Origin of the sequence: Nocardioides sp. Bht2, assembly GCF_047308515.1 — a bacterium.
Lineage (GTDB): Bacteria > Actinomycetota > Actinomycetes > Propionibacteriales > Nocardioidaceae > Nocardioides.
Window position 1 is genome coordinate 1 of sequence record NZ_JBLBWI010000024.1, and the last position, 49,469, is coordinate 49,469.

General features: G+C 66.4%; 44 protein-coding genes. 26 read left to right on the forward strand and 18 right to left on the reverse strand.

Annotated elements, in window-relative coordinates; translation table 11 throughout:
- Positions 1 to 329: 329 nt before the first annotated feature.
- The 3 genes from ACLM5J_RS19635 to ACLM5J_RS19645 form a co-directional block, all read right to left on the reverse strand.
- Positions 330 to 2,375, reverse strand: coding sequence for a hypothetical protein (locus ACLM5J_RS19635; RefSeq protein WP_413658364.1), 2,046 nt, complete (start codon positions 2,373 to 2,375; stop codon positions 330 to 332).
- A 542-nt stretch (positions 2,376 to 2,917) separates the two neighbouring features.
- A complete protein-coding gene (locus tag ACLM5J_RS19640; RefSeq protein WP_413658366.1) occupies positions 2,918 to 3,178 on the reverse strand; it encodes a hypothetical protein in 261 nt (86 codons plus the stop codon).
- 119 nt (positions 3,179 to 3,297) lie between these two features.
- Positions 3,298 to 3,618 (reverse strand): hypothetical protein, encoded by a 321-nt coding sequence (locus ACLM5J_RS19645; protein ID WP_413658367.1) that lies wholly within the window; start codon positions 3,616 to 3,618, stop codon positions 3,298 to 3,300.
- Positions 3,619 to 4,069: 451 nt separating this feature from the next.
- Between ACLM5J_RS19645 and ACLM5J_RS19650 the strand changes: the two genes are divergently transcribed.
- The 19 genes from ACLM5J_RS19650 to ACLM5J_RS19740 all read left to right on the forward strand — a co-directional run bounded on the left by ACLM5J_RS19650 (position 4,070) and on the right by ACLM5J_RS19740 (position 26,954).
- Positions 4,070 to 4,990, forward strand: a complete 921-nt coding sequence (locus ACLM5J_RS19650) for a CAP domain-containing protein (RefSeq protein WP_413658368.1) — start codon at positions 4,070 to 4,072, stop codon at positions 4,988 to 4,990.
- A 213-nt stretch (positions 4,991 to 5,203) separates the two neighbouring features.
- A complete protein-coding gene (locus ACLM5J_RS19655; protein ID WP_413658369.1) occupies positions 5,204 to 7,582 on the forward strand; it encodes a hypothetical protein in 2,379 nt (792 codons plus the stop codon).
- 11 nt (positions 7,583 to 7,593) lie between these two features.
- Positions 7,594 to 8,238, forward strand: coding sequence for a class F sortase (locus ACLM5J_RS19660; RefSeq protein ID WP_413658370.1), 645 nt, complete (start codon positions 7,594 to 7,596; stop codon positions 8,236 to 8,238).
- Entirely contained in the window at positions 8,238 to 9,884 is a 1,647-nt protein-coding gene (locus ACLM5J_RS19665) for a M15 family metallopeptidase (RefSeq protein WP_413658371.1), read from the forward strand. The genes ACLM5J_RS19660 and ACLM5J_RS19665 overlap by 1 nt, the downstream gene beginning before the upstream one ends.
- A 417-nt stretch (positions 9,885 to 10,301) precedes the next feature.
- A complete protein-coding gene (locus ACLM5J_RS19670) occupies positions 10,302 to 11,342 on the forward strand; it encodes a hypothetical protein (protein WP_413658372.1) in 1,041 nt (346 codons plus the stop codon).
- Between the two features lie 8 nt (positions 11,343 to 11,350).
- Positions 11,351 to 12,862, forward strand: a complete 1,512-nt coding sequence (locus ACLM5J_RS19675) for a hypothetical protein (protein ID WP_413658373.1) — start codon at positions 11,351 to 11,353, stop codon at positions 12,860 to 12,862.
- A 14-nt stretch (positions 12,863 to 12,876) separates the two neighbouring features.
- Complete coding sequence (locus tag ACLM5J_RS19680; RefSeq protein WP_413658407.1) at positions 12,877 to 13,470, forward strand: DUF6668 family protein; 594 nt, start codon at positions 12,877 to 12,879, stop codon at positions 13,468 to 13,470.
- Positions 13,471 to 13,481: 11 nt separating this feature from the next.
- On the forward strand, positions 13,482 to 13,811 hold the full coding sequence (locus ACLM5J_RS19685; RefSeq protein WP_413658374.1) for a TrbC/VirB2 family protein: 330 nt from the start codon (positions 13,482 to 13,484) through the stop codon (positions 13,809 to 13,811).
- A 9-nt stretch (positions 13,812 to 13,820) separates the two neighbouring features.
- Positions 13,821 to 14,546 carry a hypothetical protein gene (locus ACLM5J_RS19690; protein ID WP_413658375.1) on the forward strand — a complete coding sequence of 242 codons (726 nt, stop codon included), beginning with the start codon at positions 13,821 to 13,823 and terminating at the stop codon, positions 14,544 to 14,546.
- Between the two features lie 38 nt (positions 14,547 to 14,584).
- Positions 14,585 to 16,051: a hypothetical protein gene (locus ACLM5J_RS19695; RefSeq protein WP_413658376.1), complete on the forward strand. Its 1,467-nt coding sequence runs from the start codon at positions 14,585 to 14,587 to the stop codon at positions 16,049 to 16,051.
- Complete coding sequence (locus ACLM5J_RS19700) at positions 16,048 to 17,550, forward strand: SCO6880 family protein (protein ID WP_413658378.1); 1,503 nt, start codon at positions 16,048 to 16,050, stop codon at positions 17,548 to 17,550. Before ACLM5J_RS19695 ends, ACLM5J_RS19700 begins: the two co-directional genes overlap by 4 nt.
- Positions 17,547 to 19,034 (forward strand): ATP/GTP-binding protein, encoded by a 1,488-nt coding sequence (locus ACLM5J_RS19705; RefSeq protein ID WP_413658379.1) that lies wholly within the window; start codon positions 17,547 to 17,549, stop codon positions 19,032 to 19,034. Before ACLM5J_RS19700 ends, ACLM5J_RS19705 begins: the two co-directional genes overlap by 4 nt.
- Positions 19,031 to 19,510, forward strand: coding sequence for a hypothetical protein (locus ACLM5J_RS19710; RefSeq protein ID WP_413658380.1), 480 nt, complete (start codon positions 19,031 to 19,033; stop codon positions 19,508 to 19,510). Before ACLM5J_RS19705 ends, ACLM5J_RS19710 begins: the two co-directional genes overlap by 4 nt.
- A complete protein-coding gene (locus tag ACLM5J_RS19715) occupies positions 19,507 to 21,327 on the forward strand; it encodes a peptidoglycan DD-metalloendopeptidase family protein (RefSeq protein ID WP_413658381.1) in 1,821 nt (606 codons plus the stop codon). The genes ACLM5J_RS19710 and ACLM5J_RS19715 overlap by 4 nt, the downstream gene beginning before the upstream one ends.
- Before the next feature lie 9 nt (positions 21,328 to 21,336).
- Positions 21,337 to 23,196: a type IV secretory system conjugative DNA transfer family protein gene (locus ACLM5J_RS19720; protein WP_413658382.1), complete on the forward strand. Its 1,860-nt coding sequence runs from the start codon at positions 21,337 to 21,339 to the stop codon at positions 23,194 to 23,196.
- Positions 23,193 to 23,555: a DUF4913 domain-containing protein gene (locus tag ACLM5J_RS19725; protein ID WP_413658383.1), complete on the forward strand. Its 363-nt coding sequence runs from the start codon at positions 23,193 to 23,195 to the stop codon at positions 23,553 to 23,555. The genes ACLM5J_RS19720 and ACLM5J_RS19725 overlap by 4 nt, the downstream gene beginning before the upstream one ends.
- Positions 23,556 to 25,028: 1,473 nt before the next feature.
- Positions 25,029 to 25,934: an MraY family glycosyltransferase gene (locus tag ACLM5J_RS19730; RefSeq protein ID WP_413658408.1), complete on the forward strand. Its 906-nt coding sequence runs from the start codon at positions 25,029 to 25,031 to the stop codon at positions 25,932 to 25,934.
- A 93-nt stretch (positions 25,935 to 26,027) separates the two neighbouring features.
- The gene (locus ACLM5J_RS19735) at positions 26,028 to 26,207 is read left to right on the forward strand and encodes a DUF4913 domain-containing protein (protein ID WP_413658384.1); all 180 of its coding nucleotides are present in this window, start codon (positions 26,028 to 26,030) and stop codon (positions 26,205 to 26,207) included.
- A 180-nt stretch (positions 26,208 to 26,387) separates the two neighbouring features.
- Positions 26,388 to 26,954 (forward strand): thermonuclease family protein, encoded by a 567-nt coding sequence (locus tag ACLM5J_RS19740; RefSeq protein WP_413658385.1) that lies wholly within the window; start codon positions 26,388 to 26,390, stop codon positions 26,952 to 26,954.
- Between the two features lie 265 nt (positions 26,955 to 27,219).
- Here ACLM5J_RS19740 and ACLM5J_RS19745 read toward each other — a convergent pair whose 3' ends face one another.
- The gene (locus ACLM5J_RS19745) at positions 27,220 to 28,092 is read right to left on the reverse strand and encodes a hypothetical protein (RefSeq protein WP_413658386.1); all 873 of its coding nucleotides are present in this window, start codon (positions 28,090 to 28,092) and stop codon (positions 27,220 to 27,222) included.
- A 449-nt stretch (positions 28,093 to 28,541) separates the two neighbouring features.
- On the opposite strand from ACLM5J_RS19745, the gene ACLM5J_RS19750 reads away from it, so the two are divergent.
- From ACLM5J_RS19750 to ACLM5J_RS19765, 4 genes are all read left to right on the forward strand, one after another.
- Entirely contained in the window at positions 28,542 to 29,150 is a 609-nt protein-coding gene (locus ACLM5J_RS19750) for a hypothetical protein (protein ID WP_413658387.1), read from the forward strand.
- Positions 29,151 to 29,257: 107 nt separating this feature from the next.
- A complete protein-coding gene (locus tag ACLM5J_RS19755) occupies positions 29,258 to 30,286 on the forward strand; it encodes a pentapeptide repeat-containing protein (RefSeq protein ID WP_413658388.1) in 1,029 nt (342 codons plus the stop codon).
- A 90-nt stretch (positions 30,287 to 30,376) separates the two neighbouring features.
- Positions 30,377 to 30,805, forward strand: a complete 429-nt coding sequence (locus ACLM5J_RS19760; RefSeq protein WP_413658389.1) for a LexA family protein — start codon at positions 30,377 to 30,379, stop codon at positions 30,803 to 30,805.
- A complete protein-coding gene (locus tag ACLM5J_RS19765; RefSeq protein ID WP_413658390.1) occupies positions 30,802 to 32,082 on the forward strand; it encodes a Y-family DNA polymerase in 1,281 nt (426 codons plus the stop codon). Before ACLM5J_RS19760 ends, ACLM5J_RS19765 begins: the two co-directional genes overlap by 4 nt.
- On the opposite strand, the gene ACLM5J_RS19770 is transcribed toward ACLM5J_RS19765, so the two are convergent.
- From ACLM5J_RS19770 to ACLM5J_RS19780, 3 genes are read right to left on the reverse strand one after another with little or no spacing between them, the layout of a single operon-like run.
- Positions 32,083 to 32,790, reverse strand: a complete 708-nt coding sequence (locus tag ACLM5J_RS19770; RefSeq protein ID WP_413658391.1) for a hypothetical protein — start codon at positions 32,788 to 32,790, stop codon at positions 32,083 to 32,085.
- Entirely contained in the window at positions 32,780 to 34,456 is a 1,677-nt protein-coding gene (locus ACLM5J_RS19775) for a relaxase/mobilization nuclease domain-containing protein (protein WP_413658392.1), read from the reverse strand. The genes ACLM5J_RS19770 and ACLM5J_RS19775 overlap by 11 nt, the downstream gene beginning before the upstream one ends.
- Positions 34,453 to 34,860: a MobC family plasmid mobilization relaxosome protein gene (locus tag ACLM5J_RS19780; RefSeq protein WP_413658393.1), complete on the reverse strand. Its 408-nt coding sequence runs from the start codon at positions 34,858 to 34,860 to the stop codon at positions 34,453 to 34,455. Before ACLM5J_RS19780 ends, ACLM5J_RS19775 begins: the two co-directional genes overlap by 4 nt.
- A 234-nt stretch (positions 34,861 to 35,094) precedes the next feature.
- On the opposite strand from ACLM5J_RS19780, the gene ACLM5J_RS19785 reads away from it, so the two are divergent.
- Together ACLM5J_RS19785 and ACLM5J_RS19790 are read left to right on the forward strand one after the other, a co-directional pair.
- The gene (locus tag ACLM5J_RS19785; protein ID WP_413658394.1) at positions 35,095 to 35,433 is read left to right on the forward strand and encodes a hypothetical protein; all 339 of its coding nucleotides are present in this window, start codon (positions 35,095 to 35,097) and stop codon (positions 35,431 to 35,433) included.
- Positions 35,434 to 35,912: 479 nt separating this feature from the next.
- Positions 35,913 to 36,233: a single-stranded DNA-binding protein gene (locus tag ACLM5J_RS19790; RefSeq protein WP_413658395.1), complete on the forward strand. Its 321-nt coding sequence runs from the start codon at positions 35,913 to 35,915 to the stop codon at positions 36,231 to 36,233.
- A 115-nt stretch (positions 36,234 to 36,348) separates the two neighbouring features.
- Here the strand turns inward: ACLM5J_RS19790 and ACLM5J_RS19795 are convergent, their stop codons facing one another.
- The 8 genes from ACLM5J_RS19795 to ACLM5J_RS19830 all read right to left on the reverse strand — a co-directional run bounded on the left by ACLM5J_RS19795 (position 36,349) and on the right by ACLM5J_RS19830 (position 43,526).
- Positions 36,349 to 36,717, reverse strand: coding sequence for a single-stranded DNA-binding protein (locus ACLM5J_RS19795; RefSeq protein WP_413658396.1), 369 nt, complete (start codon positions 36,715 to 36,717; stop codon positions 36,349 to 36,351).
- A gap of 58 nt (positions 36,718 to 36,775) precedes the next feature.
- Positions 36,776 to 37,003, reverse strand: coding sequence for a hypothetical protein (locus tag ACLM5J_RS19800; RefSeq protein ID WP_413658397.1), 228 nt, complete (start codon positions 37,001 to 37,003; stop codon positions 36,776 to 36,778).
- Positions 37,004 to 37,780: 777 nt separating this feature from the next.
- Positions 37,781 to 38,440, reverse strand: coding sequence for a DNA-processing protein DprA (locus ACLM5J_RS19805; RefSeq protein WP_413658409.1), 660 nt, complete (start codon positions 38,438 to 38,440; stop codon positions 37,781 to 37,783).
- Positions 38,441 to 38,445: 5 nt separating this feature from the next.
- Complete coding sequence (locus ACLM5J_RS19810; protein WP_413658398.1) at positions 38,446 to 38,904, reverse strand: hypothetical protein; 459 nt, start codon at positions 38,902 to 38,904, stop codon at positions 38,446 to 38,448.
- 365 nt (positions 38,905 to 39,269) lie between these two features.
- Positions 39,270 to 40,244 (reverse strand): zeta toxin family protein, encoded by a 975-nt coding sequence (locus ACLM5J_RS19815; protein ID WP_413658399.1) that lies wholly within the window; start codon positions 40,242 to 40,244, stop codon positions 39,270 to 39,272.
- A 3-nt stretch (positions 40,245 to 40,247) separates the two neighbouring features.
- Entirely contained in the window at positions 40,248 to 40,709 is a 462-nt protein-coding gene (locus ACLM5J_RS19820) for a hypothetical protein (RefSeq protein ID WP_413658400.1), read from the reverse strand.
- Between the two features lie 179 nt (positions 40,710 to 40,888).
- Positions 40,889 to 41,896, reverse strand: coding sequence for a DUF3560 domain-containing protein (locus ACLM5J_RS19825; RefSeq protein WP_413658401.1), 1,008 nt, complete (start codon positions 41,894 to 41,896; stop codon positions 40,889 to 40,891).
- Between the two features lie 388 nt (positions 41,897 to 42,284).
- Entirely contained in the window at positions 42,285 to 43,526 is a 1,242-nt protein-coding gene (locus ACLM5J_RS19830) for a DUF4192 domain-containing protein (protein WP_413658402.1), read from the reverse strand.
- 1,127 nt (positions 43,527 to 44,653) lie between these two features.
- On the opposite strand from ACLM5J_RS19830, the gene ACLM5J_RS19835 reads away from it, so the two are divergent.
- Positions 44,654 to 45,469 (forward strand): hypothetical protein, encoded by an 816-nt coding sequence (locus tag ACLM5J_RS19835; RefSeq protein WP_413658403.1) that lies wholly within the window; start codon positions 44,654 to 44,656, stop codon positions 45,467 to 45,469.
- A gap of 262 nt (positions 45,470 to 45,731) precedes the next feature.
- On the opposite strand, the gene ACLM5J_RS19840 is transcribed toward ACLM5J_RS19835, so the two are convergent.
- The 3 genes from ACLM5J_RS19840 to ACLM5J_RS19850 form a co-directional block, all read right to left on the reverse strand.
- Positions 45,732 to 46,277, reverse strand: a complete 546-nt coding sequence (locus tag ACLM5J_RS19840; protein ID WP_413658404.1) for a hypothetical protein — start codon at positions 46,275 to 46,277, stop codon at positions 45,732 to 45,734.
- Complete coding sequence (locus ACLM5J_RS19845) at positions 46,274 to 47,194, reverse strand: ParA family protein (RefSeq protein WP_413658405.1); 921 nt, start codon at positions 47,192 to 47,194, stop codon at positions 46,274 to 46,276. The genes ACLM5J_RS19840 and ACLM5J_RS19845 overlap by 4 nt, the downstream gene beginning before the upstream one ends.
- 508 nt (positions 47,195 to 47,702) lie before the next feature.
- The gene (locus tag ACLM5J_RS19850) at positions 47,703 to 49,196 is read right to left on the reverse strand and encodes a ParB/RepB/Spo0J family partition protein (RefSeq protein ID WP_413658406.1); all 1,494 of its coding nucleotides are present in this window, start codon (positions 49,194 to 49,196) and stop codon (positions 47,703 to 47,705) included.
- Positions 49,197 to 49,469: the final 273 nt, after the last annotated feature.

The following is a 49,469-nucleotide window of genomic DNA, read 5'->3' on the forward strand; positions in this document are numbered from 1 at the left end:
GCGTGGAGGTGGCCGCGGGTCATGATTGTTCGACCGGGAGAGAAAAAACGTCTCTAGGTGTGGGGTGGCCGCCGGAGGCGGTCTCCTGTGGGGGGTGCGCAGCACCACCCAGTCTTTCGGCTTCTCAGCTGGGCGCAGCCCAGGGTCCGTCCACACCTGGGGGCGAGGCCGAGCTACCGAAGCTCGGATCGTCCCCAGGATGTGGGCCGGCCACGGCCTAGTCCTCCCCGCTTGTGGGGCGTCGTCGAGGTGCTGTTGGTCGACGACGGTCCCCAGGGGTGGGGGAGTGGGCCGATACGGGCCTGCCGGAGCACACGTGGGGCCGCCAGTTAGGAGCTGGCTCCGCGGGCAGGTTGCTGGAACAGGTCGCGGCCGCCGGCCTGTTCGTGCTCGAGATAGCCGCGATCGCGGTCGTCGCGGCCGCGGGGAAGCAACTCGTCGTGCTCGGCGCCGGTTCGGAAGTAGGTATCGGCGGTCGGGAGCTGGTGACGGGCACGGTGACGTGCCCACGAGGCGACGCGTAGCGACTGGAGATGGCTTGGGAGGGTCGCGAACTGACGTTGGCGGGTGATTGATCGTTCGAGGTAGTCAGCCGGGGAGAGGCTGGTGGCCCAATCGCGGTGTCGAGTTCGCTCGTCGATTGATGCCCGGCTTCGCCGATCGACCAACTCGCTCTTGAGGTGTTCTTGCGCATCGACTGGGAGGTTGGCGAAGCGCGCCGTCCAGGCGTTCTGCCGTTCGAGGCGTTCTGGAGCACTGAGCGAGTTCCACCAACTCAGGTGGCGCCGGTGCTGTGCCTGTAGGACGCGGATCTGCTCGCGGCGCCAAGGGCTGCACCGTGTCGCTCGGTACGCGGCACGCTCCAGAGTGATCGCGTGGGTGACTTCAGCGTGACGCTGCTGAGCTCGGTGGGTGTGCTCGGCCGCTGGTGCGATCCGGCGTACCCAGGCGCCAGCTGTGGTGCAGTGTGCGAGGCCCGCTCTGGCGAGTTCAGTCAAGGCGTGGGTGAGGGTGCGGAGACGTTGGGGGCTCACTTCCGAGTCGGGGGAGGGGAGCAGGGCTGCAGCGTGGGCCAGGTCGTCGACGGAGGCCGGGTGCTCAGGACTTAGGGCGCGCCAGAGCGCGTGGGCCAGGGGGCCTAGGCGGTGCCAGGAGCCCGGCGGGGTGGGGGTGTGACTACTAGGTGGGGGGATTTCCAACAGTCCTGTCGAGGCAGGGACCTCGAATTCGAATGAGGTGCTGTCACGGCGTTGGTGGTCCCAGGTGCTGGTGTCGAGTGCTCCGACGGCGCCGTGTAGGAGCCGCAGGATCGCGCGGATGGTCTTGCGGTCCGTGAGACCGGTGTCGAGTACTAGGTCGCGTTCAGGGACCGGTACGCGCCGGCTGTCGGCGCGTTCCATGCGGTCGAGCACGTGGTGTCCGACCAGAAGCAGGGCGGGACGCCGCCGCTCGGGAAGGCTCCAGGCGAGCTGCAGCAGCCGGTGGCGGGCGCTAGCGACGGCGGCCGCGGTGGTGGGAGAGAGGTTCTGATCGGGGGTGTGGGCGTTGTCGTTCTCCACGGCTGGGTTCCAGACCCACCGGATCCACCTCGTACGCGAGGAGCGAGCGCGCTGCATTGCGGAGGGGTGGGCGTCGCAGATCGTGGCCCAGGCCGTGTCGACGGTGTGGCCTGCCCACAGCAGCTGCTTGGTGGCGATCGCCTCATAGGTGGAGCGGGAGTGGTCGGTGCCGCCGATGGCGGGCAGGGTGCCCGTCTCGAAGTACTGCGTCCACTCAGCGGGGAGCTGACGGTGACGGCGCGGTCGTGGCAGCAGGGCTTCGGCGCGAGATCGCGGAGCAACGGGGGTGCTCCGAGTGTCCGGCCCTCTGCGGGCCCGTAGCTGCCTCAGCGCCGTGGTGAGGTCGCCTGATGGGCGAGTGGTGGCGCCGGTGCGGTGCGGCGCGGACAGTGGCCTGATGTGCCCCGAGGTCCGCAGGTCGAGGGCGCCGGCCGGGAGGTTGAGCCGGGTGGTGAGTTCGTCGACGAAGTCGCGCAGTGCGGCCTGCTTGGCGTGGATCGTGATGAAGACGTGGTGGCGGCCCTCAGCGCCGCCGGAGGCCCGTGCCAGGTGCCAGAGGTCCTGGTCGCGGCACCAGGTAGTGAGTGCGTGGGTGGCTTGGTGGCCACGCCAGCCTTCGGCGTCGACGTCGATGACGGTGATTCCGGGTTGGACCCGGCCGACGATGGAGGCGACGTCGCCGGCGTCGACGAGGTCGAGGCCTGTCTCAAGGGTGGGGACGACCAGTCTGGGGACGCGGCGGTTCGTGGCGTCGATCGCGAACCAGCCGTCGGTGGTGAAGAGCAGCTGGTCGAGCTGGCGGGTAAGGGCGCTCATGAGGCGGCCGCCGGAAGCGGGATGTGGGTGGGCGGTTCACCGGGGGAGAACCAGACGCCTCCCCAGCAGCCAGTGACCGGGGCTAGGGGATCGTTGCCGGCGAGCCAGGCGCGGTGCAACCGGAACGCTTCGCGCAGGCATTCAAGGGCAGAGGGACACAGGTCGCAGACCGCGGCCGCCTCCGGCGCCCTGGTGGGATCGAGGAACGCAGCCGGTGCAAGCGCGCATGGCCGCGCCGCGTATCGCATTGTTTGTGTGGTGGTGGCCGTCGTCATGGGCTCCACCCGAGCGGGTCGTGTTCACCGCGTCGGGAGGAGGAGTGTGCGGACCGTGCCAGCTGGGCGAGTGTGGCGACACTCGCGCGCTTACTGGCGTTTCGGCCACGATTTGCTATCGTGGGCAGCACAAAACCTCCTCATATCCATTCGCACTGGTGCTGGGGTTTGAACCGCTCTAGGGCGGAACCGATCGTGACGAGCTCGTAACTCGTCCGACCGACTTGACAGGGTCACCGTTTGGCGGCGGTGGCCCTGAGTCGATTTCTAGGCGCTCTGCGGCAGCGGCAGCTCCGGGTGATCGGTGAGGATGGCGGGTTCCTTGAACCAACGCGGTCGGCCGTGCTCGTCAAGATCCGTCGTCAGGTGCTCGGCCAGGAGGTCGAGAAACCATGCCGTGCTGATCCCGCAAGCGCCGGCGATGTCGTTGATCGAGCTCTTGGTCTCGGATGCAACGCGGGTCTGAAAGAGCACCGTCTCGTGCAGACTGCCCTCCGGCCGGCGGCGCATCCCTGGAGTGAGTGCCATTTCAACCCTCTCGATCACGTTGAATAGTTATGCATTAGTACCCCGGATTGCGGCAGCTCGAACTGCCGACACGCCGCGAGTTCGCAAATTCGCTGTACGCCCTGCGCCGGAAGTGGCGTTCAGCCGTCCGACGTGCCGCTGAGGCTGTAGGAGCGGAGTGCGCCTAGCAGTTCGTCTACGCGCTTGGCGTCGGTGACGTACACGGCAGCGTGGGGGCCGCTCTGCTCGCTGACGACGACAAGTACCCCGGCCGACACGAGGTTGCGGACATGGTTCGCGGCGACGGCGTGCCGCAGCCCCAAGGCTTCTTGGGCTGTCTTGCGGGTGCCAGGCTCGCGAAACTGAGCGATAAGCGCGACCGTGATCTCGGAGCCGAAGACCGAGCTGGCGACAGACACGCTCATCGGCAGTGGGGGGTCGAAGACGACGACGCGGGGCACGGGGTCATTGTGCCGTACTGCCGCGGACGGGCGCAGAAGGGACGCATCGAGCCAGCCTTTCCAATTGTGTATCGTTAAAGCATACACAGATGCTACTCTGATCTTGCAGCCCGAGGGAACCAGGACCGCCAGACAGCGGGAAGGGGATCGGGGTGTGATCGAAAAGGTGGCCCTTGTGCAGGATTCGCGTCACACGCGGGACTCGCATCCGTTACAACGGGGTCAGGTGTAGTGCACAACCACGACTCGGCTCCTCCGGAACCGTGTCTGAAATAGACCACGCCGCTCGACAAATGTTCTTGGCGGAACTCGAGCGGCGTGGGTGAACACCCACTAAGGGGGCTCGTTAGTAGTGTTTCAGACCATGAGCAGTAGGACTAGCGCGCAGACGCGGCGTCCTGCTGTCACCTCAAAGCTCTCCGCGTTGTGCGCGGCGGCAACTCTCGTTGGCGTGGGGACTCTCGCCGCAGTGGTGCCGTCCTCACCCGCGGTCGCTGATGTGCCGCCGGCGGGGGAGTGCACCCCGACGTCGTTGGTCAACAGCGTCTCTATGTCCGGGTCGTCGACGACGGTCCGGGCGTTTCGTACGCGGGTCAAGGTGGCGCGCAAGGCGCGTCCGTTGGCTCGGGTTCAGATGCGTGCTCGTGTGGGTACGACGCAGAAGTACGTCGCGACTGGGATCGTTGACCGCTGCGCGGGGGGCGTTTCTTCTCCCGAGCCGGTGACGGTCCGGTTCACGCTGGCCCACGGCACCCGTGTCGAGCTGACCAGGTCGGCCCGTGCGCGGGCACCGCGTCCGGCGATCAAGGCCGCGACGAAGAAGGTCAAGGTCGCTGTTCGTGCGCGGGGGTTGAAGGCCAACCGTCCGAAGATCGCCGCGCGAGTGAATGCAGCCGCTAGCGCGAAGGTGTCGGCGCTGCTGGGGCGCGAAGCGCAGATGCCGGCGATTCGGGCCGCGATCATGGCCGAGATCAACCGAGTCCGTGCCGAGAACTCTTTGCCGGCGCTGATTCATCTGCCGCAGCTGGAGCCGCTGGCTGATGAGTGGGTGGAGTTCGTCAAGGACGGGCCCTATGCCCACGACACCGACCCGGTAACCGGAATGGACGCCGACACCGAGACGTTGGGCTGCAACCCCCCATTGGATGGGTACCCGCCGACCACCAGCGAGAACCTTCACTGGGGCTCGCATGGCTCGCCCGCTGAGATCGCAGAGTGGACCGTCGCCTGGTGGATGAACTCTGCCGGCCACCGCGCCACTCTCCTCAACGAGTGGAACATCTGGGCCGGTATCGGCCTCGCCTGGTCTGAGTCCGGCGAGTACTGGGCGGTGGCGTTCCGCGCCACCACCGCTGACTGCTCGAACCTGTGAGCTTCGCGTCGCTCTGACGCGCGGCTGTTGATTGCACCTGGTCTCTGTCTGAGCCAGATGAGGCGCTGGGACGTTCGTCCCGTCCGGCGTGGTGATCCTGCACCCAGGTTCGAGTAGTGGTCCCCACAACGTGCCGTTGCGCCTTCCTTCCCAGGTCCGCATCCAGGCGGACAGTTAGGAACCACCCACATGAAATCGTTCAGACCTGCCCTCATGGCAGTCGTTCTGGCCTTGATCACCGGCATGTTCGCTGTGGTGACCACGGCGCTGACGGCGGCCCCGGCACAAGCCGCGGTTGTCGCGGACTCGCTGTGCAAGCCCTCCGACCCCAACCTCCGGAACGGCCAGTGCTACAAGTTCCCTGACGGCCGGATCACCTGGCTGGGCAACTTCACCAACCCCAACGGCCGCGTGTTCTTCTGCATCGACAAGAACAAGGACTCGCGTCTGCCGGCGACTGCTCCGAAGATCACGACCGCGGGACTCAAGAACCAGTTCGGCAAGGTGATCGGCAAGGCGGAGGTTGCCGCTCTCAACTACGTGATCAACAAGTGGGCGGCCGGATCGACTGATCTTGAGTCGGCCGCGATCGCACTCATCATTCGCCAGGTCATGAGCGACACCCAGGGGCAGATGCCTGGCAACCTCAAGGTCGGCCAGGAGGTCTCGAACCTCGCTGGTGGTCTTCCCGCGAACGTGCTTTCCAAGGCACGGGCGATGTGGTCGGAAGCCTCCGACTTCCGCGGCCCGTGGACCCTCGAGCTGAAGGGCTCGACGAGCGACATGAAGGTCGGGCAGACGCGCACGCTGAAGGCGAACGTGTGGAGTCCGTCGGGCCGCCGTGTTCCTGGCGTGAAGATCGACATGACCTACAACTCTCGCGTCACGGGTCCCTCGAAGGTCACCTCCATCACCGGCACCGGGACCGAGTTCACGGTCAAGGCAGTGTCTGCCGGTGCGCTGTCGGTCAAGGGCGAGATCGAGGGACCGTCTGGCAACGGCACCCTGTTCGACCCGAAGGACAACAGCATCCAGCGCGGTTGGATCGCCGAGAAGACCAACGACAAGGCCAAGCTTGAACTGTCGGGTGATATCGGATTGGTGAACACGAGGGTCGTAACGGCCACCTCTGACAAGCTGGTTGAGCCGGGCGTGCCGTTCCATGACGTTGTTCGGGTCACAGACTTCCCCGCGGGTCGGACCGCGGTCGCCACAGCCCGTTTGTACGGGCCGTACCCGGCACAGCCGACCGCGACCGACTGCCTGCCTGCACAGCTGGCAGGAACGGTGACCTTCTCGGTGAACGCGAGCGGTACCTACAACACGCCCACCGTGTCGGTGACCGATGAGGGCTACTACACGTGGGTCGTGACCCTCGCTGCCACAGCAGAGAGCCCTCAGGCATCGCATGCCTGCGGCATCGTCCAGGAGACCACTTTGGTTTCGCACCCGCTGATTGAGGCTGAGGTGGCCACCGAGATCTCCGAGCAGGCTTCGCGTGCCGGTGACACGGTCTCGGACACGATCATCGTCACCGGCCTGGCCGGTGAGACGGTGACGGTCCCGATCACCATTGAGTGGACCTTGTACGGCCCGGTGGCGCCGGTTGACGGCGCTTGCGACACGGTCGACTGGGCCGACGCTGCGGTGTTGGAGTCCGGCCAGATCACGGTCACCGAGGATGGTTCGTACCCGACTCCGGGTGTGCGTCTGCCGGCTGCTGGTTGCTTCTCTTACGGTGAAGAGTTGCTGGCGACTGCTGAGGTCGCGCCGTTCTCGCACCCGGTTGGCCACGTCACCCAGACGACCCTTGCTGACCGCAACAAGCCCAGTGTCGAGACGCAGGTTTCGTCGCAGAACGTCGCCGTCGGCGCCGAGCTGGTCGACACGATCAAGGTCAGCGGCATGCTCGCTGGCGAGTCGGCCGAGATGGTGTGGACGCTCTACGGTCCGTTGGAGCCAGTCAACGGCAAGTGCGATGCACTCGACTGGTCGACGGCTCGCGTGCACGACCAGGACACGATCACCGTGACCGGTGACGGCTCCTACGTCACGCGCTCCTCGGCACCGGTGGCGGTCCGCGGCTGCTACACCTATGCCGAGGTTCTGCAGGAGACCGACGCGATCGAGGAGGTCGTGCACGAGCCGGGTAAGCCGTCGCAGACCACGTTGGTGGATAAGTCGCGTCCGTCGGTTCGCACGCTGGTGTCGTCGCAGATCACCCGTACCGGGACTCGCCTGCACGACACCGTGTGGGTCTCTGGCCTCAACTCGGGTGACCGGGTGCGGGTCGAGTGGACGCTCTACGGCCCGGCGAAGCCGGTCAACGGCAAGTGCACGAACGCCCGGTGGTCGAAGGCGAAGGTGTTCGACAAGGGCAGCTTCACCGCTACGAAGAACGGCCGGTACAAGACGCGCTCGAGCAAGGTGCTGAAGAAGAAGGGCTGCTACACCTACGCGGAGCGGATCCAGGAGACGGCGAGTACGTACAGCCACTGGCACAAGCCGGGTAAGGCCTCGCAGACCTCGCTCGTGCGCAAGCCGGGCCGCCCGGGCATCCCGACTGGCCCGAAGGGCTGGGGTAAGCCGTGAGCGGCGCAGGCATGCGTCGTGTCGCAGCGTTGGCCGTCGCGCCGGCCCTGACGGTCGCGTTGGCGATGGGCAGCTCTCTTTCGGCTGGCCACGCCTCAGGCACGGCGGGGGATGAGGGCGCGCAGCGTCCGCAGATCCTCACCGCTGAGGCTCCCTCGGCGCCGGTGATGGGTCGCACGGTCGCACCGCGCCGCGCCAAGGGGTCGCTGACCTTGGCCTCGATCGGCAAGCGCAACGTGCCGCTGCATCACGTCGGTACCACCAAGGGTGGCGACGTCGCCGTTCCGGCCGACGTTTCGTCGGTCGGCTGGTGGAAGGGATCGGCTTCCTTCGGATCGAAGGAAGGTTCGTCGATCATCGCGGGCCATGTTTCCGACACCTCGGATTCGCCTGGGGCTCTGTATGAGCTGACGAAGGTGAAGAAGGGCGATCGGATCGTGTGGCGCCAGGGCGGGAAGAAGAAGGTCTTCAAGGTCACGAAGAAGACCCTCACCCCGCGCACGGGGCAGCTGCCGGAGCGGATCTGGCGTCTCGCTGGACCGCGGACGATCAACTTGGTGTCCTGCGCCAAGAAGGTCACTTCTGAGGGCGGGTTCTTCCACTACACGCACAACATCACCATCACCGCGAAGCTCGTGAAGAAGGGCAAACGGTAGTGATCCGTGCACTCATGTCGGTGGCGGCCGTGTTCCTCATGGCCGCCACCACCCTGAGCCTTGAGGGGGTCGCTTCGGCGGCCCCCTCGGGGACGGCCCCAGTGATCCTGGATGTTGACGCGTCCACTGCCTGGGAGGACCGGCCGGTGCTGGTCTCGGGGAGCATCGCTCCCGGCACGTCGTCGACCGTGCAGCTGTGGTGGCGCCGAGCAGGCTCCGCGCAGCCGGGGTCACCTGAGTGGACCCCGGTCGGCTCGGCTGTCCCGGTGGACAGCACGGGCGACTTCGCAACGACACTGACCTGGGCGACGCCCGGTCTCGTCGAGCTCCAGGCGCGCACGACGGCGGGCGACTCGGCACCGGTGACGTTTGAGGTCGGGGACCGCCGGGTGCAGCTCGCCCAGCTCCCGGCGACAAGCCGGGTTGTTGCTGACCGGATCACGCTCGCTGGCCAGGTCACGCCGGTGGAGGCGGGCGTCGCGGTGCGGCTCACCTGGACCTCTGCTGGTACCTCGTCGACGGCGACTGTTTCGACGGACGCCGGCGGCGCATTCAAGAAGATCCTGCCGGTCACCACGCGCACCGGCCCGGTGCGCGCCAGGGCCGAGACCGGCACCGGCGGCGCGCTGGAGCGCAGCGAGAGCCGCCGTACGACCGTGTCGGCGGTCTTCGCCTCTTCGCTGGCACCGGTCAACGCGGCGATGGTGAAGTACTCCTACCGCGCTGGTTGCCCGGTCGGCCCAGCGAAGCTGACGCAGCTGACGATGACCTACCGCACCTACGCCGGCACGTACCGCGCTGGGCGGATGATCGTGGCGAAGGCCGCGGTGAAGCCGATCAGGGCCGCGTTCCGTGCCGGATTCAACGCGGGCTTCCGGATCCGCCGCATGGTCCCGGTTGAGGCATACCGGGGTTCTGACCCGAAGGCGATGCGCGCGAACAACACGAGCGCTTTCAACTGCCGCTCGATCACGGGCGACCCCACGGCGCTGTCTCCGCATGCCTACGGAACCGCGGTCGACATCAACACGGTGCAGAACCCCTACAGGGACACCTCCGGCACTTGGTGGCCGTCGCGCAACAAGTGGATCAACCGCAACTTGCAGCACCCCGGAATGATCAAGAACAGCTCGGCGATCCGCCGAGAGTTCGGCCGTCAGGGCTTCACCTGGGGAGGGATCTGGCGCAACCCGGACTGGCAGCACTTCGACCCGCGCGGACGGATCACGCCTCGCGTCGACGTCGCGGCACGCTCTGTTGCGGGGTTCGACGCTTCGGATCTGCCTCGCCGTCTGCCTGGTGGATTCAGGGCTACCGCTGTTGAGGGTGGCCACGAAGAAGGGTTCCTCGGCAACGGCACCCACGTGCGGGCACGTGAGACCAGCGAGCTCGTCGACGGCCTGCGGTTCATGTGTAGAGGTAGCGACGTCGCCGCCGCCGGCGTCGTGACGGCGTTACAGGGCACCTACCACCACCAGCCGAAGGGCTGGGCACACGCCTTCGTCGTGAAGACGATCACCTTGGCCGCCGCGGGCGCGCTCGTTCAGGAGCTGGAGGCCTGTTCATCGCCACTGTGGCAGGTGACCGCACAGCAGTCGGACCAGGTGGTCCGGCTGCGGGTCGTACCGCGTGGGATGGGCGGCTGAAATGATCCCGATCGCGTTGCAGGACCTCGTGGCCCCGGGGGGATTCGACGAGCGCCTGCAGCGGTCCGAGTGCGGCGAGGCCCGTGGCCGCGTCTTCCCCCAGACCGGTGGCCTGCGGGCCTTGCCGCACTCCTTCTTTCTTTCGTCGACGAGCGCCCTCGCTGGAGGGGCCTCGCGACGAGCTAGCCACGTGTCGCCGTTGGACGGTCTCGGCATCCCCCTGTCGAAAACGCCAGCGGAGGCGCGTTTCGTGCGGAATCGTTCCGCACAACAGATTGGTGACGGGGCTGCACAGGTGATCCGCCAACACCGCAGCTCCGTCACCAATCGCACTCACCACAGTTGTTCGGCCGAGGCCTTAGGGACGGGTAGCGGCCTTTTCTCGGGACAGGAAATTCACAGGGGAGGTGGTGCTCTATGAGCACCGATGGCAACGGCACCGTGCCAGTGCGACCGGAAACGCTTGCGTTCATCCGGATCAAAGACGGCCAGGTATTCGTCAACGGCGACGAGATCCCTCACGACGGGTCAACCGACCTGTACCAGCTCGGGATCCACGCGGCCGCGCAGCGGGTCGCTGCTCGTCTCTCCCCGCCTGGACCGGTGCGAGCTGAAGCGATCGACGCCACCAGCCGGACCGCGCTGGTCGTGCACCCGGACGGCACCGCCAGCGACTTCGTGGTCCTGGAGGAGTACCCGTCAACTGCGACCGAGGAGCAAGCCGTTGATGCGGTTGTGCTGCCGCTGATCGCGCCCAGCGATCCGCCGAATGCAGCGCCGATGCCTGCGAGCTCGAGCGTCGTCGCGTCGTCGCGTCCCCGGCTGCCGCTGGTGGCGGCGGTCGTGGGAGCGGTCGCCCTGGTCGCCGTCATCGGCGCCGGGGCTGTCGCGGTGTCACGCGGTGCCGAAGATCCAGCCGAGGCGTCACAGGTCGACGCCACCACCTCGCCCGCACCGAGCCAAGCACTCACTCCTGTGGCGCCCAGCGACACGCCAACGAGCCAGCCAGCGCTCCCGACCGCCGCTGCGTCGGCGGTTGGCGGGCGTCTTGCACTGGTCGTGAAGGTGAGGACCTCGACCGTGCCGGGGCGAATCACCGTGAAGGTCGAGCAGACCGGCCGCAAGCCGGTACGGAGGTCGGTGGTCACGCGGAAACAGCAGAGCGTTGTGCGCATCACCGGGTTGAAGCCCGGCGCGGCGCGCTGGAGCGTGCGAGTCGCGTCGACCGGCACCGCCGCCTTGGTGTCGGAGCCGGTGACCGGCAAGACGGTGGTGAAGGCGCCCAAGACACCTCCACGGTCCTCGGCGCCGACGAGCAGCCCGCCTCCGGCGACGTCGACGCCCAGTCCGCCTCCGGCGACGTCGACGCCGCCCAAGAACACCACCCCCACGCAGCCCAAGGGCCCGAAGGGCCGCGACACGAAGACCCCGCCGCCGCGGGGACCGATCGAAAGGTAGGTAGAGGGATGACTGTTCGCTCTAGGTTGGCAGTGATCGCCACGACGGCCGTCGTGGCGGGTGCCCTGAGTGTGGCCTCGGCGCCCGCTGACGCCGCGACCCCGCCGTGGGCGGGCTACCGCATCAAGGCCGGTGCGTCGGCAGACGCTGGATGGATGGGTGGCCGCAAGCTCGGCTCAGCTCGCGTCTACCGGATCGACCCAGTGAAGCGGAACGTCTCGACCGGCTACAAGCCGGCACGCCGCGTTCCGAACCTGGACGGAAAGCGCGGTGCCTCAGCCCGCGCGACCGCGCGCGCTGCCTACATCGTGTCGAACTACGGAGGCCGCCGCGACGCCATCCAGGCCGCCGGCGTCGACGCCGCGGTGTACCACCTGCTCAAGGGCGGCAGCTGGAAGATCGGCAAGAGCCGCGGATCGCAGCGGATCAACCAGACAGGCCGCAACCGCAAGTACGTCCGCTCCTACGCGCAGACGATGCTCAAGGACTCGGCGCAGTTCGCGGGCCCGTACCGCAAGGAGCTGACCACGACCACCGCGGCCGTGGGCTCAGCAACGAAGGCACAGCTGAAGGTGCGAAGTGCCTCGGGCAAGGCCCTGAGCGGCAAGCGGGTGCGATTCACCTACCCGGGTGCCGATCCGGTCGTCACCTACACCGACGCCTCGGGGTCGGCGGTCGCATACTTCACCGTGGCGTCGTCGACGCCGGCCTCGGTAACCTCGACGGTCGCAGGCCTTCCAGAGTGGCGCCTCATCGTGCGTCCCGCGAAGAATCGGAAGGCGTCGCGGGTCGCGATCGCCGATCGCGTAGCCACTGTGTCGGCGACCTCGCGCGTGGCCGTTGTGGGTTCCCAGACCGTGTCGGTGAGCAACACAGCCTCCACGCTCAAGGTAGGCAGTCTGCTGAGTGGGCAGTACACGGTCGCTGGCGGCTCCGGGACCAGGACGATCACCAGGAACGCCTACGGCCCTTTCAGCACGGCGTCGACCAGCTGCGGGACGGGTACACCCGTCCACACCTCGGCAGTGAGCGAAACCAGTAACGGCACGCGTCCGCTGCCAGCGGTGAAGGCGACCACGTCGGGCTACTACCGGTGGGCCGTCGAAGCAGGGAGCAACGAGACGTCGACGGCCGCGACCGCGTGCGGTACGGCGGTTCGAGTGCAAAAGCAGGCCTGGGTGAGCCAGTCCCGGCCTTCCGGAAAGTCGGTCCAGGTCCGCAAGGGCGCTGGCTTCGACGTCGACGTGAAGGTGTCCGGGTTCGACCGGAGCGAGCCCCACAACGTGGTCTCGCGCCTCTACGGTCCGTTCGCGTCCAAGGACGGGGCGCGCTGCGTGGAGAGCAAGCGGGTCGCGGGCAAGAACCAGTTGCGCAACGTGTCGAGCAACGGCACGTACAACATGTCCAACGCCGCGGTGCAACGCAGCGGCTGGTACGTGTGGCAGACGACGTTGTCGAACGGTGATCTGGTCCTGGGTGATGTCAGTGGCTGCGGTGTCCCGTACCAGGTGGTCGACTGATGGCGGCGGCGGCGATGCGTCGCGGAGATCCGGCCGAGGAGCCGCAGTCGCCGTGGGCTGTTGCGGGTATCGGTGCTCCGTCGGAGCCGGTGATCGCACCGGCTCCGGTGGATACCGCGTCCGTGGTTGCTCCGGTGCATGCACCTCGAGGAGCTGTCTCAGGGCTGCCTCGGGTGAAGACGATCCCGGCTTCGACCGCGCCGCTGGTGTGGGTGGCTGCGCACGGTGGCGCAGGTGCTACGTCGCTTGCTCGTGGGTCCGGGATCGGGCTGGATCTCACACGCTGTTGGCCGGACCCGCACCTGGGGTGGCCGCGGGAGGTCGCGATCGTGTGCCGTGGCAACGCCGCAGGCGTTGAGGCGGCCGCCGAGCTGCTGGCAGAAGCAGCTTCCGGGGCTGTGCCGGATCTGCGGATCGTGGCCTTGGTCGTGGTCGCTGACTGCCCCGGCAAGGCGACCCGTCACGTGCGCTCTCGACTGCGCGAGCTCGGGGGAGCAGTCGGCGCGGTTGTGCATCTGGACTGGATCTCGGACTGGCGCGATGCGCCGTACACGTCACAGAAGTCGGCCACGAAGGTGGCCACCAAAGTTCTCAAGCAGATCGGTTGAAGGAGACAGAAATGAACATGGTTAAGCGTTTCGTGGCCCTGGTGGTCCTGGTCGGTTCGAATCTGCTTGTGGCCCCGGCCGCATTCGCCGATGAGGTGCCCAACCCCAAGCCGAACGCACCGGACGGGGTGAAGGACATGGCAGACAAGATCATTGGCCTTTTGAAGTGGGGTGGCCTGGCCTTCGCGATCGCTGGTCTTCTCATCATCGGAATCAAGATGATGAGTGGTAGGGATAACGGCCGCGGGGGCCGCGACGGCATTGACGCTCTCGGCTACTGGGCCGGCGGCATGGTCCTCGTCGGCGGTGCCGCGAGCATCGTCAGCTTCTTCATGGCCTAGGCGGACGCGATGGCATTCCTAGACGAAGAAACACCCGGCTGGGTCCGCGGTGTCCTGGCCCTGCTAGCGCTCCTGGTCGTCGCCGTCGTGGCACTGGTCGTGGTCGTAGTGATGAACATGAGCGACGACACGAAGGACGATAGGGACACCGCAGCAGTGACGGGATCCCCGTCGGTTGCCCCCTCAGCGTGCGATCTGCCGTCAGGCGATCAGCGTCCCCCGTCGGCTGCGCCGACAGTCGCATGGGTGACTCTCTCGAATGGCGATCGTGGTCCACGCTCGGAGGCGTTCGGGCCTGCCGCCGAGAAGGATCGGGTTCACTCCTGCTTCGCCAAGAACCCGACCGGCGCAGCTCTCTCGGCCACCTGGTACATCCTCGATACAGGCCAGAACGTCGACGCCGCGATGGGCGAGCAGCTTTGGTCGCGCGTGTCGGAGAAGACCCGATCTGAAGAGCGCAAGAAGTCGGAAGTCTGGAACGGCCAGGACGAGGGCGAGGACGAGGCCCGCCCGTTGACGATTCTGGGGTTCCGGGTCGTTGACTCCACGCCTGACCGCGTGGTCGTGGAAGTGCTAGTTGAGGACGTCACGAGCTCTCAGCGAATCGGCTTCACGTTCGCCCAGGTATGGGAGGCGGGCGACTGGCGGACCGATGCACCGGCCGGACGTATGGAGGACGCGGTGCGACTGGTCGAGGACTCGTCCGCCTTTCTTTTCTGGGATGGGAACTACTGATGAGCTGCCTTACTGATCCCAGAGACTGCATCCCAGACGTGGTTGAGGACGCGGCTGGCTACGTGGTCGACGGGGTGACCGGGGTTGCTGACGCGGTGACTGGCGCCGCCGGCTCCGTCGGTGAGAACGTAGCCGGGAGTCTTTTCGGCGGGTTCGTGGACGCGATGGTCGAGGCAGCTAACTGGACTATCGAGAAGATCATGACTCTGTGGCTGAAGGCGCCGGCGCCCGATGTCACGGGGTCGGACTCGCCTGCGGCGTGGGTGACGGCCCACCTGTCGTATCTGGTCGCTGCGGCTATGGTCGCGACGCTGATCTACGGCGGCATCAGACTGATGATCTACGCACGTGCGAGCGAAGCGGTCAATCTCGCTGAAGCGATGGTGCGGATGCTCCTGACCACGGTGCTCGCGGGGTTCTTGATCACGACGGGCGTCGAGCTGAGCGAAGCCTTCTCGGTCTGGATTCTGGATCGCGCTGAGCTCGACCTCGACGTGAAGTTCCTGACTGCTGCTGGCATGGCACCAGGGGTCGTCATGATCTTGGCGCTGTTTGTCGTCATAGCGCAGCTGATCCAGTTGGGGTTCATGATCGTGCGGAACGCCGTGATCGTGCTCCTTGCGGGCACGATCAACCTCGCGGCCGCCGCCTCGGGCACCCGGATGGGACGCGAGGCGTTCAACAAGCAGGTCTCCTGGCTGATCGCATTCATTCTCTACAAGCCGACTGCAGCGCTGATCTATGCGCTGAGCTTCACTATGGCCTCAGGCGAAGATCTCTGGGAGCAGCTGTCCGGGATCGTGTTGATGATCCTGTCCGTTCTGGCGTTGCCGGCATTGCAGCGATTGATTGCTCCGGTAACCGCTCAGATCGGTGGCGCGAACGCTGGAGCCTTGGCCGGCGCCACAGTGGGCGCCGGTGTTGCCCTGGGGGCGATGGCCCTCACGGGGGGTGCCTCGGCGGCCGCTGGCGCTGGCGGCGCGGGTGGCTTCCTGGGTGGCGCCGGGGGCGGTGGCTTCGCTGGCGGTGCCGCATCGGGAGGCGCTGGCGGTCGTGGGCCGAGTGGAGCGAATACCGCCGGATTGAGCAGCGGCTCATCCTCTGGTTCTGGATCTGCTGGTGCGATTGGTGGGTCAACGCCTGGTGGCGCACCGCAGGTAGCTGACGGTGGATCGGATCTCTCTCAGAGCGCTGGTGTGAGCGGCGGACCCTCCGGTGCCGACGGCTCCGCCGGTCTGGCACCCGGCGCTTCGCCTGGTCAGGGCGGAGGGTCTGTCTCTGGTGGGGCGCAGATCGTCGGTGGGGGAGCGGATTCCTCGCCCGCAGGTGCAGTGTCCTCCGGCGGTTCGTCGGCGACGCCTTCTGGCGCTGGAGGTGGATCGGGTTCCGCGGCGGTTGCCCGGGGCGTTCAGACCGGGCAGGGGGCCTTCAACACCGTGCAGAGTGCCGCTGAGGACTCCACCGGAGACGGCGGTCCCTCAGGGGCGGGTAGGGCTGACGGATGAGCGAGACGCAGCAGATGGCGCCGCGGGTCCTGTTCGGGAACTGGATCCGGCAGGAGTCGTCGGGAATCAAGGGTGCGAGCGCCGCCGGGTCCACTGTGCTTGTGGCCGGCATGGGCGTGGCCGGCGTGCTGCTCGTGGCCGCTGGCCCGCTCGCCGGGCTGGTGGCCGCCTTTCTGGTGGTGGCCGTCTTCTCGGCAACGACGACGCCGGTGCGGCGTCTGGGACAGCGAGTTGGGTTCCTGGTCCAGCGGGCCAGGGGAGAGCATCAGTGGAGGAGTGGCGTGTTCAGTCGCAATCAGGAACGAGAGAGCCGTCTGCCGGGGATGCTCGGCGGCGTCGAACTGCTGGAGAAGGCCGATGCGTTCGGTGTGCATGGCGAGCAGTTCGCGGTGCTCCACAACCCCCGTGTCGGTGGGCTGTACACCGTCGTCGCCAAGTGCATCGCCGACGGACCGTGGATGCAGGACCAGACACAGGTCGACCTCTGGGTCGCGTCCTATGCGAATGTCCTTTCTGCTCTGGGTCATGACCACGCGATCATCTGCGCGAAGGCGATCACCGAGACGGCACCTGACCCGGGCGGCCGATTGGCCGCAATGGTCGGCGCCGGCCGCGTTGCCGGGGCTCCCGCGGTTGCCCGCGGGATCATTGACCAGGTGGTCGCGGCCGCGCCGGCAACTTCGAGCGAGAACGTGACCTATCTCGAGCTGACGTTCCGCGGCCGGACACTCGACCGCAAGGGCCGCCGAGACGTGATCCTGTCCGAGCTCGCACGCAGGGTGCCAGGCGTCCGCGGCCGCCTCGAGGCCGCAGGCGGTGGCGCAGTCACGATGGTGACTGCCAACGAACTTCCCGGAATCGTGCGTGCCGCCTACGACCCGGAGGCGCAGGTCTTCTTGGAGCGTGCCGCGCTCGCCGGCTCGGGCCCGACGGCTGTCGACTGGAAGGACGCCGGACCGGTGTCCTATCAAGAGGCCTGGGATCACCTCCTCCACGACTCCGGTAGGAGCGTGACGTGGGAGATGGCCGAGGCGCCGCGCCAGTCACTCAATGAGCGGTCGTTGACGGCGCTGCTCGCCCCGCATTCGGACTTCGCCAGGAAGCGTGTGGCGATCATCTACCGGCCTCACACGCCGGCCGAGGCTGCCCAGGTGAGCGAGAACGACGTGGACACGGCGGTGTTCAACGCCGACCAGGGCAAGAAGCGGATCAGCGCCAGGTCGCGGCTGCGGGTGAAGGCTACCGAGCGGTCCCGCGACGAGGTCGCGCTTGGTGCCGGCATGGTCCGGTTCTCACTGCTGATCACGGCCACGGTGCACCACCGCGACGGCGATCTCGACCAGGCGGTGTCGACGATTGAAGCGGGTGCTTCGTCGGTGCTCATGCGGTTGCGCCGCAGCTATGGGTCACAGGCCGCTGGCTTCGTGGCCACGCTCCCGGTGGGCTTTGTGCCCTGGATCCACACCGTGGTTCCCGACAAGATCCGGGATCTGCTGTGACCGCGCTGAACCCCATCGCGCCGCGCGGGTACCGCGGCCGCGGTGGCGGGCTGTGGCGGATCTTGCCGGTTCCCCCCACCTATCGGGGCACGACGGTGCAAGTCTGCGGAATGTGGCCGTTCGCGGCCGGCTCCGCACGCCCGAACGTCGGCGTGCCGGTAGGCGTCGACATCGAGACCGGCGCCACGGTGTGCTGCGACCACTTCTCCTGGTTCCAGGCCGGCCTCATCTCGTCGCCGTCCATGTCGGTGTATGGGCTCCAGGGGCTCGGCAAGAGCTCCTGGACCTGCCGCCAGATCATCGGCTTGGCTGATCGCGGCATCGTTTCGGTGATCGCCGGCGACTTGAAGGGCGAGTACACCGGGATCGTCAAGGCGCTCGGTGGCCAGGTCATCAGCTTCGGTGGCGGCCAGCAGCTCAACGTGCTTGACCAGGGGCAGATGCTGGCGGCTGCGAACCGCATCGGTGGCGAACGCGGCGATGCCTTGGTCTCGTGGGCGGTCGACCGTGCCACGGACCTGGTCGTGACGCTCATTCAGATCGTGCGCCGCTCGCCGGCGACCGACTGGGAGCACGCCTTGGTTCGCCGTGCGATCCGCGTTCTGATCGACGACTACCGGCGCAGCCCTAGCGGCGGTGAGCCTCCGGCGCTTCCCGAGCTGGTGAAGCTCCTGCTGAACCCGACGTCGGATCTTCTGACCACGATCCTGGCCGACGACATGGCCGACTACGCGGCGCAGACAAAGCCGCTGAACCGGTCGCTGCAGGCGGTGTTGGACGGTCCGCTGGGTGACACCTTCGGTGGCCAGACGACTGAGCGTGTCGACTTGTCGCTGCCTGCTGTGTCGGTCGATATCTCGGTGGTCGCGAAGCAGACCGACGACGTGTTGGCGGCGATCATGGTTGCCACTTGGAGTGAGGTCTTCGCCACGATCGAGGCATCCAACGCACTCGCTGACGCGGACCTGCAGGAGCAGCGCTACGTCAACACGGTGATGGATGAAATGTGGCGGCCCATGCGTCTGTCGGGTGCACGCCTGGTCGACAAGCTCGACGCGATCACCCGCCTGAACCGCAACGACGGCTCCGGCAACATCTTCATCACACACAGCCTCAAGGACTACGAGTCGATGGAGTCCGCGGCCGACAACGTGAAGGCTCGCGGCTTCGCTGAGCGATCCGGGATCGTCGTCACGGCTGGTCTCGCCGAGCCAGATCTGCGCGAGCTCTCGAAGATCAAGCGGCTGAGCGAGAAGGAGATCTCCACGGTCTCGGGGTGGGCGACCCCGCCGGGCTGGCAGGCCCGAACGGTGGTCGACCACGAGACCGGCAAGACCCGACCCGCGACCCCGCCGGGGGCGGGGAAGGTGCTGATCAAGGTCGGCGGCCGCGCTGGGATCCAGAACCAGGTCGTGTTGACCACGGCCGAGTTGGAACTCCACGACACCAACGCCCGGTGGGTGCAGCAGGACAGCGCACGATGAGGCGAGCCTTGTGCGCGGCGCTGCTCCTGGTGCTGGTGGCCGGCTGCAGCAGCGACGGTGAGGACGACACGGCCGGTCCTGGCTCGTCGACGAGCAGCAGCGGCCTTGAGCACAGCGACGATCTCCACGTGCACGACACCACGGCCGCGCCAGCGGCCGAGCAGGACGCCGGCGCCCAGGGGGTGCGGTTCCTGCGGTCGTGGGCGCGCCCCGACCTGAGGTACGCCGAGTGGTGGGCGGGCATCGAGCCGTTGATGAACGCACAGGGCAAGCAGGCGTACGCCGCGACCGACCCCGCGCTGGTGCCGGACCTCGACGTCACGGGCGCCGCGAAGGTTGAGCCGGGGACCGTTGCCACCTCGGCGTTCGTGTGGATTCCCACCAGCGAGGGCCGCTTCGGGCTGCAGATGAGCCGGGTAACAGAGTCGGCCGCATGGCTGGTCGGCCGGATCTACTTCCCAGGTAGCCGCCCGTGACCAACAAGCTGACCACGGCTGTCGGGGGAGTGCTTGCACTCATCCTCGCCGGCTTCATCATGCTCGGCGCGCTGATCAGCGGAGAGGACCAACTGGGGACCTCGGACTGTGTGGTCGACGCGGGCATGGGTTCAGCGACGCTTCAGACCGGGTCGGTGAAGACGGTCAAGGGGTTGACCGCGGAGCAGACCCGCAACGCCGCGGCGATCATCGCTGCCGGCGTCGAGCTGAAGGTGCCAGCCAAGGGGCAGGCGATCGCGGTGATGACTGCCTACGGAGAGAGCACGCTGCGGATCCTCAACTACGGCGACTCGGCCGGCCCCGACTCCCGCGGCCTGTTCCAGCAGCGCGACAACGGCGCGTGGGGAACGTATGAGGACCGGATGGACCCACGTCGCTCGTCGCTGAGCTTCTACCGTGCTCTGCTGCGGGTGAAGGGCTGGCAGGGCATGTCGCCGACGCTGGCCGCGCATACGGTTCAGCGAAACGCCGACCCGTATCACTACGAGAAGTACTGGGACCGCGCGGTCGCGATCCTCGAGGCCCTGTCGTCCGACCCTGCTCTGGCGATCGCGCTCGCGAACGGCGCCTCGACGCAGTGCGACCAGGCAGCCTTGATCGCTGGTGGATCGGTGGTGTACCCGATCCCGCCGAGCATGAAGGGCTCGGACCGGAAGAACTGGGGCAACTCCGGTGGCAGCTGGTCTAGCAAGCACACCGGCACCGACTTCTCGGTGCCCTGCGGCACCCCTGTCTTCGCCTCGACCGGCGGCAAGATCATCATCGACCGCTCGCAGGCGTGGGCAGGCCCGTGGCTGGTGAAGGTCTCGACCGGCGCCGGCAAGCTCACCACCTGGTATGCGCACATGCAGGCGGTCAACGTGCGCGACGGGCAGACGGTGTCGGCGGGTGAGCGGATCGGCGACGTCGGCACCGAAGGCAACTCCACCGGCTGCCATCTGCACTTCGAGGTCCACCCGAAGGGTGGCTCGATCTATGAGGACAACATCAATCCGTCCACGTGGCTTGCTCAGAACGTCGGCAAGACGATCACCCTGGCTGGCCAGACTCAGACGATCGGGCCCGTGCAGGGCGCCTTCGTCGTTGGCACCTTCAACGCGCTGGGCCACTCCCACACCGCGCGGGGTGGATATCGGTGCTGCAGCTGGCCGACGTCGCCCGAGCGAACGCAGCGCATGGTCAAGGTGATGCAGCGCCAGAACGCTCAGGTCGTCGCCCTGCAGGAGTTCCAGGGACCTCAGCAGCAGGAGTTCCGTCGCTTGGTTGGTCGGCAGTGGGGGATGTTCTTCGACCTGGACAACGCGATCGTGTGGCGCAAGGACATGTTCGATCTCGTGAGCGGCACCCGCTACACGATCCCGTACTTCGGTGGCCAGACCCGCAAGATGCCGCTGGTGGTGCTGCGGCACCGCGCCACGGGCCGCACCTTCGTCATGTCGAGCATCCACAACCCGGCGAACGCGAAGGGCCCGGCCGAGCGTTGGCGTATCGAGGCGATGCGCCGCGAGCGCGCGATCATCGCGAGCTTCAACCAGAAGCTCGGCATCCCGTTCATCATTGCCGGCGACTTCAACGAGTACCAGCAGGCGTTCTGCACCATGACTGCCGGAGGGCTTCTTAGTTCCGCCTCTGGAGGCTCCAACGTCGGCGGCAAGTGCAACGTGCCGGCGCGGCACACCGTGAACTGGATCTTCGGGTCCAAGGTGCGGTGGTCGGGCTACGTGCGCGACGACTCCACCCGTTCGCGGCCGCGAACCAGCGACCACCCCTACCTCACCGCACTCGCATTTCTCTAGGAGGAAAGCATGGCTGACCGCCGCGAGCTCAATCCCTCATACAGCCGCACTCAGTCGCTGATCCGCGTCGGCGTGATCGGGGCCGGGATCGGCATGGTCCTGCTTGTGTGGCTGTCGCTGCTGGGCGATGCATGGCTCAACGAGCGGACTCGTCCGGCGGGCAACCCGATTGAAGCGGTGCTGAGCCTGGCATCGGGTCGCGACGGCGTGGTGTGGACCGCTGGCGCGACGGTCTGGCTCCTGACGATGACAGGCGTGGTGGGCGCCGTGGTGCTCGCCGTGGTTCTCCTGCGGCGACGCCGGCGCGGCGATGAGCTCCGTGGCGACCATGCCGCTAACTGGATGGCCAGGCCGGGCGACCTGAAGGCGCTGAGCCGCCGTGGTGCCGCCGCGAAGGCGCAACAGCTGGGCGTCACGGGTGACGGCGCTCCCGGCATCCCTCTCGGCCGCTCGGTGCCTACCGGCATGGAGCTGTTCTCCAACTGGGAGAACATGATCGTGGTCGTCGCCGGCCCCCGGACGATGAAGTCGACCGCCTACGCCATCCCGGCGATTATGTCGGCTCCTGGGGCAGTGGTCGCGACCTCGAACAAGCGCGATGTCGTCGACGCGACTCGCGGTCCACGCTCGGAGTTCGGTGAGGTCTGGGTCTTCGACCCCCAAGGCGTCGCGATGGCTCCTGCGGAGTGGTGGTGGAACCCTCTCACCTACATCGCGCCCCACGACCCTCGCACCGGGACTGCCCAGCGGGACCCGGCGACGGGGTACGTCGATGCAGATGAGGCGAAGGCCGAGAAGCTGGCGGCGCAGTTCTGCGCCTCAGCGATCACCCCGGGCGCGAAGACCGATGCCTACTTCGACGGCGAGGCCCAGAACCTGATCGGGTTGCTGCTGCTCGCGGCCGCGGTCGCTGAGCTCCCGATCACGACCGTGTACGACTGGCTCACGCGGCCGACGTCGACGGTTGCCGTCGACCACCTGGCGCAGCACGGCTTCGCACTGCACGGCGACTCGCTTGAGGCGCTGACCAACCTTCCCGACAAGCAGCGCGACGGTGTCTACGGCACCGCGCGCGCACGGATGGGGTTCTTGCGTCAGCGCAAGATGACCGCGTGGGTGACGCCTCCCGACGGCTACACCCAGCGTCGGCAGTTCCACCCGACTGACTTCGCGTCGTCGACCGCGACGCTCTACCTGCTCTCCCGCGAGGGCGAGGGCGGCGCCGGGCCGCTCGTCGCCGCGCTCACGGTCGCGGTGATCGACGCGGCCGAGGAGCTGGCCACCGTGTCACCTGGCGGCCGGCTGGCTACGCCGATGGTCGCGGTACTCGACGAGGCCGCGAACATCTGCAGGTTCCGCAACCTCGACAGCTACTACTCACACTTTGGATCGCGCGGCATCATCATCGAGACGATCCTGCAGAACTGGGCCCAGGGCGAGGAGGTCTGGGGCACCAAGGGCATGGAGAAGCTGTGGTCGGCCGCGAACGTGAAGCTCTACGGTGGCGGCGTCGACGACGACCGGTTCCTGCGACGCATCAGTGACCTGATCGGCGCCCACACCCACCTGACCCGCAGCGAGTCGGTCAGCGGTCAGCGTGGCACCTCGCGAAGCAACGTGAGCGTGTCGGTGTCGAGCCAGGAGCGCACCATCATGTCGATCGGCGAGCTGCGTGAGCTGCCGCAAGGTCGCGCCGTGCTCTTCGCCTCCGGGACACCGGCCGCGTTGGTGCGCCCGGTGCCGTGGTTCCTCAGTGATCAGGCCGCGGCGATCGAAGCATCCATCGCTGCCCACAGTCCCTCGCACGAGCCGCGCAACGCGGCCGCGCTGTCGACGAGCCCGTGGGACGTGAAGGGGATCGGATCATGACCGACGAGATCAGCGGAGAAGACCCGCAGCCGTTCTACACCTCGGTGGTGGAGTTCGTGAACGAATTCCTGGCGGTCGTCTACGCGAGGCGCACGGGGATGAAGGCTCAGCTGCGCTGGTGCTCCGAGTGGTGGCGTCACCCTGAAGCTCTCAGCCGGTTGGAAGGGCTCTGGAAGGCGTTCGAGGTCCTGCGGCTCGATCCCGGGACGGGAACCACGGTGTGGTGGCGCGACTACGCGGACCCGACGATGTCTGTGTTGCTCGACCCGAACGGCACGTTCGCCGAATGCGGCAGCGACGAACACAAGGCGATCCCGGATCTGCCAGTGAAGTACCCCGAGAGCGACATCTTCGACTGATGAGTGCGGCCCCAGCGGCGAGTCCGAGACCGGGCACAGACCGTCTCACCTGTGTCGGGAACGCTGGTCAATCCTAGTTTCGGAACCAGGTCGATGTGACGCAAGTTGGTAATCGATCCGATTCGCCCGGTGCCGAGAAGTGGCCCATCACGAGCTCGGAGGCCCTGGCAACCTGACCAAACCCCAAGCGAAGGACCAATTCGTCCACCCTGGCCCTTGACCACAGGGCCTTCCGCTGAGAAACTGCGGTTCCGAACGGATTTCCTCGACTGGGAGACGACGTGGTCAACCGCGAAATCGCTTCATGGTCACGGATCAAGATAACAGCTTCCTCGAATTCATCGCGGTGATCCGAGTGGCGAACGCAAGAATGATAGGGAATTCGGTCGTCAACCTGGCCCCAGATCCGGTAAAAGCGATTCACGTAAGCAAAATCGCGTGCGACCCGCACTTCCCTTCGAATTCATGGAGCGTTTAATGTCTCAACGCATTCAAGGCACATTCATTGGAATCTTGCTCGCGCTATTCATTTCGGCAATAGTGGCACCGCCACATGCTTCGGCGGCGGTGCCGCTCGAGTTGAACTACACCGAGGATGCCAATAGTACGTTCTGCCACGATACTATCTACGGGAAGATCGTAAATCCGGGCGCGCCTGGCGCCACCTTCGCCTCAGTGTGCTTCGTTCGCCTTGGGGATAAGATCCTAGTCGCCGACCTTCTGGATGACAGTCAGCGCGTCGGAGCTCACTGGCGGCTCAAGAATGGAGATCGCCGCGGGCTGTGCGTGAATAAAAACGGTGGTCACAACGAATGGTGCAACAAGGACCTCCCTGAGGATGTAGACTTGGAGTACCGCGTCGGACGTTGCGACGGCTCGTTTAGTCCGTGTACACTTCCCTCACACTTCACTAACTGGTCGGCCTGGAAAACGGCCTCAAACCCGCTCGGGAGCTAAACATGCAGGCAGGTCCCAGTGGACAGCAGACGGGCTAGCAGAGACCAAAGGACCCTCGATATCACGAGGGGTGTGTTTTTCGCGTCCGTCGCGACAGGTGCACTCCTCGGCGTGACGTGGCTACTGAGCGACCGTGCACAACTGCTCGAAAGTCATCCTGCTGCGCTCACGCTCCTGTGGTTCTTGCTCGCCGCAAGCTGGGTAACTGGGGTGACGGCCAAGTCGAGGATCCGCCAACGGCGGTTCAGCGCCAATAGTGAAGACTGATCTCACGCTTCGAGTTAGTTGACACTTTTGCTGACCTATCTCGTCATCGCTGCCACTGCGGCCTGCCTCACTTTAATAATCTGCCCTTTCAGCCGAGCTGTAGCGATCAGGCTTGGAGCCGTAGCGGCAGTTAGAGATCGCGATGTCCACACCGAACCCATCCCATATTTGGGGGGCGTTGGCCTTTATGGAGGACTATGGGCTGGATACGGAGTTGCTTCAAGCCTCCCCAACCAGCCCCTCTCTGACGTGCCGCTAAATGATGCCCGCAACGTCCTGATCTGCGCTGGAATCATGTGGATCGTCGGCCTGGTGGACGACGTCCTAGATCTTTCAGCACTAGTAAAACTAGCTGGCCAGGTCGTCACGGGGTGCCTCCTGGTTGTGTTTCAGATTCAGGTTTTCACCCTGCCGGCTTTCGGCGGGGGGCAACTCTCGGTCGCGCCGTCACTGAGCGCACTTGTCACCGTTGTGCTGGCAATTATGGCCATCAACGCTGTCAACTTTATGGATGGGCTCGATGGCCTGGCCGCAGGCGTCGTTGGGGCGGGCGCAGCCGGACTCTTCATCTACTCGTACTCTGCAACTTTGGGCGATCACAGATCCACTCTAGTTAGCGCCTCATGCTTACTCACCGCGGCATTGGTCGGTTCGTGTTTGGGCTTCCTTTATCATAACGCGTGGCCGGCAAGAATTTTCATGGGAGACGCTGGTTCGCAGATGTTGGGGGTAGTCCTCATCGCGTCAGCGTTCCTTGCAATGAGCAACGAGGCCGCCGTTATCTCAGCCGACGAACTCCGGCCTCGCGCCGGGGTTTTGATGTGGTTCGCTCTTCCTATCGCTATTGCAGGCCTTCCCCTTTTTGACCTGGCGGCCGCGGTTATCAGACGCGCTTGGCGCGGTCAGTCGATCTTCGTTGCCGACCAAGGCCATTTGCATCACGTTCTTCTGCGGCGTGGAGCAAGTCACCGTTCCGTGTCCTTGCTGCTTACCGGATGGGCCCTGACGGTTTCCTGCGGGGCTGCTTGGATCGCAATCGACCCCAAGCTGTGGAAGGCGATCGCTCTTGGGGCTTGTTTGATCGTCTTGTTCTCCGTACACGAGCATCGAAGGTGGGGACAGATTCGGGCCTCGCTCCGCGCTCCGGCCTTATGAGAAATCTGAGGTACCCGGGGGCCTCTGTGGCTGCCTACAGCCCGTCGCATAGACCCATACGACGCTGCCGCCGAGACGTCGACCCGGTGGGATATGAGGGTCTTGCGCCTTGACCCCTGCACGGGAACGACGGTGTGGTGGCGCGACTACGCGGACCCGAGGATGTCGGTCTTGCTCGACCCGAACGGCACGTTCGCCGAATGCGGCAGTGATGAGCACAAGGCGATCGCGGATCTGTCAGTGAAGTACCCCGAGAGCGACGTCTTCGGATGATGAGCGCGGTCCCAGCGGTGAGTCCGGGACCGCACTCCGAACGTTGCCGCTACTGCGGCGACATCGCTTCTCAAGCCTAGTGACCGAACCAGCCCGATGTGGCCGGTTCGCGAGTTCTGTCGGAACCCTCTGCAACTCTCGATCACCGCGTCCTCAGCGGCCAGCGAAAGGGACACACCAATGTTGAAGCTCTGGAGTCGCCTGATCCCGGTACTGCTCGCTGCGCTGCTCATGGGGGGATTCCTCACGGAGCCCGGTCGCGACCAAGTGCGGAGGCTGGCGGAGTCGGCCGGCATCGAGATGGTGGACCGGATCGCTGACGCCCAGGAAGAGACGAAGCGCTCACGCGGGACCGTGGTCCGCGTCGTCGACGGCGACACCCTGCACGTGAAGGTTGACGGCAAGACGGAGAAGGTCCGCCTGCTCGGCGTCGACGCCCCCGAGGTGCGCCACGGCGCGAAGGCAGGGGACTGCTACGGCGATCGCGCTACCGCTGAGCTGCGCCGACTGGCTCCTGGAGGTACGCGGGTGCGGCTCGCGAGTGATCCAACGCAGGGCGACACCGACGTCTACGGACGTCAGCTGCGCTACCTCGAGGTCGACCAGGTCGACGTCGGCCGTGAGCTTTTGAAGGCCGATGCCGCGAAGCTCTACCCGAACCGCACACCGATCGAGCGTGAGCAGGCGTATCGGAGCCAGGAGAAGGCAGCGCAGAGAGCAGACCGCGGTCTTTGGGGGCAATGCTGACGCCGCTTGGTCCGGGACCTGCTGGGGAGCAGGTCCCGGACCGAACGGGTTGGCGTTACAGTGGTTTTCAGTGGTAACGAAGTAGCGCCACTACTCCAGTGAGCAGGCCGACTGCCATCGGCCAGCGGAGTAGTTTCATTCGGATGGTCGGGCCCCACCCTTTAAGGGCGAGGGCCCGATTGTTCTTTTCACGCTCCATGAGCACGTCTCGCAACGCTTGCATGTCTCACCTCCTCTCTCGCGTCTGCCTGGATCTATGCCGTCGTTAGGTGGTCGGCGGCACCATGCCAGGGAGCGTCTTCTGTGTCGCGGCCTTGATGGCGGCCGCCTGCATCTTCTGCCGCGATGGGGTGTCGAACGGGGCGGCGAGAGCGCGCCAGTACTTCTCGACTCGTCCTGCCGGGTGGCGTGGGTCTGGGATCTTCTGGATCTTGGTCTTGAGGAGTCCCGCTTGGGAGAGCTCTCTGTACCCGCGCTCGGCTGTACGTTCGGAGATCCCGTACCAGTCCTTGGTCCGCTCGAGAGGCATCGCCATCGCTGGGGTCTGTGGGTTCTGGGTGTGACTCAGCAGGACGAGCATCATCGCTTTCCCAGGCAGGTTGAGGGTGCGCGAGAGACCAAGGGTCCAGTACAGGTGGGGGATCACGAAGTAGCCGGCGCCTCCCTCGGGCTCTTGGCCGGGCTTCTTCCAGGCACGCTCCAGGCCGTCTTCGCTCTTGAGCTCGAGCACGGGAGACCTGGACGTGTCGAGGCGCTCGAGAAGGTTCATTGCCTCGAGTTGCCCCAGCGTGCGGCTCACGCCGCTCGCCGTGACGGTCTTCCCTGTTGCGGCGCTGAGGGCACGCGCCCATGTGCCGAGGTGCAAGGGGTTGCCGTCCAGCATCGGTTGCAGCGCGTGGATGAGGAGAAAGAGCTCAAGAGCTCGCTCTCGGCCGGGGGTTACGAAGGCGGCCAGGGTGGAGCCGCGAGGGGAGTCACGTCCTTGGCCCTGACTGGAGTGGCGTTGCGCGAATGACTTTCTGAGCGGCAAGTAGCCACGCTTCGCGTCGTCTAGGAGGCTCGTGAGGGTGTCGTGGTCGTCGGCGGCAACTTCGTCTTGGATGCCAGCGAACGGGTCAAAGGAGGTGGTGTCGGTCATGTTTGACAGCATACGCACCAGGCGGACCAATAAGCGCCATAGCGGATCACCGTAGTTGACGGATGAGGTGCCAGTATTAGATAACCCTTCGACTCCGATGCGACACCTTTGATACCTCACTGATACGCCGACTAACCGGAAGCGACCAGGTCACTGAAGTCTGGCCGGCCGTTGATGGCGAGGCGAAGGCTCAGGAACCCGTGGACAACGCGACAGGCGAGCCGCGTTCCCCGGTCCACGGAACGGTCGGGGCAGTGCGGAACCGGGGCGCCACAGTGCACCGTCGCGGATTGACTCCGCGTCGCTGCGCGCTTTCCGCGCCCTGTGACGCTACATATCAAGAGCCGATAACCGCCGTTATGTCAGGTAAGCCTGACATAGACAGTGATGTGTCAGGAAACCCTGCGTAGATCATTGACGACGACAGGAAGACCTGACACGCTCCCCTCATGGGTTGGATACACGACGGCGACAGCACCAGTACCTGGCACGAGGCGCACCTTGTGGCCGAGTTCCCCGACGGCTCCCGCGGCATCGGCATCAGCACCGGCGGCACCTACGCCGCCGGAGAGGTCATCGTGGGCGTGGAGTACGTGGGTGAGCCGGGTGCGATTACCGATGAGGTGTACGCGACCCGCCCGGCAGCGACGGCGGTCGGGTGGCGCATCATCTGCGACTGCACGGAGGGTGGAGACAGCACCCGCCGCACAAAGTGGATCAGCGAACTCCTGCCGCGCGTGCCATCGCAAGAACTCGAAGACCTCTCTAGCGGCCGCTTCCACGTCGCCGACGCCGCCGACGTCGACGACCTGGACGAGATCAAGCCCTACGACCAGGCAGTGCGAGCGATCTGGGAACGCGACCACCTCCACGGGATCACCGCGCTTGAACAGATCACCGCAGTACGTCGAGGCATTGTCGACGCAGAGCAGGCGCTCTCCCTCGCGGTCGCACGAGCTCGCTCAGCAGGGAGCACCTGGGAGGCGATCGGTCGCGCCGCCGGCATGACCCGTCAATCAGCCCAGGAGCGTTGGGGAAAGCGGGCCACAAGTTGCTGATCCATGTAGTCCTCACCGCGCCGCCGATCTGGGTCCAAGCACTACTAGCGACAGCAATTCTGGCCACCGGGCTTCTGTGGTTCGGCGCACGGCTGTGGCGTTGGCCGATGCCTTGGTGGATAGACGCCGTCGTCGCCGTCACAGCGGTGCTCCTGCTGCTTCTTACGTCTCTGTATCTCGTCGGGAGCTGGTACACCGGCGACTGGAGCCTTAGGACCCCCAAGGGCAAGATCCCGTGGTCAGACTTCACCCGGGTAGCGACGCCAGCCGTGACCCTGGTTGTTGCCGTGGTGGCTGCCGTCCTTGCAGGCCACGGGCACGCCGCACGACTCAAGGAGCTCGAGATGACTCGAGATGCCAACAAGGTTGACACCTACTCCCGCAGCGTGGAGCAACTGGGGAGCGACCAGGTCTCAACCCGCCTCGGGGGCATCTACTCGCTCCAGCGGCTGGCGCTCACCTCGTCGGAGGAATCGACAACCGTTGACCAAGTCCTGTCTGCGCATCTCCGCCTCGTCTTCGGCCGACTGGCTGGCGACTACGCGATCATCGAGGAATGGGAGGCCCGCACCGGAGGCCCCAACGACCCCTGGGATTCTCCTCCCGCTCCGCCGAGCGGAGTACCACGCGAATCGTCAATGGCGGAGGCTTCTGCGGCGCTACACGTCCTTGGAGTGCTGAACCAGACCTACCCTGAGTCGACTCGCTTCAACCTCCGGAACCTCCAGTGGCCGGGTGCAGCGTGGCCGCACGGTCTCGTAGCGAATGGCATCAAGGCCCCGTACTCGCACGCATGGGGCGAAGAGCTGGCGGGCGCACAGTTGAACGACGCCGATCTGAGCACCTCAGAGTTATCGAAGGTAAAACTCCAAGGGGCCTCACTGCGCCACACGTCGCTACGAGACGCTCGGCTCGAGAACGCGAATCTCGCTGGCGCCGACCTGGAAGGTGCCGACCTGGAAGGTGCCCTGATCGACCTGGCGACCTACAACAAATTCGCAACCAAAGAGCTGCGCGGGTGGGCGCGCGACGACAAGGGCAAGCTCCGCCGCAAGGCGCGGAACCAAATCGGTTTCAGAGTCGACCCAACTCGTCGCGGATCAGCCTCGGCGACCAGCCCTCGCCCGCTGGGCTAACTTCCCCGAGACGACCTGGACGAGATCAAGCCCTCCGACCAGGCAGTACGCGCGATCTGGGGTCCCTGACGGCTGATGTACTCTGCGGTCATGTCGAACAAACGTTCGAACAGCCGGGGTCCGGCGGTAGAGACCACCGCGTCGTTCCCCAACCCTGCCCAGGACTACTACGAAGGTCCGATCTCCCTCGATCGGCACCTGGTGCGACGGCCGACGTCGACGTTCGTCCTGCGCGTCACCTCCGACGCGCTGGCCAGCCAAGGCATCCGTCAGGGTGACGAGATCCTGGTCGACCGCTCACTGGCGCCGCTTCCCGGCCGGGTCCTGGTCGTCGTCGTCGACAACGAGCACCGCCTCGGGACCTTCGAGCTACGCGACGGCGCCGCCGTGTTGATCACCGACCTTGAGGAGATCCCCCTGACATCAGAGGTCGAGCCGTGGGGCGTCGCGACCGTCCTGATCCACCACCTGCCCCTCGGACAGCTCGGCGAGAGCACCGCACGCAGGGCCGCAGGATGAGCGACGTCAGTTGGGGTCTCGCCAACCGCAGCCGACCGATCGCGCTCGTCGACGTGCGCTGCATGTTCGTCTCCGTGGAACGCGTCCTCGACCCGCGCCTGCAGGGCAAGCCCGTCATCGTGTTGTCGAACAACGACGGCTGCGCCGTCTCGAGAAGCGATGAGGCCAAGCAGCTCGGCGTCGCGATGGGCGACCCGTGGTTCAAGCTCCGCGAGAAGCCGCACCTGGTCGACCTGATCGCCTGCAGCTCCAACTACGAGGAGTACGGCGCCTTCAGCTCGCGCTTCCACGACACCCTGGCCACCGTCTCGGCCGACACCGAGACCTACAGCGTCGATGAGGCGTTCGTGGCGCTCCCCCACCACGAACCGGCCGCCGTCGCCGCGACCGCCCAGTCCCGGGTACGCGCCTGGACCGGTCTGCCCACCGCGGCAGGCATCGGCCCCACCAAGACCTTGGCGAAGGTCGCGCAGCGTCACGCCAAGGCGATCGGCGTCGACCTGGTCGACCTCACCACCTGGACGAGCCGCGACGTCGACGAGCTCCTGACCGCTACCCCTGTCTCTGAGGTCTGGGGCATCGGGTCACGCCTGACCGCCGGCCTCGCCGGTCTGGGAATCGTGACCGCGGCCGACCTCGCCCGCGCAGACGCCGGCGTGATCCGGCGTCGCTGGTCGGTGGTCGTCGAGCGCACCGCACGCGAGCTCGCCGGCGTGCCCTGCCAGCCGGTCGGCTTCACCCCGAAGGACCGCCAGCAGCTGATGTACTCACGGATGCTCGGCCAACCGGTCTCGACCCGCTCCGAGATGCGCAGCGTCCTGACCCAGTACGCCGCGACCGCAGCCCGCCGCCTCCGAGCCCACGGCCTGGAGGCCGCTCTCCTGCAGGTGTGGATCTCCTCCAGCAGATTCCGCGACGACGTCGCCCACCACTCCGCATCCGTCGCCCTCGATCCCGCGACGAGCGATCCGCTCGAGCTGATCACCGCGGCCCGCGCGGTGCTGCCCCGAATGAGAGACGGCCACCCGTACAACCGGGCCGGGATCCTGCTCACCGGCCTCTCCCCCGCCGGCGGCCAACCGTCGCTCCTAGCCGAAGTCGATCCGCGTCGCCGGGCGCTCGGAGACGCCGTCGACGACCTCACTCAACGCTACGGCCGCGAAGCCATCGGTTGGGGACCAACCGGACTCCGCGGCCGCAAACGCTGGGACATGCGCAGGGAACGCCTCTCCCCTGCCCGCACGACCCGATGGGACCAACTTCTCACCGCACGGTGACTACCTCCCGCGCTGCTGATCTGCCTTGCGCGAACTCGTGCGCGCCGCAGGCTTGCCCTTCGCCGCGCCCCCCGTACCGGCAGGTGCCAGTCGCGGATCGTGGGCATTGAGGCGGTCCGAAACCACCCGGGCCTTGACCGTCTCGGTGTCGGCGCCAGCGTCCTTCATCGCCTGCTCACGCGCCCTGCGAGCGTCCGGTGAGTCGTACTCGCTCACCGCTGTGGCCTCCGCGCTGCGCGCCTGGTCGACGGCGACGCCGGCGTGCGACGAAGCCGCCCGGGCCGAGTCCACTCCCGCCGCCGCGAGATCCGCGATCGCGGCCGCGTCACGCTGCTCAGCGACCGCTTCCCGCAGGTCGACACCGAACACGGCACGCATCTCGTCGCGAAGATCCTCAGCGGTTCCAGCGAATCGCTCGGGGTCGATCTCGGCCCACAGGTGAGCGCCTTCCACCGCGGCCCGGATGTCGGCAACAGTCGCCCCGGCCAGCCACTCCTGGCTGGCCGCCTCCCGATAGAACGCCTGTGCCACTTCACCTCGCGCTGCCAGTTGCGAGGCTGCTTCCTCCGCTGCGATCCGGTCCTGCTGCGCCAGCTTCAGCTTCGCGTCCTGCGCCTGGCGCACCAGCACCTCGGCCACGCGACTTGCCGCCGCAGCCCCGCTCATCATGATCGACACTCCGTCGTCGATCGGGTCGTCATCGGCCATGATCATCACTCCTTCCGTTCCTGCGTCCTGGTCCTACCTCGGGTCGTACAGCCGGCTTCTCTCGCGGCTCGCTCAACTTGTTGGGCAGCGGCACCACGCCGCCACCGAAGGCCCCCGCGATCTTGCGGGCCCGCTCATCCGGTCCGGCCGCCGGACCCGCGGGACGCTCGAGCACCGCCGTCGCACCGCTCCCAGAGCCACCGACTGCGGCGTATCCGGCGAGCTGCACCCGCTCCAGACGACTCACCACGTCGCGCCGAAGTGCCTCCGCCTGACGTGCATCACCCGCGGCCTGGTGGTAGCCGGCCAATGCCTTGCTCGTCACCAGAACCTGCCGCATCAGCATCGCCGCGGCGATCTTCGGCTTGTCCGCGGAACGCGCCATGAGGAACAGGTTCGCTGTCCCCATCGGCGACTCACGCACGACTCGACCCGGTGCCACCGATGGCCGCTTCAGCTGCGCCGAACGGCCTAGGACTGCTGCGGCACGGCGCAGGTCCGGCGCCAGGTCGTGGTCGTAGCGAGCCCACGACGACAACGTGCCGGCGACGTCACGAGCAGCATCAGACCAGGCCGCCCGATCACCGTACGGCGTGCTCGCTAGGCGCTGGTTGAACTCCTGGAAACGCTCCGCTGCGGACTGACTCGCCCGCCCCTCGATGCCCATCTTCGGCGCCGCGTCAGTAGCCGGCTGGCCCCTGAAAGCGGCCTGCCACTCACGCGCTGCGGCGCTGGCTTGATCGACACTCGCCGCGCCCCACATCTCACGAAGCCGCGGCAAGGAGAGGTCTTGGCCCAGCGTCTTTCCGCCGTAGAACGCGAACCCTGAACCGTAGGTGTCGGGCTTCAACGAGACGCGGTATCCGGTCACCACGTCCGTGGTTCCCTTTGCGAAGAACGGCTTAAGCACCATCCCGTCGGCACGCACAGCACGCACCCATTCGGCCTCACTGGAGGCGGCAACTGCTGCCGCCCTGACCCGCTCGGCCAGTTCCTTGGGCGCGGTCTGATCGCGCCCGGCCCGTGCAGCCTTTGCGCGCTCTGCGGGCTTCTCGCCGCGCTCGGCGAGCCCAAGATCGGGTCCGGCAACAGTCTGCAGTCCGTGACGAACTTCGAGTGCCCGGCAGGCCTCTTGAGCATTCCGGAAGTCGCGGTACCGACCATCCCAACGGGTGCCGTCCTCGCGCACCAGTGAGGCCGCGATGTGGATGTGGTCGTTGCCCGCCGTGGACAGTCCGTGACGGATCGCAACCCACCGAGCCGGGGCCTTGCCTGAGGCTTCGGTGAACCCCATCTGGTCCATGAAGTCGCGCGCGATCGCGTGCCACTTCTCATCACTCAGGACACCTTCATCGGCACTCAGCGACAGTGAGCAGTGCCAGACATGAGCGTCCTTGTAGCCCGTGACGCGCCGCTGACCAGTCTCCGGGTCCTGCTCGGTGACCTGTGCGGTGACCTTCGTCCCGTACTGCTTGCGAGGCTCCTCGATGTAGTCGGCGATCTCCGTCACCGACGACAGCTCCAGGGCCTCCGTGCCGTACCAGGCGGTCAGGAAATCGTCCCCGCCGACCACATGCGGGTTCTCGTGCTCGTTGAACTTTCCGGGCCCGCGCAGGTAGTGGATGAGCCCGTACATGTTGCCGCCCTTGACGACGTTAGGGATCACAACGGCCCCTGCACATCGTCAAGAAGCCGCTGCAACCGGTCGCACAGTTCCTGCACCTGGCGCATCGCCTCGACCGTCTCCGGCTGCGTCGCCAGCGTGGCGTTCGTGGCGTGAGCGATCTGGTTGACGTTCACCCCGATCTTCCCCACGGCACGCGTCACTCGGTACAGCTCCCCCGCGAGCTCGGCCTTCGACTTCGCTGCCTCCGCTCCCCCGGCAAGCGCCGACTCCACAAGCAGGCGAGCAACGGTGATGCCACGCTCGGTGGCCTTCAGCACCAGGCGACGCTCCGTCTCCGGATGCACCTTCACCACGTGCCGGATCTCGCGAGGCCGACCCGGCTCGCGGTCCTGCCGAAAGCCGCGCAGAGAGCGGCGCGCCCGCGATGCAGCGTCCTCAGCCATCGCCCGCTCCTCCCGCCTCTCCATGCCTAGCGCAGCGACCCCCGACAGGGGGACTGTCACCAGTGTGACACGTGGCCTGCGGCCGCGCCACCCTAAGGGCACCTTATGGTTTAGCTTGCTCCGCGTGACTCACGTGGAGCAATGCAGCACCGGGAGCGCTTGGCGAACCGAGCGCAGCCCCGCCCCGCTCCCGCTACGCTGGGAGCAAACACGACCGACCAAAGGGAGACCGACATGGCCAAGACGGACACGGCCCGAGCCGATGAGGCAATCCGCAAGCTGCTCGCACCGCGCGAAGAGCCGGTTCGCCGGCTCGCGGCGCGACTCGCAGAGGTCGACGACCTCGACCGCGAGATTGACGCGCTGATCACGCGTCGGGAGGAGACCGCCGTGCCGGCGGCCGCCAAGGCACTTGAGGCAGCCAAGGACAGCGGCTGGAAGGCGCGCGAACTCGCCGACGTCGGCCTCTCACTACCTCGCCCCTACCAACTCCCCACAGCAAAGCGACGCTCCGGGTCCCCTGCCCTGGACACGGCCCAGACCCCTCGTCCCCACGTGGACGATCCGAGCTAACCGCGGCTCGGCCTCGACCACCTGGAGGACGACGGGACCCGTGGGCGCCGCCACACAGCCTGACCTCGAGCAGCCCAACAGACCGGGCTCTAAGCAGCGTCAGACTGTGCACCGCCGCTCAGTTCGCGGTGTGCTGGCGTTCTCAAACAGCAACGACCAGAGGCCCCAAACCCACAAAACTGAACCACAACTCGCCAGGCTAGGCCTGGCGCAACGGTGGCCCCTCCTGCGGAGGGGCCACATGCATGTCTCCACCCTGACGGGTGGTGGGGAAACCTGCTCCCGACGCCGCCCATCGTGACACGGACCGGAGAAGCGTCAAGGGAAGCGGTGCCCTCCTTCGTCGGCCCTTGACCCTCCCCCGGTCCGCATAGGCGGCACTTGTTCGGGAGCAAGGGTCCGAGTGGTCCAGGCGCAACGCGCCGCAGGCCACGGCCAGCTCTCGCACGTCATCACTCACGACGAAGGAGACACCGACCATGGCCGTCATCATCTGCTTTGAGGGACAGCTCGACGCCATCCCCACCATGACCAACGACCCCCAGCGCAGCGCTGCAGCGACCGCAACCAGCAAGCGCTACCGCAACGGCCTCCCGACCGGCAGCAGCACCCCCGGACCGCGGTTCGAACTCCGCGCAACCGGCCGCCTGGCCGACCAGCTCGCCACGCTCGAGGCAGGCACCACGATCGTCGTTATCGGCCACGTGCAGACAGAACGCTGGACCGACGAAACGGGACAGACCCGCTACACCGACGTCGTCCAGCTGCAGTCACTCGGCGTCGTGCCCGAGCAGGCTTGAAGCTCACTGAACACGCCAAAGCCCCGCTGACTGGGAGGCCGCAGTTACCTCCCGCCAGCGGGGCATCGGTGTTCTTCCTTGGGGCTGTTCCACTCGAGCGGGTGGCCCCGGTCGCTCACTCCTTGACCTGTACGACCTTCCAGGCCGTCGACATGCCGACCTCGATCACGCGCACCTGGTCGCGGTAGCGGGTCTCTCCGTCCTTCTCCCAGGTCTGGGTGTAGACCTCACCGTGACCGATGACCCGGTCCCCCCTACGCGCGGACTCCACGAACATCTCTGCTTCCTTCTTCTGGCTGCCGTTCTTCTGCCACAGCTCGCACAGGAGCGAGGTGGCCGGCCCGTCCTCCCAGCTGTCACCGCGCTTGACGCGCCGGTTGACCATGACGGTGAAGTTGGCGACGGCGTCGCCGTTGGGGGTGAAGTTGATCTGCGGGTCTGCCGCGAGGTTGCCGGCGAAGGTGATGGGCGTCTTGTCGAGCATGATGTTTCTCCTTAGGTTGCTTACACTTTAAGTGTTCACTTATTGAGGGTGGCAGACCTCAGCGGTCTGTGTCTGCTGCTTCAGCGGTTCGGGGTGCTCGGTGCTCCAGGTCGGCCAGGGCCTCCCCCACGGTGGCGGGGTTGGTGTGGTTGTAGATCCGGTTCACCAGGTCTCGCGCTGCTCCGAGCTGGCGGCGCGTGGTGGAGGTGTCGGCTTCGAGCTGACGCAAGGCTGCGGTGCCTCGTTTCACGTACTCGGCTCGCTGGTGGCTGCTGATGCCGGCCATGACTGACTCCTCACGCTCGTGCTGATGCTTGCGGTGCCCCGACCTTGTTTTTGCCGCCCCGGGCAAGAGAGATGTCGACCCGCGATGGGCCGCTGGAGCGCAGACCCCCGGAACCGGGGTCCGAGCGAAAGTCCTCGAGGAGATCAGCGACCGCAGGGAGCGCCGAGGGGAGTTTCGTGCTGGACGCCGGCACGTAGTGCGGGGGTTGCGTGGAGGTGGCCGCGGGTCAGAATCAATCGACCGGGGAGGAAGAAACACTTCTCCGCGAAGCGGGGTGATGAAAGCTTGCAGGTCCCCGTGAGGGGCCTGCGCGTTGCGCCGGCCTCTGTCGTCGGCGCTGGGTCCGCCGGCTGGCGGGCCTGATCTGGGGACTGGTCTGGGGTCGCTGCAGGGAGCCGATATGGGCGCGCGGGCGCCGGCGGGTGGGGTCCGGGGAGGTGCCCTCCCCGGCGCTTTAGGTCGTGCTCATGGTCGACGTCTCACCGCACTGGTCACAACGCTGGTCGCGCCACCACCACCAGCCGTGTCCGCAGGCCGGAACGCTGGTCACGGCCCACGGGGATGGGTCTCCGATTCTGTGGAGGTAGGGGCCCCACAGGGTGCAGCACTCGGCACAGACCTGGTCGGTGTCGTTGACGAGGTTGCGGCACGCGGGGGCCGCGCATGGCGGAAAGAGTGAGAGTTCGTCTCTCGCGTACTGCTCGGTGGTCACGGGGTCTCCTGGTTGCTGGAGCGGGTGAGGCGCGCGGATGTGTGCGCGCCTCACTTGGCTTCGGGTCAGACAGTCAGGGCCTGGTCGGCGAAGACCCGCAGAGTGCTGGAGTCGTAGACCACGTCGGCGCCTTCAGCGATGAGGTGGTGGCAGGCGAGGGAGACAGTCGAGGTGATCGGGCCGGGGACGGCCGCGACGGCACGGCCGTTGAGGCGGGCGGCTTCGACGACGTGCAGTGACCTGCTGCGCGTGGCTGCCTCAACGATCAGGGTCGCGGCGGTCTGTGCGCCGAGCCACGTGCTGCGCTGCTTGAAGCGTTCACGCGTGGCCACCGTTCCGGGCGGGCTGGTGCTGATGACCAGTCCCCCGGCATCGACGACGGCGCCGAACATCTGACGGTGAGCGGCAGGCCAGGCGTTGTCGAGGCCGGCGGGCAGATGCACGATGGTCGGCTTGCCTGCGAGCAGGCATGCCCGGATCGCTGCGGCCTCGATCCCGACACCTCCCCCGGTGGCGACCAGGTGCCCAGCGCTCGCGAGCTCGTAGGCGAAGTCCCGGGCGACCTCTGCGCCGCAACTGGTGCAGGCTCGTGCTCCGGTGACGGTGATCGCCGTGCTGATCTTGTCGACCAGGTCGACGTCGCCGAGGGTCCAGAAGGTACCCGCGGGGGCGAGCTCCAGGTCGCTGGTGACGTGTTCGGTCACGGTGCGCGCGGTGGCGTCCATGCTGCTCACGCCTCGAACCGGTCGTGAATAGCAACGGCACCGTAGAAGCGGTGTCCGAGAACCATCGCGAGTAGATCGCTGAAGCGACTGTCACCGGACGCGAAGTTTCCGCCAGCCATTGCCGCAGAGGCTGGGAACAGGCGGCCGGTGGGTGTGCCGTCGGAGCGAACCGGGACGAGGTGGGCCGTGCAGCCGGCGCCGAAGCTGTCGCGTCGGAGCCGGAGCGCGACAGCCGGGGAATCGCCGTCCGGGCTAAAGACCTGGGAAAGCTTGTCGAGCTCGACAACGTTCGTCACATCGAATTCACCGGAGCGGTTCCACCCGGTCCACCCGACGAGGGTCAGCGTCTGGGCGGTGGCAGATACTCCCCTGTTGGTGCAGTCACCGAGCGTGGCGCGGGCGACGTGCAGCTTCAGTCCGCGGTGCTGAGAGGTGGCGGCGTTAAGGGCGTAGTGATTGCTCATGGTGGCCTGCTTTCTGCGCCGGGGGTGAGGTGGTTGGCTCTGCGTTGCCGACCTTGTTTTTGCCTCTCCCGGGCGAGAAAGATCACGACCCGCGATGGGCCGCTGGAGGGCAACCCCGGTGTCCGGTCGACCAGCGGGGTTCGGTGAGGAAATAAGCGACCGTAGGGAGCGCCGAGGCGAAGTTCGCGCCTGCTCGGCCGGCGCGTAGCGCTGGGGTTGCGTGGAGGTGGCCGCGGGTCATGATTGTTCGACCGGGAGAGAAAAAACGGGTGCCCCGCGTCAGCGGGGCAGGTGAAGGGGGTCCGGCCCGTCAGGGTCGGGCGTTGGCCGGCCTCCGTCGCCGGCCCCTGAGGTCCGTGTGGACCTCAGTCCCGCTCTTGGTCTCGGAACGCGCGAACGGCCTTGTGCGCGCGGGCAGCTGCAGGAGCCAGGAGTTGGGCGCCGGGGTGCGTCCGGACCAGGTACTCCTCCTCGCTGGGCACGGCGATGCCGGCCGCGTGCTGGGCGGCGGTCAGGCGGAAGCGCCGGTAGCTGAGCACTGATGGGCAGGACTCGGCCAACGCCTTGGCGGCGTGCTCGGGCTTAGAGATGCCGGCGGGGCCGTCGAAGACGTCGCGGGCGTACTCGCTGGGCACCCAGCGGCCGCCGAGCGGGTCGGCGCCGGCGATCGCGTCGGCGTAGGCCTGTTGCCAGCGGTCGCGAATACGGGCGGCGGAGACGTCGTAAGGCACCTCGACGTCGACCACGTGTATTGCGTAGTCGGCGGCCGCCAGCTGGTCCCCTAGTGCAACAGCGTTGGTCTCGCTGGCCAGCACCCCGTCGATGATGAGGTTGTCACCATCAGCGATCACGTCTCGCTGGAGGTTTCGTGCCACGCGTGATGACTCCTCGTGCACGAGCGAGGCCAGTTCGAGGGGAAAGAAGCGGTGACCTTGCTCTTCGAGCTCGAGGATGCGCGGCGGCTTGATCCACGACTCGTAGGTGCCGTCGCTGAGCGCATGGCGCAGGATCTCGGTCTTGAAGTGGTCCGGATCGACATGCAGAAAGGCTTTCTGCTGGTCGGCGAGGATCTGCGCTTTGGCGTAGCTCTTGCCGGCCCCTGGCGGGCCGGCGAAGACGAAAGCCTGGCGGTTGCTTTCGACGGAGCGAGCAGCTGCTCGAGCTTCCTGAATCAGTCGGTTGTGGAGGCGCTTGCGGGTCGATCTGACGAAGAGTTGGCCGTCGCGGCTGCGGAACCAGTCCGGGTTCTTGATGGTGGCCGTTGGGGCGTCGACGGCCAGGCATTCACCTGGTTTGGAGAGCGCGCGCAGCAATTCGATGTGGGCGCCGAGTTCGTTCACGTGTCAGGAGGGGCTATCCGTGACGAGATCCAAGACTGCGTCGTAGATTGCGTCGTCAATGAGGCCTCGCAGATGAGCCAGCTCGACGTCGCCAAAAGATCCAATCGGATCAACCAGGATGGTGTCGTACCCGTCTGTGGTGTCCCTCGGGGGATAGTCCCACTCCCCCAGTTCCTTGATCAGCTGGTCACGGTCGATCTCGCCAGCGGCGTAACGCTCGCAGATCTCCAAGGGCGTGGCGCCGGAGAACCCTTCGGGAACCTGCGGGAGATCCGCGGCCTGCTTCAGTGTCTTGGAGATGGCCGGCTGGGAGACGCCGATCTCGCGGGCAAGCTCGTGCTGAGAAAGGAGTGAGGCGAGCGCGCGGACGTCGCGCTTGTAGTCCAGGTCAGCCAGCTGACCCTTCAGGCGCGCCTTTCGGGCGTGGGTGATGACCTCGGTGCGCTCGATGCTGTGCGTGGACATAACAACCTCCTACGTATAACCAAGGTTATCAGAGGCCCGGGTGACAGTCACACGATCGGAACCACTTGCCGACTGCCAGAGTCGCGGGGCGGGCCGGAACGGTCTGCCCCCGGAGCTGGCAGCCCCCCGCGCAGGGTGGCCCGAGCCGAGCGCGGGGGCTGCACTCGGGGCCATTGCGATCACTGCTGTTGGCTGGCGATCTTGTCGGCCTCAGCGTTGAGTCGGGCGGCCAGCCCGGCGAACGGACGTTGAACCTTGCTCGCGAACGAACGGACCTTCTCGGCGGTGGCCTGGTTGCGGGGTAGGTGCGCCTGGACCTTGTGCCATTGCGCGGTGTTGGTCCAGGTCGAGTCGGCTGCGGCCATCGGAGAGGGCACGCTGACGCTCTTCGCGTTGGAGCGCAGGACCGGGAACCAGATGCCGGTGACCTGCACGAAGTCGCCGGGCTTGACTGTCTCTCGGGAGTAGCGGTCTCCCCCGCGATCGCTCAGCTTCTGGCGGTCGTAGTCGATCTGGTCGACCAACTCCAGTCGGCGAGCATTGAGGCGATCCGCGTAGGCGGATTGAGCCGAATCGCTGAGGCTGGCTAGGCGTCGGTCGATGCGGCGTAGGTCTGCATCGTTGCGCTCGATCCTGTTGCCGATGGTGACCACCGACTCGGCGCCGCTGGCTACCCGGCGTGCCCGGTCGGCGCGCTCGGTTGCGTCCTGAGCGGCAGCGTTGGCGGCGACTTCGCGCCCTAGGTTGCTGTGCAACTTCTTCACCGCGCGCTCGTGGCGCGGCTGACTGTGATGCCCGACGAGGATCGGTTGCCCCATCGGGATCTGGTCGAGTATCTGACGGCTGGACCGCGCTGCGGCGGCGGCGGTGCCCTTCTCCCGCTCTGCGCGGGCGTCAAGGCGCTCTGCGCGCGCGGCCGCGCGATCGCGCTTGCCCTGGTCCTTCTCGGCCGCCGTGCGGGGCGCTTCTGTCGAGGTGGTCAGTTCTGCGTCGACCTCGCTCATCAGCTGACGGACCCGCATCAGGCGAGTGGGCTCGGTCCAGGTGCGCGGGAGGTACCACGCGTCGAGGTTGCGCGACCAGCGGAATCCGAGCCGCTTGAGTGCGGTTGTGGTCTCGCGGTCTCCACGCTGGGTGCCGGTGACGGTCGTCCCGGATTGGCCGTGCTCAACCTGGATCGTGCTCATGGTGGCCTGCTTTCTGCGCCGGGGGTGAGGTGGTTGGCTCTGCGTTGCCGACCTTGTTTTTGCCTCTCCCGGGCGAGAAAGATCACGACCCGCGATGGGCCGCTGGAGGGCAACCCCGGTGTCCGGTCGACCAGCGGGGTTCGGTGAGGAAATAAGCGACCGTAGGGAGCGCCGAGGCGAAGTTCGCGCCTGCTCGGCCGGCGCGTAGCGCTGGGGTTGCGTGGAGGTGGCCGCGGGTCATGATTGTTCGACCGGGAGAGAAAAAACGGGTGCCCCGCGTCAGCGGGGCAGGTGAAGGGGGTCCGGCCCGTCAGGGTCGGGCGTTGGCCGGCCTCCGTCGCCGGCCCCGAAGGGTGTGGGGCCAGCCGCGAGGCTGGCCCCACCCTGATCAGATCACCGTTGCGGGATGCCACGCGGACGGGTTGCGGGGCTCCTCCAGGACAGCCTTCACGTAGTCAGCGAGTCGGGTGTAGTTCTTCACCCGGTCCAGCGCGCACCAGGAGAGTGCGCCGTTCCCGGCCACCCACGAGGCGAGCGCGAGGAGTCCGGCCGCCTCGTCGGAGACATAGGCGCTCTGCAGGACGTAGGTCCAGAACTTCGTCATCTCGTCCGCTGTGGACTGGGAGATCTTGCTCTGCGCTGCGTTCATGGCCTGACGCTTACTGGTGAGCGTGAGAAGGAGGTCTGCCGTCTCGTTGTCGCTGGGCAGGGTCTCATCGCTCAGGTAGCGGTCGATCATCGCGATGACCTCCGCCACGGCAAGGACTCGCGCAAGTCCGTCCGTTTGGATCTCCTTCACGCGAGCGGCGCGGCCGACGGGCTTGAGTGTGGCATCGAGGTGCTTTCGCGTGGGCAGTGGCTCGACGTTCGCGTACTTGGCCGGGAAGACGCTGGGGTCTGTGGACTCGATCCGTCCGTTCGCCCAACCGGTCATGTCGTACCACTCGTCGCCGGTGACGCGCAGGGCGACACGAACGGGAGAGGTTGTGCCCAACGCCACCATGAGGGCTTGCACCACGACGTCGGCGGCATCCGCATCCTCGGTGTAGGCGATCACGAGGACCTCCCCCGGGTACTGACGAAAGGCCTTCCAGAGTTCCATGACTGCCTCCAAGACGTCGCGTCCTTCGTGAGGGAGGTCGATGCGTGCGCAGGGTCCGCCGCTGCCCAAGGTCAGAATGACCAGGCTCTCGGTCGGGTGGAAGCCGAGCATTCGCGAGACGAGAGCAACCGTCTCCGAAGGGTTGTGAAGCGCGATCGTGGTCATGGTGACCTGCTTTCTGCGCGGGGTGAGGTGGTTGGCTCTGCGTTGCCGACCTTGTTTTTGCCTCTCCCGGGCGAGAAAGATCACGACCCGCGATGGGCCGCTGGAGGGCAACCCCGGTGTCCGGTCGACCAGCGGGGTTCGGTGAGGAAATAAGCGACCGTAGGGAGCGCCGAGGCGAAGTTCGCGCCTGCTCGGCCGGCGCGTAGCGCTGGGGTTGCGTGGAGGTGGCCGCGGGTCATGATTGTTCGACCGGGAGAGAAAAAACGTCTCTGTATGTGTGGCGGCCGCCGGAGGCGGTCTCCTGTGGGGGGTGCGCAGCACCACCTGGTTGTCCCCCCATGCGAAAGACGGTGATCTCTCCATGAGTCGAAATTGGCGGGTAGGCTGGGGACTGCCTTAAGGCCGGGTTTCCGGGAGCTCGCGACGCTTGCGTCGTGAAATCCATCCCCGGAAGAAAGGAGGGGTCCGGATGAAGAATTGTCCAGAGGAGCCCGCTAGCCCGAGTAAGCGAAAAACGGCCCTGAAGATCTTCAGTGTTGGTGCACTGTTGTGGAAGATCTACAAGGCCGCAATCGTTTGCTGGAACATGCTGGCGGAGTAACGCCCCCGCCTGGTGGTCCGTCAGTGTGGAGCTGGCGGACCACCCTGTCCCTACTAGTAGGGACTGTGAAGACACACTAACGCGATGTCTTAGTTGCGACAACTGTCAGGCCCCGCTGCCAAGGGTGTACGCCGGGCTGCTGGGGTTCCGGCGAGGCGACATCCACGCTCGTGATCTCAGGGGCCGCGTCCACTGGTCTAGGACGCGGCCCCTGAGGGCGGTTGCAAGGTCCCCTAGACCTGGACCCGGTCGCCGCCGGCGACTCTCGACCCTTCCCCGCGATGCGGGATGGAGACGAGGCGTAACCACTTGAAGGGTGCGACGGGTACCTGGTGCGTGTCACATGTTGTTCCAGTTTTTTCTTGGCCTGGGCCAAGGTCGTTGCAGATCTTGTACTCCACGTGACGATTCTTAACACTTTAAGCGGCAGGCTTTCGCTACGGGCATTCACCTCGACCACCTCAGGAGCGAGGATCGAAGACACGTGGCCGGGAGACGGGAGTGGCTGCTGAGGGTTGAGGTGATCGCAGATTGCACCGCGTTCGACCCCGCGCCGTGGGAGTCAGAAGAGCTGTGGGCGATGCCGGATGGTGACTACGCGTGGTCACCGGCTGGCGTAGATCTTCGCGATGAGTGGACGTGCACCGTGGCTCCTACGGTGTTCCGCCACTCTCGGCCGACGTCGGCGCCGACCCTGGTGCTGATGGGCGGCCTGGCGGGAACCAGGAAGGCGGCCGCGCGAGTCGCAGTATGTGCGCAGCTAGATATGCCCCTGGCGGGCCGGTTTGCTGGCGAGGACTTCCGGTACTTGTACCCAGTGGTTTCGGTGACCGATCCGGTCCAATGGCTTTGCCGCAAACGAGGGCCGCAGAGGCTCTACTATCCGACTGTGAAGAGAACCCTCCTTGCCGGCCTCGCAGCCTGTGGCCTGCTGATCGCTGGCATCAGCCTTCCCGCGCCTGCCCAGGCCCTGACCTACGTCGGGGACTGGCGGATGACGGTCCACCAGGACTCCGGCGAGGAGTGCACCCAGACGCCCGAGGGTGAGCAGTGCGCGGTGACCTTCGACATCCGGACGAATCAGCCCGGTTGGGAGGGCTCCGACCAGTACGAGGTCTACATCCAGCTCGACGGCACCGATCTCTACGGCGACGCCGGGCAGAGCGAGTACGCGACCGTGGACCCCGACTTCGCGGGAGTCCGGGCGATGGCCTCGACCATGGCCCTTTCCCGCGGGGCGCACACCCTCGTTCTCGACTGGTACTACTACGGCGTCTGGACCTGCTCCCCTTCGCTCCCGACCGGATGCGCGTGGGTGGGTCGCGAACACGTCCGCAAGACCTACAAGTTCCGTTGGGCAGGCACCGACAAGGTCGTCCGCCCGTTCCAGCTGCCGGCATCGAAGGTGAGTGCCAGCGCGAAGCGGACCGGAACGAAGGTCCGCTTGAGCACCGTGGCGAAGGCACAGAAGCTGACCTCCGACTTCGTGCCCACCCGCACCTACTCCACGATCCGCGGCAGCAAGATCACCCTGCAGTCCTACTCGCCCAGCAAGCACCGTTGGGTGCAGCGAGCCCGGGTCCGGACCACCAGCAAGGGCGTGGCGTCCGTGCAGGTCAAGGCCCCGAAACGGACCAAGTGGCGCTGGGTCGTGCCGGCGACGCCGTCCTACCGCACCTCGACCTCTCCTGTGGTCAGGAAGTAGCCGCAGCTACTCCGGCGAGCCACTCCGAGCCGCTACTGCAGGGCCGCGGTCAACCGCATCACGTCGTCGACGAAGCGGCCGGTGCACACGATGTTCCAGTTCTATTGGACGGGATGGGGAACCTCAGCTCTCGGCTCCGTGCCTCGTGGCACGTAGGTGGGCCTTGAGACGCATGTGCCCGGTCTCCGCTCGCAGTTGCGGGACCGGGCACATGCCGGGGGTACGGCGGAGCCTGCGCAGTCCGGTCCGCCGAAGCTTGAATTCAGTCCAGGTACTCGTCGAGCGCCGCCACGATCAGCTCAGATCGGTTGGAGGCCTTGAGTTGGGTGACCATGAGGTCCAGCGCTTGGGCGTTCGAGGCCGTCAAGCCGAACTCAACTTGAACCTTGGGGGCAGCGACCCTCTTCTCGGTGCGGGTGAAGAGGGCTCCTTGGGTGACCGCGGGGCGCTGAGCGTCCGTGATGCGGCGCTCTACGGGGACGGGGTTGCCAGCTGCGGCTTCCAGTGCATCGAACAGGACCTCCAGCAGTGTCTTTCGCTGGTCATGGGCGGCCGTGCTGAGTCGCCTGTTGAGTTGGTCTGGTAGCCGCACCGGGATGCGGGCCTTGGTTGCTGTGGTGGCGTTGGGCCGGCGTGGTGCCTTGGCTGCCTTCTCGGTCTTCTGAGGCTTCGTGGCTTCAGGCGCGGGCAGGTCGGGGACTGCGGTCACCGGCGTTGATGCTGGGGTTCGCGGCTCGAGCTCGCCCAGGCGCCGGCGCGCTGGTGCTGAGTCGAGGATCTTGCCGATGCTGCCGAGACGGTCACTCATGCGCTCTGCTCCAGTTCTGCCACCTCAAGCTCGTTGATGCGCTGGAGGATCTGCTCGACGACGCGGACGTACTCGGTTGCCAGGTCGGGTGCACTTCCGGGCCGGGTGGGGCGTTCAGTGCCGTCTGCGATGGCCTTGCGGAGTTCCGCGAAGAAGTCGGTTCCTTCCACCTTGTCGGCCAGTTCGTGAGCCAGGAGGCCTTCCTCGCGCATCGTTTGAGCCGCAGCCGAGGAGTGTCGGATGACTGAGGTGAACAGCGGTGCGACCTCACCCAGCATGCCTTCGATGTCGCGGGCTGCACGGCGACGCACAGTCGTCGCGGCCGTAGGAACGCCGGCAAGGACGACGCCCAGGAGGTCGATGCGGTGGCCTTCTTGGCGGACCTCTGCTGCTCGCTGGGCGATTCGTGCGATCGCCCGGATGCTGCTCTTGTCTTCCTTCGTGGGCACCACGAGCCAGCGACTAGCGCGAAGCGCGAGTAGCTGCAGCATCTCGTCCACCGGCGGAGTGTCGATCACAACGAGGTCGTAGTCAGCAGCGAGCGGCGAGAGCGACTTCGCGAGCAGGTCATAGTTGCTGCTCATGCGCGACTGACGCGCAAGCATCATTCCGCCGATGTCGGCCAGATACTCCCCTCCGGGGACCACGTCTAGGTTAGGTCGGACGTCGCGAAGCACCGGCTGAAGCGGTGTTCCAGCGATGAGTGAGCTGGCGAGGTGCTGGCCGTCGTCGAGGCGGTCATCAGAGTGGTACCCGAGGTCGTCGGCGAGGTCGCCTTGTGGGTCGAAGTCGACCAGGAGAGTCCGGTAGCCGCCGGCGGCCATAAGGCCGGCACTGTTGGCCGCCAGGCTGGTCTTGAAGCTTCCACCTTTTCCGGTGGCTACGCAGATCACCCGCGCGAGGTTCTGATCGTTCATCGAAGAAGGTCCTTGTCTGTGAAGCCCATCCGAAGTCAGCAGATGTAGTGAGCCAGCGTGGTGATCATGCGATGCCAACGTATGACCTCACCGGAGGATTTGGACGCACGACACGCCCGGCAGGAACATTCATTTGGATTAACCACCCGTGCAATTCTGCTGGAATCACCGGATGGATACGTTAGGCGATACCCGCAGATGCCAGTACCAGAAGATGTGACGAGCAGTACCTCCCATATGTGGATGCCATACGGGGCACCCATACGGTTGCCACAGGTGGAACGATCAGCAGGTCGGCGCGGGCGATATGACCAGGCGGCAGGCCAGGCTGCGAGAGTCGCCAGGAGAGCACGCAAGGGGTTGCCCGATGTTAGCGGGAGGCGGGTCGCCGAGGTGATCGGGCTTGGGGTTCCCGGGGCTCGATGCCCTGGGAAGCTCTTCCCCCGAAGCGCTGCGGAGCGGGGTGGCCCCGGGGGAATCTCAGTTGAGTCTTCCCCCGGGGGAGGGGTCAGGCTGTCTTGGCGCTGGCTGCGTACTTCTCGACGTCGGAGAGGTTGTAGTCGCATGCGCTGGCCAGGAACCGCAGGTACCGGCCAACGGCGTTGGTGGTGCCGTTGCTGCGCCACGAGTCCTTGTTCATGTCGGCTTCGTAGGAGGCGAGCACCTGCACGAGCGCGATCACCGCGCACCGGTTCTCAGTGGCGCTCTTGGGGACCGTGGCGCCGACCAGGGTTTCGGCCAGGCTCTTGGCCGAGTAGTCATCCAGAATCCTCCGGTCGTGGTTCATCGCGTCCGCGATGAACCGGTGGGAACCCTTGGGCGGGGTCTTGATCTTCGCGAAGTTGGCCAGGAACTCGCGCCGCACGGCTTCCGATGCCGACCAAGCCTTGTTGTTGTCGATTACAAGTTTGCGCGCGGCCTTGGCCTTCTCGCGCTCTTCGTCGCTCAGGTCGGCAGCCTTGGGCTTGCTGGGGGAGTGGTTCCAGGAGTCGGTGTGTCCGTGGGTGGCCCAGTCCTTACAGCCGTAGGTGAAGCCCACCGGTACCTGGCACCTGCGCGCCGTCACGCGGACCTGGGTGCATGCGGCTTCGTACTTCGTGTAGGCCGCCTCGTAGGCGGTCTCGTCGCCGTCGAAGTCCTCGGGCTCCGGGGACTCGGGGTAGGTGACCTCGTTGCCGTCCTGGTCGATGTCACACCAGTCAGTCTGGATCCAGGCGACGTGACCTCCACAGGCTCGGTGATCCTCTTCGGTGACCTGCTTGCCGTTGGTGCGGATGCGGCGCAGAGACAGCACGGTCCGGTCGGGACCGTCCTCAAGGACGGTGAGGTCGGGGTCAGTGACCGAGGCGAGCAGGTCGGCGCGCTTGCGGGCGAGCATCCGCTCGTCACGCAACTCTTGGGCCTTGTGCTCGAACTGGCCGCGCTGTGCCGCGTTCACGAGCGCGATCACAGCCTCGGGGTCGTCCTCGAACTCGGACAGGACCACACCCTCATCCAGGGTCAGGTCGTACTCAGCGACGTGCTCGCGGGCCATGTCGGAGGCCGAGACGGTGAGGGCAGCCTGCACGGTGGCCTTGGGGATGCGGGACTTCTTGGTGATCTGGGCGGCACTGAGACCCAGGCCAGCGAGGGAGGCGACCACACCGGCCTCGTCAGCGCTGGTCAGGCCTTCACGGTGGGTGTTCTCGTCGCGCTGAGTGACCAGTCGCTCAATCTCGGAGGCGTCGTCGACGCTGCTCAGGCTGCGGACGTAGACCGGGACGCTGGTGGTCTTGGCCTCGACTGCTGCCAGGGTGCGACGGTGGCCGAAGCGCACGACCAGTCGGTTGTCGTCGGTGAGAACGGCGGTGATCGGCTCAAGAACGCCGACAGCCTTGATCGAGGCGACCAGGTCGGCGTCGGGCTTGGCGTCGCGGATGTTGCGCTCCATCACCAGCGTCTCCGGTGCCACGTGCACGGTGGTACCGACCTCGTAGGCGGTGGTGTTCTGCGTGGTGGTCATGGTGGCCTGCTTTCTGCGCCGGGGGTGAGGTGGTTGGCTCTGCGTTGCCGACCTTGTTTTTGCCTCTCCCGGGCGAGAAAGATCACGACCCGCGATGGGCCGCTGGAGGGCAACCCCGGTGTCCGGTCGACCAGCGGGGTTCGGTGAGGAAATAAGCGACCGTAGGGAGCGCCGAGGCGAAGTTCGCGCCTGCTCGGCCGGCGCGTAGCGCTGGGGTTGCGTGGAGGTGGCCGCGGGTCATGATTGTTCGACCGGGAGAGAAAAAACGTCTCT

Bases quoted from the DNA above. Each gene is read 5' to 3' on its own strand.
- ACLM5J_RS19635 (WP_413658364.1), bottom strand. From the start codon at position 2,375: ATGAGCGCCCTTACCCGCCAGCTCGACCAGCTGCTCTTCACCACCGAC.
- ACLM5J_RS19640 (WP_413658366.1), bottom strand. From the start codon at position 3,178: ATGGCACTCACTCCAGGGATGCGCCGCCGGCCGGAGGGCAGTCTGCAC.
- ACLM5J_RS19655 (WP_413658369.1), top strand. From the start codon at position 5,204: ATGGCAGTCGTTCTGGCCTTGATCACCGGCATGTTCGCTGTGGTGACC.
- ACLM5J_RS19660 (WP_413658370.1), top strand. From the start codon at position 7,594: ATGCGTCGTGTCGCAGCGTTGGCCGTCGCGCCGGCCCTGACGGTCGCG.
- ACLM5J_RS19670 (WP_413658372.1), top strand. From the start codon at position 10,302: ATGAGCACCGATGGCAACGGCACCGTGCCAGTGCGACCGGAAACGCTT.
- ACLM5J_RS19675 (WP_413658373.1), top strand. From the start codon at position 11,351: ATGACTGTTCGCTCTAGGTTGGCAGTGATCGCCACGACGGCCGTCGTG.
- ACLM5J_RS19680 (WP_413658407.1), top strand. From the start codon at position 12,877: ATGCGTCGCGGAGATCCGGCCGAGGAGCCGCAGTCGCCGTGGGCTGTT.
- ACLM5J_RS19685 (WP_413658374.1), top strand. From the start codon at position 13,482: ATGAACATGGTTAAGCGTTTCGTGGCCCTGGTGGTCCTGGTCGGTTCG.
- ACLM5J_RS19690 (WP_413658375.1), top strand. From the start codon at position 13,821: ATGGCATTCCTAGACGAAGAAACACCCGGCTGGGTCCGCGGTGTCCTG.
- ACLM5J_RS19700 (WP_413658378.1), top strand. From the start codon at position 16,048: ATGAGCGAGACGCAGCAGATGGCGCCGCGGGTCCTGTTCGGGAACTGG.
- ACLM5J_RS19710 (WP_413658380.1), top strand. From the start codon at position 19,031: ATGAGGCGAGCCTTGTGCGCGGCGCTGCTCCTGGTGCTGGTGGCCGGC.
- ACLM5J_RS19720 (WP_413658382.1), top strand. From the start codon at position 21,337: ATGGCTGACCGCCGCGAGCTCAATCCCTCATACAGCCGCACTCAGTCG.
- ACLM5J_RS19725 (WP_413658383.1), top strand. From the start codon at position 23,193: ATGACCGACGAGATCAGCGGAGAAGACCCGCAGCCGTTCTACACCTCG.
- ACLM5J_RS19735 (WP_413658384.1), top strand. From the start codon at position 26,028: ATGAGGGTCTTGCGCCTTGACCCCTGCACGGGAACGACGGTGTGGTGG.
- ACLM5J_RS19740 (WP_413658385.1), top strand. From the start codon at position 26,388: ATGTTGAAGCTCTGGAGTCGCCTGATCCCGGTACTGCTCGCTGCGCTG.
- ACLM5J_RS19745 (WP_413658386.1), bottom strand. From the start codon at position 28,092: ATGACCGACACCACCTCCTTTGACCCGTTCGCTGGCATCCAAGACGAA.
- ACLM5J_RS19750 (WP_413658387.1), top strand. From the start codon at position 28,542: ATGGGTTGGATACACGACGGCGACAGCACCAGTACCTGGCACGAGGCG.
- ACLM5J_RS19755 (WP_413658388.1), top strand. From the start codon at position 29,258: ATGCCTTGGTGGATAGACGCCGTCGTCGCCGTCACAGCGGTGCTCCTG.
- ACLM5J_RS19760 (WP_413658389.1), top strand. From the start codon at position 30,377: ATGTCGAACAAACGTTCGAACAGCCGGGGTCCGGCGGTAGAGACCACC.
- ACLM5J_RS19765 (WP_413658390.1), top strand. From the start codon at position 30,802: ATGAGCGACGTCAGTTGGGGTCTCGCCAACCGCAGCCGACCGATCGCG.
- ACLM5J_RS19770 (WP_413658391.1), bottom strand. From the start codon at position 32,790: ATGGCCGATGACGACCCGATCGACGACGGAGTGTCGATCATGATGAGC.
- ACLM5J_RS19780 (WP_413658393.1), bottom strand. From the start codon at position 34,860: ATGGCTGAGGACGCTGCATCGCGGGCGCGCCGCTCTCTGCGCGGCTTT.
- ACLM5J_RS19785 (WP_413658394.1), top strand. From the start codon at position 35,095: ATGGCCAAGACGGACACGGCCCGAGCCGATGAGGCAATCCGCAAGCTG.
- ACLM5J_RS19790 (WP_413658395.1), top strand. From the start codon at position 35,913: ATGGCCGTCATCATCTGCTTTGAGGGACAGCTCGACGCCATCCCCACC.
- ACLM5J_RS19795 (WP_413658396.1), bottom strand. From the start codon at position 36,717: ATGCTCGACAAGACGCCCATCACCTTCGCCGGCAACCTCGCGGCAGAC.
- ACLM5J_RS19800 (WP_413658397.1), bottom strand. From the start codon at position 37,003: ATGGCCGGCATCAGCAGCCACCAGCGAGCCGAGTACGTGAAACGAGGC.
- ACLM5J_RS19805 (WP_413658409.1), bottom strand. From the start codon at position 38,440: ATGGACGCCACCGCGCGCACCGTGACCGAACACGTCACCAGCGACCTG.
- ACLM5J_RS19810 (WP_413658398.1), bottom strand. From the start codon at position 38,904: ATGAGCAATCACTACGCCCTTAACGCCGCCACCTCTCAGCACCGCGGA.
- ACLM5J_RS19820 (WP_413658400.1), bottom strand. From the start codon at position 40,709: ATGTCCACGCACAGCATCGAGCGCACCGAGGTCATCACCCACGCCCGA.
- ACLM5J_RS19825 (WP_413658401.1), bottom strand. From the start codon at position 41,896: ATGAGCACGATCCAGGTTGAGCACGGCCAATCCGGGACGACCGTCACC.
- ACLM5J_RS19830 (WP_413658402.1), bottom strand. From the start codon at position 43,526: ATGGAGAGATCACCGTCTTTCGCATGGGGGGACAACCAGGTGGTGCTG.
- ACLM5J_RS19840 (WP_413658404.1), bottom strand. From the start codon at position 46,277: ATGAGTGACCGTCTCGGCAGCATCGGCAAGATCCTCGACTCAGCACCA.
- ACLM5J_RS19845 (WP_413658405.1), bottom strand. From the start codon at position 47,194: ATGAACGATCAGAACCTCGCGCGGGTGATCTGCGTAGCCACCGGAAAA.
- ACLM5J_RS19850 (WP_413658406.1), bottom strand. From the start codon at position 49,196: ATGACCACCACGCAGAACACCACCGCCTACGAGGTCGGTACCACCGTG.